A 57466-nucleotide genomic window follows, 5' to 3' on the forward strand; every position below is an offset into this window, starting at 1 on the left:
TGCGGGGGGGGGGGGGGGGCGGGGGGGGGGGGGGTCGCCGGGGGGGCGGGCCCCCCCCCGCGTCCGCTGCCCCTCGCCCGGATACCCGCATGGATTACACCTGGAACTGGAGCGCCCTCTGGTCGCTCTCCCTTGACGGTCGACTGACCTATTTCGAGACGCTGCTGCTGGGCCTGGCCTGGACCCTGGCGACGGCGCTCTGTGCCTTTTTCCTCGCGCTGCTGGTCGGCTCGCTGCTCGGTGTGATGCGCAGCGCGCCGGTGGCCTGGATGAACCGGGTCGGCGCCTGCTTCGTCGAGCTGTTTCGCAACGTGCCGCTGCTGGTGCAGATGTTCCTCTGGTACTTCGTGCTGCCCGAGCTGCTGCCTGCCGCGGCCGGCGACTGGCTCAAGCAATTGCCGGACGCGCAGTTCTACACCGCGGTGCTGTGCCTGGGCTGCTACCACGGGGCGCGGGTCGCCGAAGTGGTGCGCTCGGGGCTGGGCAGCCTGTCGCGCGGGCAGGGCATGGCCGGCCAGGCGCTCGGCCTGACGCTGCCGCAGACCTATCGCTACGTGCTGTTGCCGATGGCCTACCGGATCGTCGTGCCGACCCTGACCTCGGAATTCCTCAGCACCACCAAGAACACCTCGGTGGCGCTGGCCATCGGCCTGGTCGAGCTGACCGCCAGCGCGCGGGCGATGCAGGAGGGCACGTTCCAGGTGTTCGAGGCGTTCGCCGTCGCCACCGTGCTGTACCTGGCGCTGAACCTGGTCATCGTGTTCCTGATGCGCGTGCTGGAACGCAAGGCGCAGGTTCCGGGGTATGTCAGTGGCCATGAGAAGGGAGGGCGCTGAGATGTTCGCCGGTTTCGATTTCGATGTGATCGTGCGTGCCCTGCCGTACCTGTTCCTCGACGGCATGGCCTTCACCCTGACCCTCACCGTGCTGGCAACCCTGGGCGGGATCGTCCTCGGCACGCTGCTGGCGCTGATGCGGCTGTCGCGCTTCGCCGTGCTCTCCACCTTCGCTGCCAGCTACGTCAACCTCATGCGCTCGCTGCCGCTGGTGCTGGTGATCTTCTGGTTCTATTTCCTGATGCCCTACGTCGGTCAGTGGGTCACCGGCGCGGCCAACCCGGCGCGCGTTGGCCCGTTCTGGTCGTCGCTGGTGACCTTCACCCTGTTCGAGGCCAGCTACTTCTGCGAAATCATCCGCTCCGGCATCCAGTCCGTGCCTCGCGGGCAGGTGATGGCTTCCCAGGCGATGGGCATGACCACCGCGCAGACCATGGGCTACGTGATCCTGCCGCAGGCGTTCCGCAACATGCTGCCGATCCTGCTGACCCAGACCATCGTGCTGTTCCAGGACACCTCGCTGGTGTACGTGCTGTCGATCACCGACTTCCTCGGCGCCGCGGCGAAGATCGCCCAGCGCGACGGCCGCCTGCTGGAGATGTACCTGTTCGCCGCGCTGGTCTATTTCGCGATCTCCTTCACCGCATCCTTTTTCGTGCGCCGCCTGCAAAGGCGCGTCGCCATCGTTCGCTGAGGTTTCCCATGTCCATGATCGCCATCAAGCAGGTTTCCAAGTCCTACGGTGATTTCCAGGTGCTGAAGAATTGCTCGACCGAGGTCGCCAAGGGCGAGGTCGTGGTGGTCTGCGGCCCGTCCGGCTCCGGCAAGTCGACCCTGATCAAGACCGTCAACGGCCTGGAGCCGATCAACCAGGGCGAGATCGTCGTCGACGGCACCCGGGTCACAGACAAGGCCACCAATCTGCCGCAGCTGCGCTCGCGGGTCGGCATGGTGTTCCAGCATTTCGAACTGTTCCCGCACCTGAGCATCGCCGAGAACCTCGCGCTGGCGCAGATGAAGGTACTCAAGCGCTCGCGCGCCGAGGCGCTGGCCAAGGGTGCGGCGCTGCTGGCGCGAGTAGGGCTGTCGGCGCATGCGGACAAGTTCCCCGGCCAGCTCTCCGGTGGCCAGCAGCAGCGCGTGGCCATCGCCCGTGCCCTGGCGATGGACCCGGTGGTGATGCTGTTCGACGAACCGACTTCGGCGCTGGACCCGGAAATGGTCACCGAAGTGCTCGACGTGATGGTCGAACTGGCCAACGAAGGCATGACCATGATGGTGGTCACCCACGAGATGGGCTTCGCGCGCAAGGTCGCCAACCGCGTGGTGTTCATGGACGCCGGCGAAGTGGTGGAGGATGCCGACAAGGAGGCGTTCTTCGCCGAACCGCGCAGCGAGCGGGCGCGGCAGTTCCTGTCGAAGATTCTCGCGCATTGACGGACAGGGCGCGGCCGGTATCGGCACGCCTGATTCGACGCCGGTCGCACATCCCTTTCTGACGGAGCCACGACGTGGACATTTCCCTCCAGGCGCTGCTCGACAGCGCCCAGCAGCGCCAGCAGGTGCTTTCCCGCGAGCGGCTGATGCTCTACGCCGGCGCCAACCTGCCCAGCGCCGAGGCGCAGCAGGCCTACGCCGCGGGCCTCAGCGCCTACCCGGCGATGGGCCTGCCGTTCCACAAGGAGCAGCCGGACACCGACCTGGTTTCGCAGCTGGAAGTAGAGACGGCGGCGGCCGCCTGCGCACTGTTCGGCGCCACCTGGGCCGAGGTGCGCCTGCCCAGTTGCACGCTGGCCAATCTCGCGGTGTTCCATGCCTTCGGCTCGCCCGGCGACTTGCTGCTGGCGCCGGCCGCGGCGCACGGCGGGCACCTCAGCCAGCGCCGCGGCGGCACGCCGGAACTGGCCGGGCTGCGCTGCGCCGAACTGGCCTACGAGGTCGCACGCTTTCAGCTGGATGCCGAGGCGGCGGCGCGTCAGGTGCGCGAGTGGCGGCCGAAGCTGGTGCTGCTGGGGCGCAGCATCATGCTCACACCGGACCGGCTGGAGCCGGTGATCGAGGCGGCACGCGAGGTCGGCGCGCTGAGTATCTTCGACGCCTCCCACGTCAGCGGGCTGATCGCCGGCGGCGTCTACCCCAATCCGCTGGAAGCCGGGGTGGACGTGATGACCAGTTCCACCTACAAGACCCTGCCGGGGCGGCCGCAGAGCCTGATTCTCGGCCGCGACGCGCAGGTCGGGGCGAAGCTCACCCGACTGCTCGACACGCGGATGCTGGCGAACATCGACCCGGCGCGGCTGGCATCGCTGCTGGTCACCCTGCGCCAGGCGGGCGAGCGCGGCGTGGATTACTCCTCGCGCATCCTCGCCAACAGCGCGGCGCTTGCTGAGGCCTGGCGCGCACGTGGCCTGCCGATCATCGCGCCGGCGGCGGGGGAGACCTTCACCCACCAGCTGCTGTTGCCGCTGGATTCCGCCTGCGATGCGCGCGCCGCGATGACCTTCCTCGAACGCCACGGCGTGCTGATCGGCACCTGTGTAGACCCGACGACAGCCGGCCAGTCGGCGTTTCGCCTGGGCACGCAATTCATCACCACGCTGGGCCTGGGCGTGGCGGACATGCCGGTGGTCGCCGGCCTGCTCGCCGACCTGCTGCTGCCTACCGCCACCGGGCGCCTGAGCGTCGCCGACGAAAGCGCGACGTCGAGGGCAGGCATCCAGGCGCGCCTGCGCGCCCTGCTGGCGAGGCAGGACCCGTCAGCGCGATGACTGGGCGAGGAACTGCCGCAGGCTCCGTTGCGCCGCTCCTTGGGTGACCGGCGCCAGGCGCAGGGTGTCACCCGGCTGGCACTGCGCCAGGCGGGCCACCGCCTGCGGGGTGAGGGCGCCGAGGCGCGGGTAGCCGCCGATGGTCTGGCGGTCATTGAGCAGCACGATGGGTTGGCCGTCCGCCGGCACCTGGACGGCACCTAGCGGGATGCCCTCGGAGACCATGGAGGTGCGCTGGCAGACCAGTTGCGGGCCGAGCAAGCGTACGCCCATGCGGTCGGCGCGGACGTCCACCTGCCAGTCGTGGTTGAAGGCATCGAACAGGCTTTGCCCGCTGAAGTCGCCAACCTGCGCGCCCAGTACCAGCTCCAACGTCGCATCGCCGCCGAGGGCGGGGATCTTCCGCGCCGGCAGCTCGCGGGGCACCGTGTTGCCGCCTTGCCAGGTCAGGCGATCGTCGGCGGCCACCGCGCGACCGTCGCCGTGCAGGCCGCCGAGTTCCTCGCGGGCGGTGCTGGCGCAACTGCCGAGCACGCGCGGAGCGTCGAAGCCGCCCGGCGCGGCGAGGTAGGCGCGGGCACCCAGCAGCGGCCGCGCGAAGGCCAGACGCTGGCCCTGGCGCACATTGAAGCTGCGCCAGGGTTTCAGCGGCTGACCGTCGAGGGTCGCCCCCAGGTCGGCGCCGGCGAGGGCCAGGCAGGTGTCACGCTCGCAGGTCAGCACGAGGTTGCCGAGGGCGATCTCCAGCACCGGCGCGTCGACGGCATTGTCCAGCAAGCGGTTGGCCCAGTGCATGGATATCCAGTCCAACGCGCCGCCCTGGGTCACGCCCAGGTGGCGGACGCCGAAGCGGCCGGCGTCCTGCAGCAGCACGAAGGGGTGGCTGTGCTCGACACGCAGTCCGCGCGCGGCAGTCGTCGAGGCGTTCATGGCGTGCTCTCCAGCGGGGTGTCGTCTCCGCCCAGGCGGACGAATTCGGCATGCTCGATGGGCATGAAACGCACCCGGTCGCCGGGTTGCATCAGGCTGTAGCCGTCGAGGGCGCGGTCGAATAGCCGGGACGGAGTTCGCCCGACGAGGTTCCAGCCACCGGGCGAAATCATCGGGTATATCGCCGTCTGGCGGTCGGCGATACCGACACTGCCGGCGGCGATGCGTTTGCGCGGGGTGCTCAGGCGCGGTGTCGCCAGGGCTTCCTCGACCAGCCCCATGAAGGCGAAGCCGGGTGCGAAGCCGAGTGCGAACACCTGATATTCGTGAGCGGCATGCCGGCGGATCACCTCGGCCTCGTCCAGCCCGCTACGCTGCGCCAGCAGCCGCAGCTCCGGGCCGACGCTGGGGTGGTACCAGGTCGGCAGCTCATGGCAGCGACCGATGCCGGTGCGCTGTGGCTGCAGTTCGGTGAAGGCCCGCTCGATGAGCAGGCGCGCCTGGTCCGGGTCGAGATGGCCGAGATCGTAGTGCAGGAACAAGGTGGTGTAGGACGGCACCAGATCGACCAGCGCGGCACCGAACTCCTCACGCAGGCGCTGGCAGGCGGCCAGCATCCAGGCCATGTTGCTTTCCTCGATCTGCTCGAAAAGCCGCAGGATCAGGCTGTCAATACCGGCCACCTCGATGATCGGCGCGGGCAAGCGCAACGTCATTCGGTGTCCCTGCGGCAGAGGGCTTCGCGGATGCGTCTGACTGCAGCAACCGAGCTGGCGTTGTCGCCGTGCACGCAGAGCGTCTGCGCCTGCAGGTGCACCGCGCTGCCGTCGATTGCCCTCAGTGGCTCGCCCTGGGCCAGAGTCAATGCCTGCCGGACGATGGTCTCGGCGTCGTGGTGCACGGCGCCGGGGATCGCCCGCGAAACCAGGAATCCATCGGCGTCATAGGCACGGTCGGCAAAGGCCTCGAACCACAGCTGAATGCCGATTTCGTCGCCGATGGCCTGCGCCTGGCTCTGGTCGCGAGTAGCCATCAGCACCAGCGGCAGATTCGCGTCGTACATCGCCACGGCGCGCAGCACGGCACGCAGGATTTCCGGCTTGCGCATCATGTCCTGGTACAGCGCGCCGTGTGGCTTGACGTAGCTGACGCGGCTGCCGTAAGCGCGGCAGATGCCATCGAGCGCGCCGATCTGGTAGAGCAGCATGTCCTCGACTTCGCGTGGCGTGCAGGCCATTGAGCGGCGGCCGAAGCCCACCAGGTCGGGATACGCCGGGTGGGCGCCTATGCGTACGCCGTTTTCCACTGCCAGCGCTACCGTAGTGCGCATGGTGCCGGGGTCGGAGGCATGAAAGCCGCAGGCGATGTTGGCGCAATCGATGAAGGGCATGACTTCGGCGTCCAGGCCCATGGTCCAGGCACCGAAGCTTTCGCCGATGTCGCAATTCAGCAGCAGGCTGCTCACGTTTGAATTCCTCGCCATGTCGGTATCGGGATGGCTGGCCCCAGGGCCGCCGGTTGCCCATTCTTCGAGGGAGGCGATCCTGCGTCCAACTAATTAATGCATCAGCCGACGATAAGAAAAATCGATTCGGCGAGGCAGCGGCGCGCGCAGGCGAACGCTCCGGCCTGCGCCCGGGTGTGTAGCCTCGGTACATTGTTCCGTGGACGTTACAGGCGCACCGATAGACGCCACGCGGTCGAGGCTGGCGTGAGGCCTGGTCGATTTGGTGATGCAGCCGGCCCGGTAAGCGCGGCTCATCGCCAGCGGCGTTTCATGTCCCCATTCCGCAGGCCGTCGAGCGCCCGTTGCGCCACAGGGCCCGAGCGCACGGTAGCCGGCAGGTCAAGGCAGGTTCCACCGGGGCTTCTGCGCGTGCAGACGTTCGGGGGCTGATGGGCGACCTACCGAGGGATCACACCAGGCGGGCTACCTCCTCAGGCTATGCGGAAGCGCTGGGTACTCTGGTCGAGCGCCGAGACCTGCGCCGAAAGGCTGGTGGCGTGCTGCTCCAGCGTCTGGCGGAGGTCCTTGGTTTCTCCCGTGTGGCGGTGAATGTCTTCCATCTTCGCGGCGATCTCCTCGGTGGTGCTGGAGATTTCCTCGATGGCCACGGCGACCTGGTTCATCTGCGCCGAAAGCTGGTCGACGTTCAACGTGATGGCACCCATGGCGTCGGCGGCCTGGCCGGCCTGGCGCTCGCCCTCGGCGGAAACCGACAGCCCGCTGACCATCAGCTCGTCCATGCTCTGCGTCTGTTCCCTGAGGTCGCCAATGATGCGGCCGATGTCGGTGGTCGCGGCCACGGTCTTCTGCGCCAGCGAGCGCACCTCGTCGGCGACCACAGAGAAACCGCGCCCGGCATCTCCGGCGCGCGCGGCCTCGATCGCGGCGTTCAGCGCGAGCAGGTTGGTCTGGTCGGCCAGCGCGTTGATCACGTCGAGGATGCCGCTGACCTGGGTGCTGGAGTGAATCAGCTGGTTGACCTGCCGGTGAGTGTCCTGAATCAGCTGCGACAGCCGGCGCATGCTTTCGACGCTGGTGACGATAACCGTGGCGCCGAGTTGTGCCGATTCGTTGGCCTTGAGCGTGGCGTCGTTGACGTCGGAGGCGCGGCGGGCCATCTCGCCCACCGTGACGGAAATCTGCTGCGACGCCGACGCCGCCTGTTCGGTCTGCGCTTCCACCTGCAGGCTGTTCTCCTCGAGCTGCTGCATGGCGGTGTTCAGGTGGCGCTGCAACTGGCCGAGTTGGCGATTGCCATCGACCACCTGACCGATCAGCCCGGCGATGCCGCGGGTCATGCGATTGGCACCCTCACCGAGCCGGTTGAACTCGTCCTTCGGGTTGTCGCCGATGTCGAGGGTGGCGGTCAGATCGCCCGCGGCCACGCGCGCGAGCTGCTGGATGACGCGGTCAAGCTGCGTCAACAGCGTGCGCGAGGCCTGCGTGAGGGAGACCAGGAGCAACAGGGCGATCGCGCAAAAGGCTATGCCAAGTACCCAATAGGAAAGCTGCCTGGCATTGCTCGCCTGCGCTTCGGCTTTGGCAAGCAGGCCGTCGCGCAGGGCGATGCGCTGCTGGTCGACCTGATCCTCGATCTGCTCGCCCTGGCTGGCCAGCGCCTTCTGGCTGGCGGCGATCTGGCTGATCAGGGCCTCGAGCTTGTCGAAGGACTTGGCGAAGGCATCGGCACCTTCGCCGATCTTGCTGTCCTTCCAGTCCAGCTCGATCAGTTGCTTGTCGAGCTTGGCGAGGGCGATGCGGGTCTGCTCGGCGTAGCGCGGATCGAATTCGGTGAGGTAGCTGCGCTGGCTCGTCAGGGCGTCCGCGATGAAGGGCTGAATCAGCGTGATGCTGATTGCGGCCAGCGGTTGGGCCGCCTCCAGCGCCGTCTTGCGCAATCCCTCGCTATCGCTCAGGCCAAGCTGCCGGCGTTGCTCGAGCCAGCGCTCCTGGGTGGTGAGGTTTTCGTCGAGCGATGCCTGCAGCCGCTCGGCGCGCTGCAGGATGTCAGGGTCGTTCAGCGGCGTCGCCTGGGTGACCAGTTGCGCGTTGAGGGCGCGAACGTCTTCCAGTTGCTTACGCACGCGTGCCTCGCTATTGACGCCGAGCTGGCGGCGTAGCGCTTCGAGTTTCAGCCAGTTGTTGAGCAGATTGGTCGCCGCGCTGGCATAGCTGGTAGCCAGCTGCCGAGCCTGAAGCGTTTGCGCCAGGCGCTGGTTGGTCCACAGCGACGAGGCAGCCATCAGCGTCAGGCCGACGAGAATGGTGATGAGGAGTAGGCGAAATTTCTGTTTCCACGACAGCCGAAACGACATAGAAGGCCTCGGGTAGGTTGTATTGAGAGGAAATCACTCCACAGGACATCGACCGCAAATCGGCAGACTTAAAGAAAAAGTCTGCCGACCCCTCGAAAAGTGGCCGGCATCGCCGGCCTGCGGGCTTACTACCAGAGCGGCAGGGTGTAGCTGAGGATGAGGCGGTTCTCGTCCAAGTCGTTGCCGAAGTTCGAGCGCACGCTCGCATTGCGCCACTTGACCCCGAAGTTCTTCAGCGGACCGCTCTGGAACAGGTAGGCGATGTCCATGTTGCGCTCCCATTCCTTGCCGTCGTGGGCGCCGTTGACCTCGACGTTGTCACCCGACACGTAGCGCGTCATGAAAGTCAGTCCGGGAATCCCGATGGCGGCAAAGTTGTAGTCGTAGCGAACCTGCCAGGAGCGCTCGTCGATGTTGCCGAAGTCGTTGATCTGGATGAAGTTGACCAGGAACGGGTCGCTGCCGGCGATGTACGGGAACGGGTCGCTGCCGCTCATCTTCTGGTAGGCCGCGCCGAACGAATGGCCACCCAGGGCATAGGTGAACATGGCGCCGAACGCCTTGTTGTCGATATCGCGGAAGCTGCCGTCCTCCTGGCTCCTGGCATAGCGCAGGTCGGTCTTGATCGACTGGTTTTCGCCCAGCGGATGCAGGTACACCAGGGTGCCGTAGGCCTGTTTGTAGATGTCCTCGAGGTTGCCGTAGTGCAGCCCCGTGGTGAGCTCGGGAGTGAGCTTGTACTCGCCGCCGCCAAAGACGAAGGAGTCGCTGTTGCCGCCGATCCGGTTGGCGCTCATCTCGGTGTAGTCGCTCGAGCTGTTGGCCTTGATGCGGTTGATCTTGCCACCCTGCAGCGTCAGGTTGTCGATTTCCTGGCTGTTCGCCAGCACGCCCTGGAAGGTCTGCGGCAGCAGGCGCGTGTCGTTGTTCGACACGATCGGGCTGCGGAAGGCAAGGGCGCCCACCTTCAGGGTGCTTTTCGACACCTTGAGCTTTCCGGTCAGCGCCAGCTTCGAGTATTCGTCCTGCGAGCCGCCGGAGAGGTCGGCAGGCAGCAAGCCGGTTCCGGCGGTGCCATCGCCGGAGTCGAGCTTGTAGCCGAGCATACCCAGGGTATCGACGCCGAAGCCGACCGTTCCTTCGGTATAGCCGGACTCCATGCGCAGGAGGAAACCCTGTGCCCATTCCTCGGCCTTGTCACGGGCGCCTTCCTGACGGAAGTCGCGGTTGAAGTAGAAATTGCGCAGTTCGAGGCCGGCCTTGCTGTCGGCGATGAAGTCGGCGTTGGCGGCACCCGGAAGTGCGAGTAGCAGGGCTACCATGCGGTATTTCGCGGTCATGCGATGTGTCTCCTTGGAAGTGCGCGCAGCATCTCTGAGCTGCCTGGCAGGGCGCGATCGTGTGATTTTTTGTCATGGGCTCCTGTACCGCCGGCGCATTCTTGGAAACAGCGGGAAAGCGCGTCCAGCTAGAAAAAACACGCGCAGGCGATAAGAAAATCCGATGCGCCGAAATGCCTTCCGCCGGCTTTCGCGGCATGCAACCTGCAGTCGCAAGGCAACCGGGGCGCTCGCCGCGGCCTTCCGAAATCGAGCTGCAGGGTGGTTGAACGGTATGAATCTGAGATTTCTCGAGACCTTCGTCTGGGTCGCCCGGCTGAAGAGCTTTCGCCTCACGGCGGAGAAGCTGTTCAGCACCCAGGCCTCGATATCCAGCCGTATCGCGGCGCTCGAAGACGAGCTTGGCGCGCGGCTTTTCCTGCGCGACTCGAAGGGCGTTTCACTGACTCCCGAAGGTCAGCGGGTGCTCGAATACGCCGAGCAGATGATCGACACCATGCAGGCGCTCAAGCAGTCGATCAGCGACGCCAGCAACGTCCGTGGCTGCGTGCGCATCGGCGCCATGGATACCGTCATTCACACCTGGCTGAGTCCTTTCGTATCGCGGCTGATGGAGCGTTACCCGGCGGTGGAGGTGGAGCTGACCGCGGACACCGCGCGCAACCTGATCGAGCAGTTGCAGAAGGGCTATCTGGACGTGATCTTCCAGACCGATGAGGTCTGCGCCGACAGCGTGCGCAACCGCGAGATGGCCCGCTATCCGGTGCGGTGGGTGGTGCCGGCCGGTTCGATCTACGACCGTCCCTATGCGTCGCTGGAGGAGATGACCCGCGAGCGCATCATCACCTTCTCGAAGAACTCACGGCCGCATCAGGACATTCTCAACATGCTGCATGCCGGCAACATCGGCTCGCCGCGAATCAGTTGCGTGAACTCGCTGGCGGCGATGACGCGCCTGGTCGGCGACGGCTTCGGCATCGGCGCGCTTCCGGCCCCGCTGGTGCGCACCGAGCTGCAGGCGGGGCAGCTCAAGGTGCTCGACAACGTTCCGCATCCGCCGCAGATGAGCATCGTCGCCACCTGGCGTACGGGCGTCGGGCTGGAGACGGTCGAGCAGGTGGTCGACCTGGCTCAGGACGTACTCGACGACTATGCCCGGCAGATCGGCTCGGGCTTCGTCATCCTTTCCCGGCCCGACCTTTCCAGCGTGCGCATATCGGCCTGAGCCCGACCGATCGGAGGAGGGGCTGCCGGGTGCCGGGAGCCCCTTTTTGTATCTGTTTGGTGCATTTGCCCCGGCTAGTGCCTTGTTTCGCGACATAAGCTTTTTTGATCGTTGCGTGCCGATTTTTCTAGCTGGACAGCCTTGGCGGTTGTACCGAGACTCGAATCACTCCCGTACCGCACCTGTTCATCCCAGCCCCCTTATTAACGGAGATACTCATGAAGGCATTTCCTTCACGCTTCGGTCTTGCCGCCCTGGCTTGCGTGCTCGGCCTCGCTTCTTTCGCCGGCCAGGCCGCCGATCGCTGGAACATGACCGTCGAGCAACCCGACGGCAACCACATCACGGAGGTCGCCAGGGACTTCGCCAAGAATGTGGAGTCCGCCACCGCCGGCGATCTGCAGATTCGCCTGCACAGCAACTCGATACTGTTCAAGCGACCTGAAGTGAAGCGCGCCGTGCAAACCGGCCAGGTCCAGCTGGGCGACGTCCTGATGTCGGTGCTCGGCAACGAAGACCCCATCTTCGAGGTCGACAGCGTCCCGTTCCTGGCCCGCAGCTTTCCCGAAGCGCACAAGCTGTGGGACGTCAGCCGCCCGGCCATCGAGGCGCGCCTGCAGAAACAGGGCATCAGGTTGCTCTATGCCACGCCGTGGCCGCCGCAAAGCATCTTCACCCAGGCGCCGATCACCTCCATGGCCGACTTCAATGGCATGAAATTCCGCGCCTACAATCCGGCGACCGCACGCATGGCCGAACTGATGGGTGCGGTGCCGACCACCATCAATACCGGCGAGGTGCCGCAGGCCTTCAGCACCGGGATGATCACCGGCATGCTCACCTCGCCCGCGACCGGGGTGGATACCCAGGCCTGGGACTTCTCCAAGTACTACTACGACGTGCGCGCCTTCATTCCGAAGAACTTCGTGATCGTCAATGCGCGGGCTTTCGCCAAGCTCCCGGAAGCCTCGCAGAAGGCCGTACTGGAGGCCGCCGCCAAGGCCGAACAGCAAGGCTGGGCGCTCGCCGAGCAACGTACCGGTGAGCTGGTGAAGACCCTGGCCGAGCATGGCATGCAGGTGTCGACCCAGGCGCCCGGCGACCTCGACGCGGGCTTCGCGGCAATCGGCAAAACCATGGTTGGCGAGTGGCTCGACAAGGCCGGCGACGACGGCAAGGCCATCGTCGACGCCTTCGCCAAACCCTGAGTGACGGGGCGCGCGCAGTCGCGCCCTTTCCGGTTGTCACGGTCGAGGAGCTTACTTCGATGACTCGCTTGAAACCGCTCTACCAGGCATCTGGAATTCTGTCTGGCGTCTTCATGGTGCTGATCTGCGCGCTGGTGCTGGCGCAGATCATCGCGCGCCTGTGCGGCACCCTGGTGCCATCCTCCGACGAGTTCGCCGGTTACGCGATGGCGGCCTCGGGATTTCTCGGCCTGCCTTACGCGCTCCATCGTGGCTCGCATATTCGCGTCGAGCTTCTGCTCAAGGCGTTTGCGCCGCCCGTTCGGCGTGTGCTCGAGGCGCTGAGCACTGCCCTCGGCCTGCTGGTCTGCGGCTATCTCGCCTGGTACTGCGGACAGTTCACCCTGGAAAGCTATCAGTTCGGCGAGGTGTCCTCGGGGATGCTGCCGATCCCGATGTGGATTCCGCAGTGCGCCATGGCACTGGGCACGCTGATCTTGGCCATCGCCATGCTCGACCGGCTGATCTGCGCCCTGCGCGGACGTCCCTTCGAAGAGGCCGGCGACACCGTGATGAGCGAGTAGGCCGGCGGCTGCACTCCTTTGTCTGTCTGGCGACCCGGGTCGCCCCGCACTTTCAGCGAGACCTTTCGTGGACTACACAACCGTTGCAATCACGCTGCTGGTGGCGTTCTTCCTGCTACTCGGCGGCGGTGTCTGGGTGGCACTGGCGCTGATCGGCGTCGGCGTCATCGGCATGGAGCAGTTCGGCGGCGCGCCGGCCGGCTCGATCCTCGCGTCGACCAGCTGGACATCGAGTTCCAGCTGGACGCTCACGGCGTTGCCGTTGTTCATCTGGATGGGTGAAATCCTCTATCGCACCAAGCTGTCCGAGGACATGTTCCATGGCCTCGCGCCCCTGGTCCGCTGGCTGCCCGGGCGCTTGTTGCACGTCAACGTCCTGGGCTGCGGCGTCTTCGCCGCGGTATCCGGCTCGTCGGCCGCCACCGCCGCCACCATCGGCCGTATCTCGCTGCCGGAGCTGAAGGCGCGGGGCTACCCGGAGGCGATCTCGATGGGGTCGCTGGCCGGCGCCGGGACGCTTGGCCTGTTGATTCCGCCGTCGATCATGATGATCGTCTACGGGGTCGCTGCGCAGGTATCGATCTCGCGGCTGTTCATCGCCGGAATCCTGCCGGGGTTGCTGCTGCTGCTGATCTTTTCCGGCTATCTGGTGATCTGGTCGCTGGTCCACCGTGACCGGCTGCCGCCTGCCGAGGCGCCTCTGACGCTGGCCCAAAAACTCTCCCGGGCGCGGCTGCTGATGCCCGTGGTGGGCCTGATCGTCGCGGTGATCGGGTCGATCTACAGTGGCTTGGCGACCGCCACGGAGGCGGCCGCCGTGGGCGTCGCCGGTTCGCTGTTGATAGCCGCCTGCTCCGGTTCGCTGAGCGCCAAGACCTTTTCCGCCAGCCTGATGGGGGCGGTCTGCACCTCGTGCATGATCTTCTTCATCCTGCTCGGCGCCGCCTACCTGACATCGGCGATGAGCTTCATCGGGCTGCCGTCGGCGCTGGCCGACTGGATCATCGCCAGGCAATTGCCGCCGTATGCGCTGCTGCTGGCGCTGACGCTGTTCTTCATCGTGCTCGGCTGCTTCCTCGACGGCATATCGATCATCCTGCTGACCACGGCGGTGGTGCTGCCGGCAGTGGGCGCCGCGGGCATCGACCTGATGTGGTTCGGCATCTTCGTCATCCTGGTCGTGGAAATGGCACAGGTCACCCCGCCGGTGGGTTTCAACCTGTTCGTGCTGCAGAACTTGACGGGCAAGGACCTCTGGGCCACGGCCAGGGTGACTTTCCCATTCTTCCTGCTGATCGTTCTGGCGGCCGTCCTGATTACCCTGTTCCCGCAGATCGTGCTGCTCCTGCCGCAGGCGATGAAGGGCTGAAGCCGTGATCGTAGGAGAATCGCGGGGCCAGGCCAACGCGGATCGACCCGCTATGGCAATTCCATCCGTTGCGAATGGGCTCTGCTGAACGAATATGTCGCGGCGTGGAAAGCACGCTGGCGTCGGCGCGTTCTATGGTTCTCAGGAATGACCGGCGAGTTCTGCCAACTCCCGGTCGTCGCCGGTGCCGCTTTCGTTCCGGCATGCCGCCCGCGATGGGGTATGCCGCGAAACCGAAACGTATCCCGGGTAAAGCTGAACCACCGATAAATCCGCAAGTCTTCTCCCTTTAGCGGCCTGCCCGGCCGCCACAATAAGTCCAGTGGAGCAAAAACATGGCGTTCTTCAGCGCAGCCAGCAAGGCCGACTTCCAGCACCAACTGCAAGCGGCGTTGGCGCAGCACATCGACGAAAAAGCGTTGCCACAAGTGGCGCTGTTCGCCGAGCAGTTCTTCGGCATCATCGCCCTCGACGAGCTGGTCCAGCGCCGGCTTTCCGACTTGGTCGGCTGCACGCTCTCTTCCTGGCGGCTGCTGCAGAATTTCGAGCGCAGCGTGCCGCAGGTGCGGGTGTTCAACCCCGACTACGAGAAGCACGGCTGGCAATCCACCCACACGGCGGTGGAAGTACTGCACGCGGACATCCCGTTCCTCGTCGATTCGGTGCGCATCGAGCTGAACCGCCGCGGCCACAGCATCCACACCCTGCAGAACAGCGTGCTCAGCGTGCGCCGCGATGCCGCCGGCGAACTGCTGGAAATCCTGCCCAAGGGCGTCAGCGCCGATGAAGCCCACCAGGAATCGCTGATGTTCCTGGAGATCGACCGCTGCGCCGGTGCCAGCGAATTGCGCGCCCTGGAGCGGGCACTGCTGGAGGTGCTGGAGGAAGTGCGCCTGGCGGTCGCCGACTTCCAGCCGATGAAGGCCAAGGCCGCCGAACTGCTGGCCGGGCTGGAGGCGGCCGGGGCGCCACTGAACGGCGAGGACCTGGCCGAAATCAAGGTGTTCCTCGGCTGGTTGCTGGACAACCATTTCACCTTCCTCGGCTACGAGGAGTTCAACGTCGTCGACGAGGCCGACGGTGGCCGCATGGTCTACGACGAGGCCTCGCTGCTGGGCCTGTCGCGGCGCCTGCGGGCGGGCCTGAAGGACGAGGAGCTGCACATCGAGCCGGAGGCGGCGCGCTTCCTGCGCGAGCCCGCGTTGCTGTCGTTCGCCAAGGCCGCGGTACCGAGCCGCGTGCACCGTCCGGCCTACCCGGATTTCGTCTCGATCCGCCAGCTCGACGCCGACGGCCGGGTGCTCAAGGAATGCCGTTTCATGGGCCTCTACACCTCTGCGGTGTACAGCGAGAGCGTGCGGCAGATTCCCTTCATCCGTCGCAAGGTCGGCGAAGTGGAGCGCCGCGCCGGCTTCGAGAACAGCGCGCACCTGGGCAAGGAACTGGCCCAGGTGCTGGAGGTGCTGCCGCGCGACGACCTGTTCCAGACCCCGGTGGACGAGCTGTTCAATACCGCCATCGCCATCGTGCAGATCCAGGAGCGCAACAAGCTGCGCCTGTTCCTGCGCAAGGACCCCTACGGCCGTTTCGCCTATTGCCTGGCCTACGTGCCGCGCGACATCTACTCCACCGAAACCCGGGTGAAGATCCAGCAGATCCTCATGGAGCGCCTGCAGGCCAGCGACTGCGAGTTCTGGACCTACTTCTCCGAATCGGTGCTGGCGCGCGTGCAATACATCCTGCGCGTCGACCCGAAGAACAAGCAGCCCATCGATACCCAATTGCTCGAGCGCGAGATCGTCCAGGCCTGCCGCACCTGGCAGGACGAATACGCCAGCCTGGTGGTGGAAAGCCTCGGCGAGGCGCAGGGCACCACGGTGCTGGCGGACTTCCCGAAAGGCTTCCCGGCCGGCTATCGCGAGCGCTTCGCCGCGCACTCCGCGGTGGTCGACATGCAGCACCTGCTGAGCCTGTCCGAGCAGCGCCCGCTGGTGATGAGCTTCTACCAGCCGCTCAGCCAGGGCGACCAGCTGCTGCACTGCAAGCTCTATCACGCCGACACGCCGCTGCCGCTGTCCGACGTGCTGCCGATCCTGGAAAACCTCGGCCTGCGCGTGCTCGGTGAATTCCCCTTCCGCTTGCGCCGACGGAACGGCCGCGAGTTCTGGATTCACGATTTCGCCTTCACCTACTCCGAGGGGTTGAACGTCGACATCCAGCAGCTCAACGAGACGCTGCAGGACGCCTTCGTCCACATCGTCCAGGGCGACGCCGAGAACGACGGCTTCAACCGCCTGGTACTGACCGCCGGCCTGGCCTGGCGCGACGTCGCGCTGCTGCGTGCCTACGCGCGCTACCTCAAGCAGATCCGCCTGGGCTTCGACTTCGGCTACATCGCCAGCGCGCTGCTCAACCACACCGACATCGCCCGCGAACTGGTGCGGCTGTTCAAGATGCGTTTCTACCTCTCGCGCAAGTTGGGCGCGGACGACCTCGAGGACAAGCAGCAGCGCCTGGAGCAGGCGATCCTGGCGGCGCTGGACAACGTCGCGGTGCTCAACGAGGACCGCATCCTGCGGCGTTACCTGGACCTCATCAAGGCGACCCTGCGCACCAACTTCTACCAGACCGACGCGGCCGGGCAGAGCAAGTCCTACTTCAGCTTCAAGTTCGACCCCAAGGCGATTCCCGAACTGCCGCGGCCGGTGCCGAAGTTCGAGATCTTCGTCTACTCGCCGCGCATCGAAGGCGTGCACCTGCGCTTCGGCAACGTCGCCCGCGGCGGCCTGCGTTGGTCCGACCGCGAGGAGGATTACCGCACCGAGGTGCTCGGCCTGGTCAAGGCGCAGCAGGTGAAGAACGCGGTGATCGTGCCGGTCGGCGCCAAGGGCGGTTTCATCCCGCGGCGCCTGCCGGTCGGCGGCAGCCGCGACGATATCCAGGCCGAGGCCATCGCCTGCTACCGCATCTTCATCTCCGGGCTGCTCGACATCACCGACAACCTCAAGGACGGCGCGGTGCTGCCGCCGGCCAACGTGGTGCGCTTCGACGATGACGATCCCTACCTGGTGGTGGCCGCGGACAAGGGCACCGCGACCTTCTCCGACATCGCCAATGGCATCGCCATCGACTACGGCTTCTGGCTTGGCGATGCCTTTGCCTCCGGCGGCTCGGCCGGCTACGACCACAAGAAGATGGGCATCACTGCCAAGGGGGCGTGGGTCTCGGTGCAGCGGCATTTCCGCGAACGCGGCATCGACGTGCAGCAGGACAGCATCAGCGTGATCGGCATCGGCGACATGGCCGGCGACGTGTTCGGCAACGGCCTGCTGCTTTCGGACAAACTGCAGATGGTCGCCGCCTTCAACCACCTGCACATCTTCATCGACCCGAACCCCGACGCCGCCAGCAGCTTCGCCGAACGCCAGCGGCTGTTCGACCTGCCGCGCTCGTCGTGGGCCGACTACGACGCGCGCCTGATCTCCGCCGGTGGCGGCATCTTCCCGCGCAGCGCGAAGAGCATCGCCATCAGCGCGGAAATGCAGCAGCGCTTCGACATCAAGGCGACCAAGCTGACCCCGACCGAACTGATCCATGCGCTGCTCAAGGCCCCGGTGGACCTGATCTGGAACGGCGGCATCGGCACCTACGTGAAAGCCAGCAGCGAGAGCCACGCCGACATCGGCGACAAGGCCAACGATGCGCTGCGGGTCAACGGCAACGAACTGCGCGCCAAGGTGGTGGGCGAGGGTGGCAACCTCGGCATGAGCCAGCTCGGGCGCATCGAGTTCGGCCTCAACGGCGGCGCCAGCAACACCGACTTCATCGACAACGCCGGCGGCGTGGACTGCTCGGACCACGAGGTTAACATCAAGATCCTGCTCAACGAGAGCGTCGCCGCCGGCGACATGACCGGCAAGCAGCGCAACGCCCTGCTGATGGAGATGACCGATGCGGTCGGCAACCTGGTGCTGGGCAACAACTACAAGCAGACCCAGGCGCTGTCGCTGGCGCAACGCCGCGCGCGCGAGCGTGTCGCCGAATACCGGCGCCTGATCGGCGACCTGGAAAGCCGCGGCAAGCTGGACCGCGCGCTGGAATTCCTGCCGTCCGACGAGCAGCTCGCCGAGCGCATCAGCAGTGGCCAGGGCCTGACCCGGCCGGAACTCTCGGTGCTGATTTCCTACAGCAAGATCGACCTCAAGGAAGCGCTGCTGGAATCGCCGGTGCCGGATGACGACTACCTGATCCGGGACATGGAGACCGCGTTTCCGCAACTGCTCGGCGAACGCTTCGGCGAGGCCATGCGCCGCCATCGGTTGAAGCGCGAGATCGTCAGCACGCAGATCGCCAACGACCTGGTCAACCACATGGGCATCACCTTCGCCCACCGGCTCAAGGTCTCCACCGGGATGACCGCGGCGAACGTCGCCGCCGCCTACGTGATCGTGCGCGATGTGTTCCATCTGCCGCACTGGTTCCGCCAGATCGAGGCGCTGGATCACCAGGTGCCGGCCGAGGTGCAGCTGAACCTGATGGAAGAGCTGATGCGCCTCGGCCGCCGCGCCACCCGCTGGTTCCTGCGCAGCCGGCGCAACGAGCTGGACGCCGCGCGCGACGTGGCGCACTTCGGCCCGCGCATCGCCGCGCTGGGGCTGAAGCTCGACGAGTTGCTGGAAGGCCCGACGCGCGAGCTGTGGCAGGGTCGCTACCAGGGCTACGTGGAGGCCGGCGTGCCGGAACTGCTGGCGCGGATGGTGGCGGGTACCAGCCACATCTACACGCTGCTGCCGATCGTCGAGGCCGCCGATGTGACCGGCCAGGACGCGGCGCTGGTGGCGAAGGCCTACTTCGCCGTGGGCAGCGCACTGGACCTGACCTGGTACCTGGCGCAGATCACCGGGCTGCCGGTGGAAAACAACTGGCAGGCGCTGGCCCGCGAAGCCTTCCGCGACGACCTCGACTGGCAGCAGCGTGCGATCACCGTGTCGGTGCTGCAGGGCGAGGGCGGGGCGGACATCGATGCGCGGGTGGCCGCCTGGGTCGAGCGCAATCTGCCGCTGGTGGAACGCTGGCAGGCGATGCTCGCCGAGCTGCGCGCCGCCAGCGGCACCGACTACGCGATGTACGCCGTGGCCAGCCGCGAACTGATGGACCTGGCCCACAGCGGCAGCCAGGCGGGCTGCATGCCGTGACGCGTGCGCACGCGGGTTGCACCCGCCCTGCGTTTTCGTAGGGTGGGTTAGCCGCCACGCGCAGGCAGCGGCATTCGCGAGAAGCGTGCGGCGGCGTAACCCACCGGGCAGCGGTTGGTAGTGGCACCCCGTGGTGGGTTACGCGGCTGTGTGGTTCGGAGCGGGCAGGCGGATCTAGCGAGGCCGCTAACCCAGCCTAAGGTTCGGAGCCGGCTCGCCGCTGTCGAATGCACGCGCCGCTTTTCGTAGGGTGGGTGCAACCCGCGAACCGACCCGCGTTTCGTAGGGTGGGTTAGCCGCCACGCGCAGGCATAGGCATTCGCGAGACGGGTGCGGCGGCGTAACCCACCGGGCGGAGGTTGGTCGGGACACCGCTTGGCGGGTTACGCGGCTATCCGGTTCGGAGCGGGTAGGCGGATCGAGCGATCGCCGCTAACCCACCCTACGGTTCGGAGCCGGTTCGCCGCTGTCGAATGCACGCGTCGTTTTCGTAGGGCGGGTGCAACCCGCGAACGGATAAGTCAGTGATCAGCCTCCCGGACGCGCCACCAGGCCTTTCAGCAGCGCCTGGTGAAAACGCTCGGGCGCCTGGATCTGCGGGGAATGGCCCAGGTCGGGGAAGGTCACCAGCACCGCGCCGGGAATCCGCGCGGCGGCTTCCTTGGCCAGTTTGGGGTAATTGCCGAGCTGGCTGCGCAACGCCTCGGGGGCCGCGTCCTTGCCGATCGCGGTGGTGTCCTTTTCGCCGATGATCAGCAGGGTCGGCACCTCGATCCGCTCAAGTTCGTAGTACACCGGCTGGGTCTGGATCATGTCGTAAGTGAGCGCCGAGCTCCAGGCGACGGCTTCGCGCCCCGGTCCGTTGAACATCCCCGCCTGCATCTGCACCCAGTTGTCCCATTCCTGCTGCCATTGCCCGGCGTAGTAGGTGCTCCGCTGGTAGCTGCGGATGCTCTCGGCGGTGGTGTTCAGCTCGCGGGCATACCACTCGTCCACGCGTCGATAGGGCACGCCCTTGGCTTTCCAGTCCTCCAGACCGATGGGATCGACCAGCACCAGTTGCTCCAGCTGATGCGGGTACATCAGGGCGTAGCGGGTGGCGAGCATGCCGCCCATGGAGTGGCCGAGCAGGCTGAAGCGCTCGATGCCCAGGCTTTGCAGCAGTGCGTGGGTGTTGCTCGCCAGTTGCTGGAAGCTGTACTGGTAGTGCTCGGGCTTGCTCGATTTGCAGAAGCCGATCTGGTCCGGCACCACCACCCGGTAACCGGCGCCGGTGAGCGCCCTGATCGTGCCTTCCCAGGTCGCGGCACAGAAATTCTTGCCATGCAGCAGCACCAGCACGCCGCCGTTCGGGCGTTCGGGCAGCACGTCCATGTAGGCCATCTGGCGTTTACCGCCCTGGGATTCGAACTCGAAATGCTGCACAGGGTAGGGATAGTCGAAGCCTTCGAGCTGGGCGCCGTAACTCGGCGTTTCCGCCCTAACGGTGGCGGCGGCGCACAGCACGAGCGCGGGTAACCAGCGTCTGTACATGATGTCGTTCCTTATCCGAAGTGAGCGTTACGCCTGTTTGTGAACCTGCGGCGGCGCTTCGGTTCGAGCGATGGCGCTTCGGCCAGACAGGACGCCCTTGGCAGGCCAGCAGCGCCGACGAAAGGTTATCTATCTCAACCTGTACAGGAATTCGATAAACGGGAATTCGTGTAGGATTTTCCTCTGTGTCACTCTATGCCGGTATATTTATCAGGCGGTTGCAGCGTGATGCAGCACGCATCGATCATCCCGGCCGTAGGCGAATCGACCCGTTCGAGTCCCGTTCCGGCTCCGTGAGAGGAACGCCCTTGTCCCCCAGTGAACGTGCAGCCGCGCTGGCCAGCGCCAGCGAAGTCTGTGCCCGAGAACCCATCCACATCCCCGGCAGCATTCAGCCGCATGGATTCCTGCTGGTGTTCGAGGCGTCCGACCTCAAGGTCATTCAGGCCAGCGAAAACGTTGCCGACCTGCTCGGCGTCGAAGTCGCAGGCGTGCTCGGCCGTCACTTCGACGAGTTGCTCGAAGACGCCGAACGGCTGCGCGGCAAGCTCGATTCGCTGGCCAGCGAGGACCGCAATCCGTTTCACCTCGCCGACGTGACGTTCCGGGTCGGCGATCCGGGCTCGGCGTTCGCCCTGATGGTGCATCGCCACGACGGCGTGCTGATCACCGAGTTCGAGGCCGTGGACAATGGCACCGCCGCCTACCCGGACCTCTATCCGCTGGTGCGCACCTTCGTCACGCGTCTGCAGGAAACGCCCACCGTCGAGTTGCTTTGCCAACTGGCGGTGACCGAAGTCAAACGCATGACTGGATTCGGCCGGGTCAACGCCTACCGCTTCGATGCCCTCGGCAACGGTGTGGTGATAGCCGAAGACGCCGATCCGGATTACCCGCGTTACCTCGGCCTGCATTTCCCGGCCTCGGACATTCCGCAGCAGGCGCGCGCGCTCTACCGCGCCAACCGCATCCGTGTTATCGGCGATGCCGACTATCGACCGTCGCCGATCCTGCCGCCGCTCAACCCCGTCAGTGGCCAGCCGCTGGACCTGAGTTACGCGGCGCTGCGCAGCGTTTCGCCGGTGCACGTGCAATACATGAAGAACATGGGCACCCGCGCCTCGATGTCGATATCCATCGTCGTCGACGGCGCGCTCTGGGGACTGATTTCCTGCCACGACGCCGCGCCGCAGCGAGTGGGCTTCCAGACCCGTACCGCCTGCGAGATGCTCGGCCGCATCCTGTCGCTGCAGATCGAAGCCAAGGAAACCCACGCCAACGCCGACAGGGGCTCAAGCTGCGCGAGCACATCGTGCAGATGCTCTCGCTGATGGCCGATCGCGAACGTGGCAGCGTCGCCGAGGGACTGCTGGCGGCACCGGACTTGCTTCTTGGTTTCGCCCGCGCCAGCGGTGCGGCCATCGTCCTCGCCAACCGCTGCGAGCTGATCGGCGAGACGCCGCCGCGCGAAGCCGTGGAGGCGCTGGTGCGCTGGCTGGCCGAGAGGGAGGTCGGCGAGGAATTCCACACCCATAACGTCGGGCGCGACATCGCCGAACTGACTGAGCTGAGCCGGTACGCCGGCGGGCTGCTGGCGGTGTCGCTCTCCGAGCTGCACTCGCACTACCTGATCTGGTTCCGCCCGGAGCTGGTGCGCACGGTCAACTGGGCTGGAAAGCCTGAGAAACACCTTGGGCAAGGCGGCGCGCTGAACCCGCGGCACAGCTTCGAAAGCTGGCAGGAAACCGTTTTCGGCCAGTCGGCCGGCTGGGACCAGCTGGAAGTCGACAGCGCGCTGGAGTTGCGCAATGCGGTGCTTGGCATCGTCCTGCGCAAGGCCGAAGAGCTGGCCCAGCTGGCCGGCGAGTTGAAGAAGTCCAATCGCGAGCTGGAGGCGTTTTCCTACAGCGTTTCCCACGACTTGCGGGCGCCGCTCCGACATATCGCCGGCTACGCCGAGTTGCTGGGCGAGGTCGAGGGCGGGCGCCTGACCGACAGTGGGATGCGCTTCCTTTCCAATATCAGCGATTCGGCGCGTTTCGCCGGTACGCTGGTGGACAACCTGCTGAGCTTTTCCCAGATGGGCCGTGCCGCGCTGCACCTGTCGGACGTCAACCTGCCCGCGCTGGTCGACTCGATCCGCCAGGAGATGCTTCCGGATTACCAGGAGCGCACGGTGGAATGGCACATCCAGCCGCTGCCGATCCTGATCGCCGACGCGGCGTTCATTCACCTGGCGCTGCGCAACCTGCTGTCCAACGCTATCAAGTACAGCCGTACCCGCGACGTCGCGGTGATCGAGGTGGGCGCCGAGGAACACCCCGACGAACATTGGGTCTATGTGCGCGACAATGGTGTCGGCTTCGACATGGAGTACGCCAGCAAACTGTTTGGCGTGTTCCAGCGCATGCACCGGATGGAAGAGTTCGAAGGCACCGGTATCGGTCTGGCCAGCGTGCGCCGCATCATCGAGCGGCACGACGGACGGGTCTGGGCGGAAAGCCGACCGGACCAGGGTGCGACCTTCTATTTCGCGCTGCCCAAACGAATACATGCCCGCGTTTCACGCTGAGAGGTGATTCAAGCAAATGCTCAAACCCATCCTGTTGGTCGAGGATAACCCGCACGATCTCGAGCTGACCCTGGTCGCGCTCGAGCGCAGCCAGCTCGCCAACGAGGTCATCGTGCTGCGTGATGGCGCAGAGGCACTGGATTACCTGTTCCGCCGCGGCGCGCATCGGGACCGTGGTGAAGGCAACCCGGCGGTGCTCCTGCTGGACCTGAAACTTCCCAAGGTGGACGGCCTCGAAGTGCTCGAGGCGGTACGCAACGCCGAATCGTTGCGCAGCATGCCGGTGGTGATGCTGACCTCCTCCCGCGAGGAGCCCGACTTGCAGCGCGCCTATGCGCTGGGGGTGAATGCTTACGTGGTCAAGCCGGTCGAGTTCAAGGATTTCGTCGCCGCGATTTCCGACCTGGGCATCTTCTGGGCGGTGCTCAACGAACCGCCGCCTGGCTCCGCGCGCCTGGCGCGTCGGCTCACGCCCCGTTCCGGTGGCGACGAGCAATGAGCAGGCCGCCGCGCGCAGCGGCGTGTTCAGCTGTCGTTCCGCCGCCTGTGGCCGGCATTTCCGAGGTACCGAAGTTGGCGGTGATCGATGTCCGCTAGACCGTTGAAGATGCTTTTCGTCGAGGACAGCCCGCATGACGCGGAACTGACTCTGGCGACCCTCAAGCGTCATGGCTTCCAGGTCGACTGGACCCTGGTGCACAGCCATCAGGGCGTCGAGCAGGCGCTGCTTGCCGAGAGCTTCGACCTGATCCTTTCCGACTTCCTGCTGCCGGGTTCCTCCGGCATGCAGGCGCTGCAGGTCGCGCGTCGTCTCGCACCGGAAATCCCGTTCCTGTTCCTCTCCGGCATCTTCGGCGAGGAACACGCGGTCGAGATGATGCGCCTGGGCGCCGTCGACTACGTGCTCAAGCAGAACCTCACCTTCCTGCCCAAGGCCATCGAACGGGCGATGGCGGAAGTCTCCGAGCGTCGCGAGCGGCGCCGTGCCGAGGACGCGTTGCATGAGGTCGAGCTGCGCGCCGACCTCGCCATCGAAGCGGCTCGCCTCGGCCTATGGGACTACCGGCCGCAGACCGATACGCTGATCTGGGACGCACGCTGCAAGGCTCTGTATGGCCTGCCCAGCGGCAAGCAGGTGCGCGACATGGCCACCTTTCTCGACGCCTGCGATCCGGCCGATCGCGAGCGCCTGCATGAGCAGGTGACGCGCACGTTGTCGCGCGACAGTGGCGACGAGTTGAGCGTCGAGTACCGCATTCAGGTGGCGGGTTCGGTGCGCTGGCTGTCGATCCGCGGGCGCGCCTCCTTCGAGGATGGCCGCTGCGTGCGCCTGATCGGCGTGCTGCAGGACATCAGCGAACAGAAACAGGTGACCCTGGCGCTGCAGGAGCTGAACCAGACCCTCGGCGAACGCGTCGAGCGACGCACGCGCGAACGCGATCGCACCTGGGACCTGTCACGCGAACTGCTCGCGGTGATGCGCTTCGACCTCACGCCCATCGCCCTCAACCCGGCCTGGCACGAAACCCTGGGCTGGTCGCGGGAGGAGTTCCTGCAAGGGCCGCTGTGGCATCTGCTGCACCCCGACGATGTCGCCAGCACCCGTGCCGAGGCGCAGCGCATCGCCGACGGCTACGTTTCCACGCGCTTCGTCAACCGCCTGCGTCACGCCGACGGCGGCTATCGCTGGATGTCCTGGACGGTGGTGCCGGAGCAGAGCCTGATGTACGCCGCGGTGCGCGACATCACCAGCGAGCGCGAGGCCCTGGACGAGCTGGCCAGCAGCAACCGCCAACTGCTCGAACAGATCGCCGAGCGCGAGCGCGTCGAGGCCGCCCTGCAGCAGATGCAGCGCCTGGAAGCGGTCGGCCAGCTGACCGCGGGCGTAGCCCACGACTTTAACAATCTGCTGACGGTGATCCTCGCCAGCGGCTCCTTCCTGGCCCGCGATCTGCCGGCGACGCCCGAGTTCGACAAGGCGCGCCAGCGCCTGCGGAACATCCGCGAGGCGGGCGAGCGCGGTGCCAAGCTCACCGGGCAACTGCTGGCCTTCTCGCGTCGCCAGCGGCTGACGCCGGAGCCGGTCGACCTCAACGAAACCGTGCGCGGCATGCTCGAGCTGTTGAAGAGCACGCTCGGTGGCAGCGTGCTGATCGAGACCGAGCTGGCCGACGATCTGCGCCTGGCGCTGGTCGATCCGACGCAGCTGGAACTGATCATCCTCAACCTGGCGATCAACGCGCGGGACGCCATGGCGATGGGCGGCACCCTCTGCCTGAGCACCCGGCGCGAACGGGTCGAAACGCCGCCGTTGGGTGCCGAGGACCCTGAGCCGGGCGACTACGTGGTGCTGTCGGTGCGCGACTCGGGCACCGGGATGAGCGACGAGGTGCTGGCCAAGGCCTTCGAGCCATTCTTCACCACCAAGGATGTCGGCAAGGGTTCCGGCCTGGGCCTCGCCCAGGTGTTCGGCTTCGCCAAGCAGTCCGGCGGCGGCGCGCGCATCGACACCCGCCTCGGTGCCGGCACCACGGTCAGCGTCTATCTTCCCTGCGCGCCGGAGGAAACGCTCGACGCGCCGCCGTCGCCGGCCGAAGCTGCGCATGACGAGACGCAGGGTCAGGCGTGCCAGGTGCTGCTGGTGGATGACGACCCCAACGTGCGCGCGGTGACCGCGATGCTGCTCGACGACCTCGGCTACCGGGTGGTCGAGGCGGACAGCGGCGTGCAGGCGCTGGAGCTGCTCGACGAGCACGTCGACATTCTCCTCGCCGATTTCGCGATGCCCGGCATGAACGGTGCTGAAGTGGCGCGCGCGGTGCGCCGGCGCTTCCCGGACATGCCGGTGGTGTTCATCACCGGTTACGCCGAGTTGGGGGGGCTGGACGTGGAGAACTCTCTGATCCTGCCCAAGCCGTTTCGCGGCGAGGAACTGTCGGCGAAGCTCAATGCGGCGTTGTTGTCCGCCGAATCGCGCGCCGGCGGCTGATCGCGCGGGGCCCGTTTCTCAGGCGCGCGCGTCGCGCAGGCTGGCGAGAAAGCTCGGCACGTCCGCAGCGCCAGCCTGGCGCAGGGCGCGGCCGAGCGAGTCGGCGGCGGCTTCCTCGCGCGGCAGTAGCAGCCATTCCGGCGTTTCGGGCGGGCTGATCCGGTCGAGGCGCGCGTAGGGCGTACCGTGGCTCAGCAGCAGGTCCATGAATTGGGGATGTACCCAGGCTTGCTCCGGCAGCGCGAGCACGTGGAAGGCTGCGTCCAGCGCCGCCAGTCCCGCCGGGTTCAGCCGATAGTGCTGGCGAATCGCCGGAAGGATCACCTGCAGCCCACGCCGACGCGCATAGGCCAGCGCCACGCCGAAGGCCGCTACCTGCTGGTGGCCACCCCAGTACAACCGGTTGCCGTGCCAGTCGGCCTGGCGCACCTCGATCTGCTGGCCGCTGAGGTAGCGAGGCAGGGCCAGGCTGATCGCCTTGACGAAATCCTTGTAGCTGATGATGCGCACCGCGCGCCCGGCCGGCGTTGTCGCGAAATCTTCCAGATGCGCAAGCGGGGGTTGCTCGCCGCGCGGCGCGCAGACGCCGTCCAGTTCGCGCAGGTCGAACGCCTCGCTCTCCAGGCTCTGCAGCTCGACGCAGCGCACCAGCAGCGCGTGGGCTTGCGCCTTGACCTGCTGCACCGGACCGGAGAGCGCGCCGCGCGGCAGGTCGAGCAGGCGTTCCAGCGGAGGGCCGTCCTGCCACCAGATGCTGTCCTCCGGTCGCTGCAGCGCCTTGAACGGCAGATACTCCAGCCCAGCGTGCTCGAGTCGCGGGCGCTGCCGGCCGCCCAGGCCCAAACGCTGCGCAAACTGGGACAGGCGCATGGCGAAGGAGGGTGGTTCGGGCACGGACATGGCGGCGCTTCTACTCCCGTAATGGCCGCAGTGTGGCTATGGACGGCGGGTTGACGCTACAACAATCTTTTGACGTCGGAGAGTCGATTCTTCCCGGATGAAGCGCTGTGGCACACTTCGCGAAACCGATCCCACGGACACGCCATGCAGCGCATCCTGCTCGACATTCACATCCCGGCCGACCGCCTGCTGGCGCTCTATCAGGGCCGCGCCAACCGCATCCTGCTCAAGGCCCGGGACGGCCGCAGCGTGAGCCTTCCGGCGCATCATCTGCGGCCGTATTTCGTCCATGACGGGGTGCACGGCGCCTTCGAGCTGCAGGTGAGTGATTCCGGCGAGCTACTGGAGCTACGGCGCCTCGCTTGAAGGTCGCCGCCCCGGCTATAATCCGCGGCTCGCTCACGACCCGAAGCCCGCCCAATGTATAACCTGGCTCGCGACCTGCTGTTCAGACTCTCCCCGGAAACCTCCCATGACCTGTCCCTGGACCTGATCGGTGCAGGCGGGCGGCTGGGCATCAATCGCCTGCTGACCAAGCCGCCGGCAAAACTGCCGGTCTCGGTGATGGGCCTGGAGTTTCCCAATCCGGTGGGCCTGGCCGCGGGTCTGGACAAGAACGGCGATGCCATCGACGGCTTCGCCCAGCTGGGTTTCGGTTTCGTCGAGATCGGCACCATCACGCCGCGTCCGCAGCCGGGCAACCCCAAACCACGGCTGTTCCGCCTGCCGGAAGCCGAGGCGATCATCAACCGCATGGGCTTCAACAACCGCGGCGTCGACTACCTGCTGCAGCGGGTCGCCGCGGCGAAGTTCGGCGGCATCCTCGGCATCAACATCGGCAAGAACTTCGACACGCCGGTCGAGCGCGCGGTGGACGACTACCTGATCTGCCTGGACAAGGTCTACGCCCACGCCCGCTACGTGACGGTCAACGTCAGCTCGCCGAACACGCCGGGGCTGCGCAGCCTGCAGTTCGGCGACTCGCTCAAGCAGTTGCTCGAGGCCCTGCGCCAGCGCCAGGAAGACCTGACGGCGAAGCACGGCAAACGCGTGCCGCTGGCGATCAAGATCGCCCCGGACATGACCGACGAGGAAACCGTGCTGGTCGCCGAGGCGCTGCGCGATGCGGGCATGGACGCGGTGATCGCCACCAACACCACGCTCGGCCGCGAAGGCGTCGAAGGGTTGCAGCACGGCGACGAGGCGGGTGGGTTGTCCGGCGCGCCGGTACGGGACAAGAGCACGCATACGGTGAAGGTGTTGGCAGGCGAGCTGGGCGGGCGACTGCCGATCATCGCGGTGGGCGGCATCACCGAAGGTAGGCATGCGGCGGAGAAGATCGCCGCCGGCGCCAGCCTGGTGCAGGTCTATTCGGGGTTCATCTACAAGGGCCCGGCGCTGATCCGTGCCGCCGTCGACGCCATTGCGGCGCTGCCGGGCTCGGCTCGCTAGCTTCGGGGGCCATGAAAAAGGGCTCCCGAAGGAGCCCTGGGCACTACGCCCGCCGCCCGGTTGGGGCGCGCTTCATGAGATGTAATCGATCCTGATCAGCCGACGGCGTGAAGTTCGTTAAGACGATGAATGCCGGCGGTGCCGGTAAATCCATCCCACTGATCGCCACGTCCCTCGCGCCAGCCGTTGATCCAGGCTTGGCGGGTGGCCGCAAGGGTGAAAGGACAAAGGTCGCGGGATTTACCATGAATACCGTGCTGATAACCACGCAAGAATGCTCGTTCCAACGGATCACGCTTAAGTCTTCTCATAGGGTGTTGCCCTCACTGGTTGACTGTTATATGTCCCGTTGGCCTCGTGGCGAGGCCAGGCAGAATGCGATCTGCCGACGGAGCCGCTGCCGGCGTCGCGGTCTCCTTCCAGCGGCGTTGCACCGATGGGGTAACTGAGTTCTAACCAATGCCTGGAAGCATTGGAATGATCGTTTTGTCATAAGCACGTAATGCTTTTCTGAGTGAGGCCATAAGAACAGGGCGGGTTGGCACCTGACGGCGCATGAAGGCCGGCGCAACCGCGGCAGTAGACGGGGCGCCGACCAGGGCGTTATTGCGAACTACTCTTGCCTGTGAGGACTCACTATTCCGACGAAGGGTCGTCTACGACCTTTTGCCACTTTCTGACGCGGCAGACACTGCCCGTCATCGACCGCCGCAGGCACCTGGAAACTCATGTCGGACCGTTACGAACTCGTTCTCACCTGCCCCAAGAGCCTCGAAGGGCTGCTACTCGAAGAAGCCACTGCCCTGGGACTGGAAGAGCCGCGCGAACAGACCGCGGCGATTCGCGGTTTCGGCAGCCTGGAGCTGGCCTACAAATTGTGCCTCTGGTCGCGCCTGGCCAACCGCGTTCTGCTGGTTCTCGACCGCTTCACGATCAAGGACGCCGAATCGCTGTACGACGGCGTTCATGCCATCGACTGGAGCGAACATCTACAGCCTGACGGCAGCCTGGCGGTGGAGTTCAGCGGTCATGGTTCGGGCATCGACAACACCCACTTCGGCGCGCTGAAGGTCAAGGATGCGATCGTCGATCGCCTGCGCCAGCCCGACGGCACGCGGCCCTCGGTGGACAAGATTAACCCGCATCTGCGCGTGCACCTGCGCCTGGACCGCGGCGAGGCGATCCTGTCCCTCGACCTGTCCGGGCACAGCCTGCACCAGCGCGGCTACCGCCTGCAGCAGGGCGCGGCGCCGCTGAAGGAAAACCTCGCCGCGGCGGTCCTGATCCGTGCCGGCTGGCCGCGCATCGCCGCCGAGGGCGGAGCGCTGGCGGACCCCATGTGCGGTGTCGGCACTTTCCTGGTGGAGGCGGCGATGATCGCCGCTGACATCGCGCCGAACCTGACCCGCGAGCAGTGGGGTTTCAGCGAATGGCTGGGCCACGTGCCGGCCTTGTGGAAGAAGCTGCAGGGCGAAGCCCAGGAGCGTGCCGCCGCCGGCCTGGCGCGGCCGCCGCTGTGGATTCGCGGCTACGAGGCCGATCCGCGGCTGATCCAGCCGGCGCGCAACAACATCGAACGTGCCGGGCTGAGTGACTGGATCAAGGTCTACCAGGGCGAAGTGGCGACCTTCGAGCCGCGTCCGGACCAGAACCAGAAAGGCCTGGTCATCAGCAACCCGCCCTACGGCGAGCGTCTGGGCGACGAGGCGAGCCTGCTGTACCTCTACCAGAACCTCGGCGAACGTCTGCGCCAGGCGTGCATGGGCTGGGAGGCGGCGGTGTTCACCGGCGCGCCGGACCTCGGCAAGCGCATGGGCATCCGCAGCCACAAGCAGTACGCGTTCTGGAACGGTGCCTTGCCCTGCAAGCTGCTGCTGATCAAGGTGCAGCCGGATCAGTTCGTTACCGGCGCGCGGCGCACGGCGGAGCAGCGTCAGGTCGAACGCGAGCAGGCGCACGCCGAGGAAACCGCGCAAGCGCCGAAGCTCAACCGGAACGGCAACCCGATCAAACCGACGCCAGCGCCCGCGCCGGTGGTCGAGCAGGCTCGTCTGAGCGAAGGCGGGCAGATGTTCGCCAACCGCCTGCAGAAGAACCTCAAGCAACTGGGCAAATGGGCCAGGCGTGAGGGCATCGACTGCTACCGCGTGTATGACGCCGACATGCCGGAGTACGCCCTGGCCGTCGATCTGTACCACGACTGGGTGCACGTGCAGGAATACGCCGCGCCCAAGTCGATCGATCCGGAAAAGGCCCAGGCCCGCCTGTTCGATGCCCTGGCGGCGATTCCGCAGGCGCTGAACGTCGACAAGAGCCGGGTGATCATCAAGCGACGCGAGCGCCAGAGCGGCACCAAGCAGTACGAGCGGCAGAGCGCCCAGGGCACGTTCGTCGAAGTCAGCGAGGGCGGCGTCAAGTTGCTGGTCAATCTCACCGACTACCTCGACACCGGGCTGTTCCTGGACCACCGCCCGTTGCGCCTGCGCATCCAGCGCGAGGCGGCCGGCAAGCGCTTCCTCAACCTGTTCTGCTACACCGCCACGGCCACCGTGCACGCGGCCAAGGGCGGCGCGCGGACCACCACCAGCGTCGACCTGTCGAAGACCTACCTGGACTGGGCGCGGCGCAACCTGTCGCTCAACGGCTTCTCCGACAAGAACCGCCTGGAACAGGGCGACGTGATGGCCTGGCTGGCCGCCGACACCAACCAGTACGAGCTGATCTTCATCGACCCGCCGACCTTCTCCAATTCCAAGCGCATGGAGGGCGTGTTCGACGTGCAGCGCGACCATGTGCAGTTGCTGGACCTGGCGATGGCACGCCTGGCGCCCGGTGGCGTAGTCTATTTTTCCAACAATTTCCGCAAGTTCCAGCTCGATGAGGCACTTGCCCTGCGTTACCGGGTGGAGGAAATCAGCGCCGAGACCATCGCCGCCGATTTCGCCCGCAACCCGCGTATCCACCGCGCCTGGCGTTTTCAGCCGCTGAACGGCTGAGCAAACCGCGCTGGGCAGGCCGTCCTCTCCCCAACAGAGTGGTGTATGAAGCGACCGAACGCGTTCAAGAAGAATCGGGGCTACATAGATCCAGCCACGGCTGGCTGGATGACCATCGGCGCGTCGCTGATTCTGGGCGCGCTGATCACCGTCGCGGTGTCCATCGTCACGCGTCACTTCTATGAGCAGCAGTTGCAGGAGCGCTTCGAGCTGGCCGCCGTCGAGCGTGCCAGCCTGGCCCGGGAGCGGCTGATCGACCAGACCCAGCGTCTGGACGCGCTGAGGCGGTTCTTCGTTTTTTCCGAGGACGTCGATCGCCGGTCTTTCGAGGGCTACAGCGAGCCACTGCTGAACGACACCTTCGCGCTGACCTGGTATCCGCGCATCGAGGCGAGTGCCCGCGATGCCTTCGAGGCCGCCGTACGCGAGGATGGCGTGGCCGACTTCCGCATCCGCGAGCTCGCCGATCCGGACGGGGACGACCTGGCACTGCGCCCGGCCGGCGAACGCGCCGAATACTTCCCCTTGCTCTACAGCGTCTCGCATCAGGCGCCGCGCCGGCCGCTGGGCTTCGACCTGCTGTCCTACGGCTCGCTGCAGCCGTTGCTCGACCGCGCGCGGACGGAGAACCTTACGATCATTTCCGAAAGCATCGCGCTGTTCGGCAGCCGCCGCCCGCAGGATCGCGGGCTGCTGATCTTCGCTCCGGTCTACAACGCCACGCCGATATCGCCGAGCGGGGCGCTGCAGGGCTACGTGGGGGCGCTGGTGAGCCTGCAGAGCCTCATGGAGTCGGGCATCTCCGACAAGAGCCGGCACAACCTGATGGTCGAACTGCTGGACGTGACGGGCGACTCGCCACAGTCGTTGTACCGTTCCGAGGACCTCGCGGCGCGCAGCGACATGCGTTACGCCTTGCAATTTCCCCTGGATAACCGGCTGTTCGAGCTGAGAATCCAGCCGACCGACCTGTTCATGCAGGCCAACCAGTCGCCGCTGGTGATCTGGGTGGTGTTGTTCGGCATCGTCCTCACGCTGCTGATCAGTGCGTTCCTCCACAGCCTGGTCAACCAGCGCCAGCGAGCCCTGGCGCTGGTCACCGAGCGCACTGCCGACCTGCGGGCTCGCGAGCAGGAGCTGGCGGCCAGCGAGCGGCGCTGGAGCTTCGCCCTGGACGGCTCGGGCGACGGGGTCTGGGACTGGGACATGCGCACCGACACCATGTTCTTCTCCGGCGCCTGGAAGAGCGGGCTGGGTTATGCGGAGGAAGACATCGGTAACAGCCTGGACGAGTGGAGCAAGCGGGTGCATCCGGACGACCTGCCGCGCGCGTTGAACACCCTGCAGCGCCACTTCGACGGCGAGCTGCCGAGCTACCTGTGCGAGTACCGCATGCAGCGTCGCGACGGCACCTGGGCCTGGATTCTGGACCGCGGCAAGGTGGTCGAGCGCGACGCCGAGGGCAAACCCACCCGCGCCATCGGCACGCATTCCGATGTCAGTTGGCGCAAGGCGGCGGAGCTGGAACTGGCGCGCGCCCACGGCCAGTTGAGCGGACTGCTGGACGCGGCGACCCAGGTGTCCATCGTCGCGACGGACATGCAGGGCCAGGTGATGACGTTCAACGTCGGCGCCCAACGCATGCTTGGCTATTCGGCGCAGGAAGCCGTCGGCCAGCTGAGCGTGCTGCAACTGCATGATCCCGAAGAGCTGCAGCGGCGGTCCGAGGAACTCGGCCAACAGCTGGGCAGGCCGGTGGAACCCCTGGAAGCCATCGCCTTCGAGGTGCTCCGGGAGAATCGCCATGACGAGCGCGAATGGACATTCGTTCGCCGCGACGGCAGCAGGCTCACCGTCAACCTGTTCCTCACCGGCATTCGCGACGAGGCGGGCACGCTGGTCGGCATTCTCGGCATCGCCACCGACATCACCGAGCGGCGTCGCGTGCGCGCGGCGCTCGAGGCGCGCGATCAGTTGCTGGAGAAACTCAGCTCGCGGGTGCCCGGGGTGATCTATCAGTACCAGTTGAACCCGGACGGCACAGCCAGCTATCCCTACGTCAGCGCGGGAATCCGCGACGTCTACGAGATCGAGCCCGAGGCGTTGCGCCGGGATGCGTCGCTGATCCACGAGCGCGTGCATCCGGACGACCGCGCGCGGGTCGATGAGTCCATCCAGCGTTCGGCCGAGCGCCTGAGCTTCTGGACCGAGGACTATCGCGCGCTGCTGCCCGGCAAAGGGTTGCGCTGGTTCCGCGCCGAGGCGCTGCCCGAGCGGCTGGCGGACGGCGCGGTGCTCTGGCACGGCTACCTCTCCGACATCACCGGCCTCAAGCTGGTCGAACAGGAGCTGCGTGAACTGTCGATCACCGATTCGCTCACCGGCGTGTACAACCGCCGCTACTTCCAGCAGCAGCTGGAAATCCAGATCGTGCGTTTGCAGCGCCATCCCGGCGCGCTGTCGGTGGTGATGCTGGACATCGATCGCTTCAAGCAGATCAACGACCAGTTCGGTCACGGCACCGGGGATCTGGTGCTCAAGCGGATCAGCCAGCGCATCGGCCACCGGGTGCGGCGCAGCGACGTGTTCTGTCGCCTGGGCGGCGAGGAGTTCGCCGTGCTCTGCCCGGATACCGACCTGCAACAGGCGGACATCCTCGCCCGCGCGCTGCTCGAAGAGCTGCGCCGCGATCCGGTGGAGGGCGTGGGTGTGGTCACTGCCAGTTTTGGCGTGGCCCTGTGGCAGCCGGGAGAGGACGCCGACGCGTTGCTGCGCCGGGCGGACGCAGGCGTCTACGCGGCGAAGCAGGCGGGCAGGGATCGGGTGGTGGTGAACTACGGTTGAGCAGCAGGCGCGCCGTCATCGCTGACGGTGCGCCCGTGGACCTCAACGCGTGGCGGTGCTGTTGGCGAGCTTGGGCTGGCGATACAGCTCGACGAGGATCTGGTCGAGCACCGAGGAGGCGCCCCACGGCCGCGGATCGTTGAGGATCGCCACCACCGCCCAGGTGTTGCCGTTGATGTCGCGACTGAAACCGGCGATGGCGCGCACGTTGTTCAGCGTGCCGGTCTTGATGTGGGCCTCGCCGACCAGGGCGGTTTTGTGCAGGCGCTTGCGCATCGTCCCGTCCATCGCCGCCAAGGGCAGCGAGGAAATGTACTCCGCGGCATAACGGCTTCCCCACGCGGCTTGCAGCAGGGTCGCCATCTCGCGCGCGCTGACCCGCTCGTCCCGCGACAGCCCGGAGCCGTTCTCCATCACCAGGTGCGGTGCGGTCAGTCCCTTCTTCGCCAGCCACTGGCGCACCACGCGTTGCGCGGCCTTGCCGTCGTCGCCATCGGCGTCGTTGCGAAACTGCGCGCCGAGGCTGAGGAACAGCTGCTGGGCCATGGTGTTGTTACTGAACTTGTTGATGTCGCGGATGATCTCGACCAGGTCCGGCGAATAGGCACGGGCCAGCAGGCGGGCGTCCTTGGGTACCACGTCGACGCGGTTGCCGCCGAGGATGCTGCCGCCCAGTTCCTGCCAGATCGCCCGCACGGCGCCGGCGGCGTAGTCCTTGTGATCGAGCAGCGACAGGTAGGTCTGCGCGCTGCAACCTTCGGCCAGTTCGCCGCTGGCCGTCACGGTGACGCCGCCGTCGGGGTTGTTCACCGAGTTGTAGACGACGTCCGGGTAGGTCTTGCACTTGCTCGCCTTCAGTGGCTTGACCCGGTTGTCGATCTGCACGTTGGCCATCGGCGGTTCGACCGCGACCGAAACCTTGCCGCTGTCGGTGCGGGCGATGAAGCGCATGGCCTTGAGGTTGATCAGCAGCGAGTCCGGGCGGACCAGGAACGGCTTGTTGCTGTCGCCGCCGTCGTCGTTGAACTCCGGCAGGTTGGGCTGGATGAAGTAGCTGCGGTCGAGCACCAGGTCGCCGGTGACTTTCTGTACGCCGTTGGCGCGCAGGTCGCGCATCAGCAGCCAGAGCTTCTCCATGTTCAGCTTGGGATCGCCGCCGCCCTTGAGGTAGAGGTTGCCGTTGAGCACGCCATCCTTGAGCTGTCCGTCGGCGTAGAACTCGGTGCGCCACTGGTAGGTCGGGCCGAGCATTTCCAGGGCGGCGTAGGTGGTCACCAGTTTCATGGTGGACGCCGGGTTCACCGACACGTCGGCGTTGTAGATGGTGGTCTGGCCCGGGCCGTTGAGCGGTATGGCCACCAGGGAGAGGGAGTTGGGCGAGATCTTGTTGGCCTTCAGCGTCTGCTGCACCTTGTCCGGCAGCGCGGTGCTGACATTGGCGGCGAAGCTGAAGGAGGGCGCGCCGATGGCGAGCGGCAGCAGGCTGGCGAGGGCCAGGCGGCGAAGAATTCGATTCATGGGTAGGAGAGAGAAAGCGAAGCGTGGCATAGGGGGAAATTCCCACATCGTCAGGGAAGTGGCCGCATTATGCCCGAAGGCCGCGGCGCTGCCGAACGATGATTGAGGCGCCGTTATTTCCCTTCGGCGCCATGGAGGCGGGCGCGCGGCCGGCTAAACTGCTAGAGTGCCGCGCGTTTATCACTCTCGAGGACTTACTCCATGGCTACCAACCGTTCCCGCCGCCTGCGCAAGAAACTCTGCGTCGATGAATTCCAGGAGCTGGGCTTCGAGCTGAACCTGACCTACAAAGACGGCCTCGACGACAAGGCGATCGACGATTTCCTCGATGCCTTCCTCGACGATGCCATCGCGGCCAACGGCCTGAGCTATGTCGGCGGCGACGACTACGGCTTCGTCTGCCTCGGCAAGCGCGGTTCGGTCGACGAAGAACAGCGTACCCAGGTCGAAGCCTGGCTGAAGGGCCGCAGCGAACTGACCGAGTACAAACTCAGCCCGCTGATGGACGTCTGGTATCCGGAAAACCCGATCAACCCGGCGTAATACCTGAGCGCAGGCGCGGCTCCGTCACGGAACGCGCCCGCTATCGCAACACCGCGTCACTCCCGCCTTTCGCCGGTATCCGCCGGTTCCGCTTTTCGGTCCAGACGCTTGCGCAGCAGGTCGATCACCTGGGCTACCAGCAACGCCAATGCCACCCCAAGCAGCGAGTTGAGAAGGCGCACGCCCGGCAGATGCCAGTCGCGCGACAGACTCTCCGACAGCAGCACGAAGCAGAAGGTCGTCTGCAGCACGAACAGCCCGTAATGGTTGACCTGGAAGGCGCGGCTCAGAACGATCAGCGGCAGCAGCGTCGCCACCATCAACGCCGGGCTTTGCAAGCTATGGCCGATGAACACCAGCAGCACGGCGGCCGCCAGGCTGGCGGCGCTGGCCTGTACGGCGCGCACCAGACTGTTGTGGAACTCCAGTTGCAGGGTGGTGATGACCGCCACCGTCAGCCAGTACCCGCGCGGCAGATCGGCGAGGTTCACCAGCAGGCCGGCCAGCCCGCAGGCCAGCATGCAGCCCAATGCATGCAGGCGCCATTCGCGGCGGGGCAGGCGCTGCGCGTGGCGGCGAAGCACCTTGAGCAGCGAGACGAAGCGCGGCAGCCGCGGCCACATGCGCAACCCATGGCCACCGCGCAGGGCGAAGGCGAGCAGCGTGACCCAGAGGCCGCCGAGGACGAACAGAGCGGCGACCGCGTAGGGGTTGTGCAATGCGCCCATCGCCTGCTGGCCGTGGCCGAGGCTCAGGCAGACCGCCAGGCCGACGCCGAGCTTGCCCGCCTCGTTGCCGAACCGCTGTAGCCAGGCGAGCAGCAGGCCGAAGGCCGCGAACAGCAGCAGGCTGCTGGTGGGCCAGGGCGCGGCCCAGAAGCCCAGCGCGGCGCTGCAGGCGCCCAGCGCGATCAGCAGGAGCATGCGCAACATGCCCAGGCGATGCAGCGGATTGGCCTGTGACGCCTGGAACGCGCCGACCGAAGCCCAGAGAAATCCGGGGTGGGCGCTGAACAGCCCGAGGAGCAGGGGCAATCCACAGCCGATACCCGCCACCATCGCCGGTCCCCAGGCGGGCGGTTGCGCTTTCCAGGTCAGGCTTGTGCGTAGAACCCTGTGCATCGGTGCTGGTCTTCCTCAGGCTGCCGCACCTCGTAGGGCGTGACATCGTCTTCGTGGCCGTGCGGCCCATCAGCGCTCATAGACTGACGGTTCGCCCCGGTCGTTCCCTCCGATCCGTCCGCGCCCGATGCCCGCCTGCCGGAGCGCCTCAGGTCGGCGCCGAGCGACCGGTCATTTCCCGCGCCATCTCGCTGGCATAGCTGTCGGTCATGCCGGCGATGAAATCGATCATGCGCAGGAACGAGTGGTGCAGCGAGCTATCGGGCTTCGGGGCGTTGTTGCCGAGCAGGTCGAGTATCCGCTGGTGCTTGAACGACGGCGTGCGACCGCCGTGCTGCTCCAGCGCCGCGCCGCAGAAGGCATTGAGGAGGATTTCCAGGGTCGTATAGGCGCCGATCTCGTGCAGCGTCTTGCGCTTGTCCTGGAAAATCCGCTCCCGCGCGATGGCCTTGGCGCGCAGCACACAGTGTTTCGCCGAGCCCTGCATGTGCTCGACCAGATCGCCTTGCAGGGTACCGGCAAGCAGCGCGCCTTGCTGTTCGACGAAAGCCTGGGCCGCGGCGTTGGTCAGGTGCTCGATGGCCTTGCCGCGAAGGATCGCCAGCTTGCGCCGCCGCGAGTCCTTCGGGCCCAGCTGGCGGTAGGTTTCGGGGAGGTCGCCTTCGACCAGGTCGAGCAGCAGTTCCTCGACCTCGCTGTAGTCGAGCAGCTCCATCTCCAGACCATCCTCCAGGTCGATCAGCGCGTAGCAGATGTCGTCCGCAGCCTCCATCAGGTAGACCAGCGGATGACGCGCCCAGCGTTGCTCCTCCAGCAAGGGCAGGCCGAGCTTGCCGACGATCTGCTCGAGCAGCGGCAGCTCGCTCTGGTAGCAGCCGAACTTGTGCTTCTTGTAGCCGGGCGACTGCGCGTGGCGGGACGTCCAGGGGTATTTCAGGTAGGTGCCGAGCGTTGCGTAGGTGAGCCGCGTGCCGCCATCGAACTGGTGGTATTCCAGCTGGGTGAGCACGCGAAAACCCTGGGCGTTGCCTTCGAAGTTGAGGAAGTCGGCACGCTCGACATCGCTCATGTCGTCCAGCCAGCCGCGCCCTGCGGCCTGCAGGAACCAGTGGCGGATGGCGTCTTCGCCGGAGTGACCGAACGGCGGGTTGCCGATGTCGTGGGCCAGGCAGGCCGATTGCACGATCATTCCCAGGTCGGCGGGATCGCACCAGTCCGGCAGCTCATCGCGCAGCACCTCGCCGGCCCGCATGCCCAGCGAGCGGCCGACGCAGCTGACTTCCAGCGAGTGGGTCAGGCGGGTGTGGATATGGTCGTTGCTGGTGACCGGATGAACCTGGGTCTTGCGTCCCAGGCGGCGGAACGCGCCCGAGAAGATGATCCGGTCGTGGTCCTTGTGGAAAGGGCTGCGTCCCAGTTCTTCGGTGTTCTGCAGGGACTTGCCGAGGCGTTCGCGGGTGAGCAGGGTCTGCCAATCCAAAGCGGGTACTCATCGTGGATGAATGGACCTGCTAGCTTCCCGGTTGTGGCCGGTCTATTCAAGCCGGCCCGACCGGCAACGTCGGCGCGTCGCGCGCGTCAGAGTCCGGCCGCGTCGATATCCACCAGCAGCAGGCGCCGGCCGTTGTCGATGAACAGCCCGGCGGTCAGGCAGTACTGGTTGGTCGTGGCGTCGCGGTAGGTGCTGGAGAGCGTCAGGCGGCGCTCTTCCCAGCCCTCGGCGAGTAACTGGTAGAAGTACGGGCGCCACGACCAGTTGTGGTTCAGGTAGCGCGTATCTTCGTGCCAGGCGCCGTTACGCCACTCCAGGTTGGGGCTGACCTGGGTGCCGTGGCGATCACACTCGTAGACCCGCAGCAGCCACGGGTACTGGAGCGGTGGCGGAATGCTGTGGGGAAAACCGTCGGAAGCCAGGGTGCGCAGGCTGCTCATCAGTTGAGTGAGTTGCTGACGCAGCGCCACCAGTCGCGCGCGTTCGGCCAGCTTGCGCTGCACGTAATGCTCGCGCAGCGCGGCGAAGCGCTCGACGAAGGCGTCCGAGGGGAAGAAGTTCTCCTCCGGCCTGGCGAACAGGTAGCCCTGCACGTAGCGGGCGCCGCATTCTAGGGCGAAATCCAGCTCGGCCTCGGTTTCCACGCCCTCGGCGATGATCCAGCAACCGGTCTTCTCGGCCATCTGCGCCAGGGCCTTGACCACCTCTCCGCTCGGCCCGCCTCGGGCGGCTTCCTGGAACAGGCGCATGTCGAGCTTGAGGATGTCCGGCTGCAGGGCCAGCACGCGATCCAGCTGCGAGTAACCGGCGCCGAAGTCGTCGATGGCGATGCGGGCACCGGCCTCACGGTAGCGTTGCACGACTTCCGGCAGGCGCAGGCTCGCGCCGCCCAGTTCGGTTATTTCGAAAACGATGCGTTCCGGCGCGATACCGTGGGCGCGCAGTTGCTTGAGGCTGGGGAGCGGCTGGCTGGGTCGCAGGCGGCTGATCCAGCGCGGCGAGATGTTGATGCTGAGAAACCAGTCGGCGGGCGCTTCGTCCAGGCGGCTCAGGGCGTTATCGCGAATCTGGCGATCGAGTCTGCGCAGCGCGCTGGGGGAAACCTTGGGATCGACGAAGAGGGGGCCGACGGAGGGCACGGTGCCGTCCTCCTGGCGCAGTCGACCCAGGGCCTCGACGCCCGCGATGAGGCCGGTGGCGGTATCGATGAACGGTTGGAAAAATGCTACTGCTTGCCCGTTTATCACGGACGCATCCTTGATCAGAGAAAGGGAAACAATTCAAAGGCATGGTAACGAGTTTCGGCCGAATTGTTTCCCACTGTTTGCAAGAATGCGGCCAGCGCTGCGCCGGCCTTTTACTAAGGTCGCACGACGGGACGTTCGACCACGACGGTTTTTTTCTCGACGGAACCGAACGCCTTGACCAGCGGATAGACCGCCAGCCCAAGCCGGGCGATCTTGCCCAGCATGCCCAGGCGCTTGCCGAACAGCGTCAGCACGATCCCCGCACCGATCACCAGCGGCGTCTTGTTCGTCGAGGCGGAACTGCGGGCGGACATGAACTGTTTCGCCTGCTGCAAGGGGTGCGATAACGGCTGCGAGTGGTACAGCAACTGTTGGCGGTGCATCTCCATGCGCAGGCGGACGAGGTCCTTGCGCATGGCGCGTCGGGTAGCACTGGAAAGATGGCTCATGGCAGGAGTCGCTCCCGATTGCGGGCGAGTTCTTCGACGGTCGCCTGGAACGGAACGCTGGCCATCTCGGCAAGCCGGACCGCGCGCAGCACGCAGATGATCAGTCCCAGGCCATACACGACGCACAACCCGATGATGGCCGCGAGCCGGTAGCTGTCCCAGAAACCGATCAGGATGGCGGCCGAAATGCCGATGGTCACCAGGAGCCCGAAGAACAGACTCAGACCGGAAAAGATGAACAGTTGGAAGGTTCTCGATTTCTCTTCCTGAAGCTCTATTCCGATCAGCTCCAGATGACCCTGCATGAGCCCGACGAACGCTCCGCCCAGCTTCTTCAGCGAGGGCTTGGGAGCGTTTTCAGATGGCGAAGCGTCCATTGGTTCTCCTTAGCGGCGGCTGATCAGTCCGAGCAGGAAACCGACACCTGCGGCGATACCGATCGACTGCCACGGATGCAGGTGCACGTACTCTTCGGTCGCCTCGATCGCGGCCTTGCTCTGGTCTCGGCAGACGTTCTCGCGCTCCTTGAGCATGCCCTTGGCGCGGGTGATGTTCTCGTTGATCTTGACCCGCAGTTCGTCCGCCTGGGCGCCAGCGACTTCCTTGGTGTGCTGCAGCAGACGCTCGGTGTCGGCGATCAGGGTCTGGAACTCGGCGGCGAGCGCCTCCTGGGCGTCGCGCAAGTTGCGCTTGTGCTCGGGCACGTCGATCTGGGCGAGCGGGTCGAGTTCGTCGTTCACGGAAGGATTCAGGGTGTCTTGTACGGCCACGTCAATCTCCTTTGGGCTATTGCCACTGGTGAGTGTCTCCATCTTTCGAGCCCCTGGCTTGCGGCAAGGTTCCCGAGGCGGTCGAGACGACTGTCTGAGCATTCCTGGTGCGTCGTGCATAGCTTGCGCTCCCTTCCCGTGCGGGGTGAGCGCAACGCATGCCGATAGTGGCGGCTTGCTGGACGTTTGTCATTGCCATGGGCGTCGGGCACCGATTCGCGGGCAAAAAAAACCCGCCGTGAGGCGGGCTTTTTTTCTGCCGCTGATTACATCAGTTGCAGGGTGTAGTTGAAGATCAGGCGGGTTTGGTCGGTATCGGCGTTGGCCGCACCGGTGTAGCCGCGGTAGGTACCATGACGCAGGGTCACGCCAAAGCCTTTGAGCGCGCCTTCCTGGAAGACGTAGTCGATACGCTCGTCGCGTTCCCACTCGCTCTGGTCCTTGCCAACACCATTCGTTGCCTTGATGTCGTCGCCGCTGATGTAGGCGACCGAGGCCTTCAGGCCCGGAATTCCGACTTTGGCGAAGTCATAGCTGTATTGACCGAAGGTGGAGTTTTCGCCTGCACGGGCGAACTGGTTAACCATGGCGTTGGTGAACAGGTAGAAGTCGGAGCCACCGTTGCCCTCGTTGCCGCCACTCGCGCCGGTAACGCTACCCTGGTTCAGCCAGACGAAGCCGCCGTCATCCGATACGCGCTGGTGGCCGAGCATCAGCGCGTGACCGCCGAGGCTGTAGGTGAACATGGCGCTCCAGGTGGTGTTGTCCACTTCATACTGGTTCTTGGCGTAGCCGCCGTTGTTACTGAACTGATAGCCCGCCTGGCCGTTCTTGCCGTCATCTCCGGATTTGAAGTAGCGCAGGTCGGTCTTGAACGACTGGTTGTCGCTGATCGGGTAAATGTGGGTCAGGCCGGCGAAGTGCTGGTCGTAGTAGTTTTCCAGGTTCGCGTAGTAGTACTGGAGGGTCAGATTCTTGTTGACCTTCCAGTCGGCGCCGGCGAAGCGGAACTGGTTGCTGCCGCGGGTACCGCCCGCAACCGACAGACTGGTGTAGTTGCTCGATGCGCGGCTAATCACATGGCTGAGTTGGCCTGCGCTGAACACTACGTTGTCGATTTCCTTCGAGGTGACCATGCCGCCTTCGTAGGCCTGCGGCAGCACGCGCGAATCGTTCGACAGGACTACCGGCAGGCTCGGCATCAATGTGTTGCCGTAGCGCAGTTCAGACTTGGAAAAGCGAGCCTTGGCAGTCGCGCCCATCCGGTTCCAGGCTCCTACTGCCGAGCCATCGCTATCGCTGGGGATAAAGCTGTTGCTGTTTGGGTGGTGACCACGGCCCCCATCGAGATGAAGCGCAAGCAGCCCCTGCACATCAAGGCCGAAGCCGACGGTGCCTTCGGTGAAGCCGGAGATGTAGTCAGCACGGAACGCCTGCGCCCATTCGCGTTGATCGTAACCATTCGGAGTCGTGGGGGCGGACCCTGTATAGGGATCGCGGTTATCGTTGTCGTAATAGAAGTTGCGCAGGGCCAGGCTGACCTTGCTGTCCTTCAGGAACTCGGCCTGAGCCAAGGAGGGCACTGCGATGCTGGCGCCCAGGGCTGCGAGAGCGATAGCGCGGGCAAGTGGGGTGCTGCTCATTATTGTTGTCTCCTCGTGTATATGCTGGTCGATTCGTGACCGACCGGTTACGGCGCGATGAAATAAAACATGTAGTCACTGTTTGGGCGCTTAGACTTTAGTCGGCTTGTCAGGACTTACCAAAGGGCCAGGGCGCCTCTGGGAAGAGATCCAGGCAGGGAACCGACTTCCTCCCCCGAACTCCAAGCGCATCCCCTTCCTTGGACGGGTTGATCCTACAGCCTGGCGTTGCGCTTGGACAGCCGGTGGTAGACTGCGGCGAGATGTTTTTACAGGAGCGTCGAGATGCTTCCGGAATGCCAGCTGTTGGGGACTTCGGGCTGCCATTTGTGCGAGTTGGCGGAGGCCATGCTCATGCCGTTCGTCGAGAACGGCCTGCTGGTCGAGCTGGTGGACATCGCCGAGCGGGAGGAGTGGGTGGAGCAGTACGGGCTGTCGATTCCGGTACTGCGCCGCTGCGATTCGTGGGCCGAACTGGGCTGGCCGTTCGATTCTGACCAGATAGTCGCTTTTCTTCGCTGAGCGCTCCGCCGCACCCTGAGGCGGCGGAGGCTCCCCTCATTTGTCCAGTGCCGCGCCGTTGGCGATCCAGGCGCCGATCAGGTCGCGTTCCTGCTGGGTCATCTGGGTGATGTTGCCCAGCGGCATGATCTGGTTGGTCACCGCTTGTGCCTGGATGCGCGGCGCCATCTGCTGGATCTGCTGCGGCGTGTCGAACATCACCCCCGCCGGCGCTGCGCTGAACAACGGGCTGGTCGGCTGCGCCGAATGGCAGACCGTGCAGCGTTCGTGAATCACCGCGCTGACCTTGTCGAACTCGCGGGCTGCCGGTGCCTGCTGGGCAGCCGGCTGCGCGTTCGGCGCGGGGCTGGCGGGCGTGCCGAGTCTTCCCGAGGTGACGAACGCCAGGCTGATCATGCCCAGCGCCGCCAGCGGCAGCGCCCAGGCGAACTTGCCGGTGGCGTGGCGGGTGTTGAAGTAGTGGCGGACCAGCACCGCGAGCACGGAGATGGCGGCGAGGATCAGCCAGTTGTAGTGGCTGCCGTAGGTGCTCGGGAAGTGGTTGCTGATCATGATGAACAGCACGGGCAGGGTGAAGTAGTTGTTGTGCCGCGAGCGCAGCAGGCCCTTGGCCGGAAGCGCCGGGTCGGGTTCGCGGTTCTGCTCAATGGCCGCCACCAGCGCGCGTTGCGCCGGCATGATGGTGCGGAACACGTTGCCGACCATGATGGTGCCGATCAGCGCACCGGTATGGATGTAGGCGGCGCGACCGCTGAACACCTGGGAGAAGCCCCAGGCGGCGAACACGATCAGTACGAAGAGGGTCAGGCCGAGCAGCGCCGGATGCTTGCCGAGGGCGGATTCGCAGAGCAGGTCATAGATGAACCAGCCGGCGATCAGCGCGCCCAGGCCCACCATCACCGCCTGCGCCGGGCTCAGCGAGCTGCCCGGTGCCAGCAGGTAGACGCCGGGGTTCAGGTAGTAGACCACCATCAGCAGGGCGAAGCCGGAAAGCCAGGTGCTATAGGCCTCCCACTTGAACCAGTGCAGGTTCTCCGGCATCTGCGGCGGCGCGAGCTTGTACTTTTCCAGGTGGTAGATACCGCCGCCGTGGATCGCCCAGAGGTCGCCGGACAACCCTTCGCGCGGATTGCGCCGGTCCAGGTTGTTCTCCAGCCAGACGAAATAGAAGGAAGCGCCGATCCAGGCGACCCCGACGATCATGTGTATCCAGCGAATGGTCAGGTTCAGCCATTCGGTCAAATGTGCTTCCAAGATTTCTACCTCATGCCTGCAGCGGCGGCTGCCAGTCCTTCAAAGCTCGGGGTCGAGGAGCAACTGCTCGCTCTCGTCGAAAAAATGTTCGTCGCAGTTGTTGCCGGCGCCGCTGCGGTCGACCACGAGGAAGTCGTCCCGCGCGGCGATCGCCAGTACCGGGTGATGCCAGACGCCGCGACGATAGTTCACGCCCTGGCGGCCGTCGCTGATGAAGGCGCGCACCTGCGCCGGATCGGGGCAGTCGCCGGGCGGGGCGGCCACCACCAGGAACGGCTTGCCGAGTAGCGGCACGAATGCCTGGCTGCCCTGCGGGTGGCGCTCGAGCATGCGGATGGTCAGCGGCATCTTCAGCGCCTCGGCGCGGAAGATGCTGATGATCGCCTGGTCGTCGGGCAGCTGGGTTTCCACCGTGGCCAGCTTGTGATAGCGGCGGGTGGAGCCGTTGTTGATCATGAAGAAGTCGCTGCCTTCGGTTTCGATGACGTCGCCGAAGGGGGCGAAGGCTTCCTTGGTCAGGGGCTCGATGATCAGTGTACGCATGGCAGTCCGCTTTCCTGAGTGAACGTCCTCCCTTCTCGGGAAGAGAGGCTTCGGTACTTACTTCGCCAGCTTGCCGAACAGGCGCAGGCGGCTGACGCCACCGTCCGGGAACACGTTCAGGCGCACGTGGGTAATCGGGCCGAGCTGGGCGATCTGTTCGGCGAACTCGTGTTCCTGGTGCATCTGCAGCTTCTGGCTGGGCAGCAGTTCGCGCCAGAACAGGCTCTGGGTCTCGATCTGGCTGTCGGTGCCGCCTTTGACGAACGCCGCCTGGATCGAGCAGCTGTCCGGGTAGTTGCCCTTGAAGTGCAGGGTGTCGACGACGATCCGCTCGATCTCGCCCGGATGGCCGAGGGCGATGATCACCCAGTCGTTGCCGGGTGTGCGGCGACGTGCGGTTTCCCATCCGTCGCCCATGTTCACTCCGCGGCCGGGGTTGAGCAGGTTGCCCATGCTGCCGTAGTGCTCGTCGGAACAGGCCAGGGCGCGGCCGCCGTTGAGCGCCGAGGCGAGGTCGATCTGTTCGTCGGCGCTTTGCGCGGACCAGTCACGGTGCGGAATGCCGTAGACGCGCAGGCGTGCCACGCCGCCGTCCGGGTAGATGTTGAAGCGCAGATGAGTCCACGGGCGGTCGTCGGCGACGGCGTGGTAGTGGTGGCTGTTGCCCTGCAGTTCGACGGCGGGGAGCACCTCGGTCCACTCGGTGGCGTCGCTCGGATCGCCCTCGGCGACGAAGCAGGCCTCCAGCGAGGCGGACGGCGGGTAGTTGCCGGTGAAGTGGCTGGTGTCGATGTCGACGCCCTTGATCGAGCCGGCGATGCCCAGACGGATCACCGCGCTGTCGTACCCCTCGAAGCGCTTGCGCCGCGACTCCCAGCCGTCCATCCACTTGCCGTTGTCGTCGAACACGCCTTCCTTCCACACCGCCGGCGTCGGCTGGAACAGGCGGTTGACGTCGGCGAACCAGTCGTCGGTGACCGACAGGGCCTTGGTGCCGAGGCGGGCGTCGGCGAGGTTGAGGTATTTCTCGAAGGGTGCGGCGTAGGTCTTCATGGTCTTCTCGTCGGTTACAGCGCTTGCAGGCGGAACAGCGCGATCTTGTTTATTTCGGCCAGGGCGCGGGCGAATTCCTGCTCTGGCGAGTGGTGGATGCGTTCCTCGAAGGCGGCGAGGATCTGGTGCCGGTTGCTGCCTTTCACCGCCATGATGAAGGGGAAGCCGAAGCGCGCCTTGTAGGCGTCGTTGAGCTCGGTGAAGCGGGCGAACTCCTCGGCGGTGCATTCGTGGATGCCGGCGCCGGACTGTTCGGAGGTGGAGGCGGCGGTCAGCTCGCCGCGCACGGCGGCCTTGCCGGCCAGGTCCGGGTGGGCGTTGATCAGGGCCAGTTGTTCGGCGTGGCTGGCAGCGAGCAGCACGGCGGCCATCCGCGCCTGCAACACTTCGACTTCGTCGAGGCCGGCTTCGACGCCCTGGTCGAAGGTGCGCTCGGCGACCCAGGGCGAGTGCTCGTAGATGTCGGCGAAGGCCTCGATGAAGGCTGCGCGATCCAGCGTCGACGGCGTCAGGGTGCGGAAACGGCTCATGCACGGCCTCCCTTGAACGGATGAGTGACGTGCCAGTGGCGGGCGATGTCGACGCGGCGGGCGAACCAGACCTTGTCGTGGCCCTTCACGTAGTCGAGGAAGCGCTGCAGCGCCGCGAGTCGCGCCGGGCGGCCGAGCAGGCGGCAATGCATGCCGATGGAAAGCATCTTCGGCGCGCCGGCCTGGCCTTCGGCGTAGAGCACGTCGAAGGCGTCCTTCAGGTACTCGAAGAAATCGTCGCCCTTGTTGAAACCCTGCACCTGGGTGAAGCGCATGTCGTTGGTGTCGAGGGTGTAGGGGATCACCAGATGCGCCTTGTCCGGGCTTTCCGGGTCCCAGTAGGGCAGGTCGTCGTCGTAGGTGTCGGAGTCATAGAGGAAGCCGCCTTCCTCGCGCACCAGGCGCCGGGTGTTAGGGCCGGTGCGCCCGGTGTACCAGCCGAGCGGGCGCTCGCCGGTGAGTTCGGTGAGGATGCGCACGGCTTCGTTCAGGTGCTCGCGCTCCTGGGCTTCGTCCATATATTGGTAGTCGATCCAGCGCAGGCCGTGGCTGCAGATCTCGTGGTCGGCGGCGACCATCGCGCGGATGACATCCGGATGACGCTGCGCGGCCATGGCCACGGCGAAGATGGTCAGCGGGATGGCGTGTTTGTCGAACAGCTTGAGCAGTCGCCAGACGCCGGCGCGGCTGCCGTATTCATAGAGCGATTCCATGCTCATGTTGCGCACGCCCTGCAGCGGCTGCGCGGCGACCATCTCGGAGAGGAATGCCTCGGACTCCTTGTCGCCATGAAGGATGTTGCGTTCGCCGCCTTCCTCGTAATTGAGCACGAAGGAAAGCGCGATGCGCGCCTCGCCGGGCCACTGCGGATGAGGAGGGCGATCGGCATAACCGATCAGGTCGCGGGGGTATTCGGCACTCACGGCAGCTGTCCTTGGGATTTTGGAGGTACATGCGTGAAGAAATTGTATACAGATTTGATTATGCTTTGCGAACAGTTATCGTGCGTCGAGGCCGGCGTCGTCCACGACCGAAAACCGTAGCAAAAAACTTGCCTACCTGGTCAGGAGTTTTCCATGAAAGCCGCAGCGCACCTGATTCTCGGCCGATTCGTCCGAGCGGGGGTTTGCGTCCGTGACGCGCGCCGCGCTGTGCAACAATCCACAGCTGTCCGTTCAATCCGCCCGTATCGCGGGCTTACATCCGAGGAGGCGCGGCGCGGCCGCGATCACAATGGGACGACTGACTACCCACATACTGGATGCCTCGCAGGGCCGGCCGGGCCGCGACATCCTGATCGAGCTGTATCGCGTCGAAGGCGCCGAGTTGCACCTGATCACCCTTACGCGCAGCAACGACGACGGGCGTTGCGGCGCGCCGCTGCTCGAAGGTGAGGACTACCGTTCGGGCGTTTATCAGCTGCACTTCCACGCCGGCGACTACTACCGCGCCTGCGGCATCGCCCTCGCCGAACCGGCATTCCTCGACGTGGTGGTGCTGCGCTTTGGCATCGACGCCGCCCAGGACCATTACCACGTTCCGCTGCTGATCTCGCCTTACAGCTATTCGACCTACCGCGGCAGCTAGTGTTGTCATGCACTGCGGATGGAACCGCGGTCAGGCGTTCATGAATGCAGGGATGGGCAGGTCACTGTCTGGTGACCTGAAACGGGGCGGCGGCGGTCGATTGCCCGCATGACCTGCACGCTCGCGACGCACTGCCCAAGGCGTTGCCGTAAACGATTTCTCGCATCGTCTGTGTACAATGCGAGCTCCCTTTTTCCTGCTTCGAGCAAGTCGGCCGCCATCGCGGGCCCACGGCCGGGCAGTTCGCGGATACCAGCATGAGCCCAGAGTCGCAGCCCCGGAGCAAGTCAGTGCGCAGCGCCAAGCGCCGCAGCGGGACCCAGGACGAGCGGGTTTATGCGCACATCTTCGACGCTATCCTCGAGCAGCGCCTGGCGCCGGCAACCAAGCTCAGCGAGGAGGCGCTCGGCGCCATCTTCGGCGTCAGCCGCACGGTGATCCGCCGTGCGCTGTCGCGGCTGGGGCATGAGGGCGTGGTGCTGTTGCGGCCCAATCGCGGCGCCGTGGTGGCCAGCCCCACGGCGGACGAGGCGCGGCAGATCTTCCATGCGCGGCGGATGATCGAACGGGCGATCACGGAACTGGCCTGCGAGCGTGCCAGCGCCGCGCAGATCGCCGAGCTGCGCCAATGCGTGGCCGAGGAACATGCCTGCTTCGCCCGCGGCGATCGCGGCACCGGCATCCGCCTGTCCGGCGAATTCCACCTCAAGCTCGCCGAAGTGGCCGGCAACGTCCCGCTGATCGGCTTCCTGCGCAGCCTGATCTCGCAAAGCTCGCTGATCATCGCGCTCTACGAGAGTCGGGCGCGGGCGCAGTGTTCGGACGATGAGCACCAGCGTCTGATCGATGCGATCGAGGCGCGCGATGCGAACGCTGCGGTGGCCCTGATGATGCGCCACATGGACGGCATCGACGGCAAGCTGAATCTCGATGGCGACACCGCCGCGGTGGATCTGGCAGCGGTGTTTTCGCGCGTGCGGCCGGGAACAGCCTGAGGCGGGAGCTGGGTCAGGCGGGAATCGCGGCGGTGACGATCAGTTCGACCCGATAGCCCGGCAGGGCCAGGCGGGCCTCGCCGCAGGCGCGTGCCGGCGCGTGCCCGGCCGGGACCCACGCGTCCCAGACCGCGTTCATTTCCTCGAAGTCGTTCATGTCGGCCAGCCAGATCACCGTCTGCAGGATGTGTTCGGGCGAGGAGCCGACTTCGGCCAGCAGGCGTTCGACTTCGCCCAGCGCCTGGCGAGTCTGGTCGGTAACGCTGGCGTTCAGTTCGCCAACCTGGCCGGCGAGGTAGACGGTGCCGTTGTGCACGACGATCTCGCTCATGCGGGTGCCTGTGTTGATGCGCTTGATGCTCATGGGTTCTCCTGGAGGGAAGGGGTGTTCAATTGAAACGCGAGGCGTTGTAGTCATCGAGCCATTCCGGCGCCTGGCCGCGGACACTGGCGGCCACCAGCTGACCGGTGATGCCGGCCAGGGTGATACCGAGGTGCTGGTGACCGAAGGCATGAATGACGCGTGAGTCGCGCTGGCTGGGACCGATCACCGGTACGCAGTCGGGCACGGTCGGGCGCATGCCCAGCCAGGAGTGGCTGACCGGTGCATCGATGTTCAGGACCTTGCGCACGCGCTCCTCGATGTAGCGGATGCGCGCCGGATTGAGCGGGTCGCGTAGCGAACCCAGCTCCACGGTGCCCGCCGCGCGCAGGCGCCCGTTGGCCAGCGGAGTCATGTAGAAAGCACTTTCCACCGGGCAGGTAGGGCGGGTCAGCAGTTCGCGGCCAAGCTCGAACTCGACGTGGTAGCCGCGCTCGGTTTCCAATGGAATGCGCTCACCCAGCGTGGCGGCGAGTTTGGCCGACCAGGCGCCGGCGGCGAGCACCACGCGGTCGGCTTTCAACGTCGTTCCGTCTTCGCATTGGATCTCCACACCATCGTTGCGCGAGGTCAGGCGCCGCGCTTTGCCGCGCAGGATGGCCCCGTCGGCGCGCAGCGGCGCCGCCAGTGCCTGGATGAAACCCTGTGTGTCGCGCAGATGGCAGGAGCGGGGGAACAGCACGCCGCCCACGCTCAGTCCGGTCATCGCCGGTTCCAGTGCCTCGATGCCTGCGCTATCCAGCACTTCCTGCTCGATGCCCAGGGAGCGGCGCAGGGCGATGTCGGCCTGGGCGCCTTGCAGGCCGCGTTCGGTGGTGTAGGCATACAGGCAACCGTTGTTGCGGATCAGCGCGCGTGCTTCGGGGGCGGCCTCGAGCAAGGGCTCGTAGCCGCTGTAGGTGTCGCGGAGCAGGCGGGCGAGTCGCTCGGCGTTGAGTTGTGCGCGGCTTGTCGTGCATTGGCCCATGAAGCGCAGCAGCCAGGGCATCAGCTCGGGCAGGCGCGACCAGCGCACCACGAAGGGGGAGTCCTGGGAGAACAGCAGATTGGGCAGATTGGACCACACCGACGGGTTGGCGATGGGCGTGCAGGCGTATTCGGCCAGGGTGCTGGCATTGCCGTAGGAGCACTGGCCCGCCAGCTCTTCCGGCTCCAGCAGGATGACCTGATGGCCGTCGCGGCGGAGCCAGAGTGCGCAGGCGACACCGATTGCGCCGCCACCGATGACGACGATTTCGTTGCGTGTAGCGTTCATGAATTATCCCTGGAGTGGCGGGGCGGGGCGCTTCTGGCCAGACGTGCGATGACATCCAGTGCGCGGGTGAGCTGCTCGCGCGTCGGCGCCGCCGAAAGGTTGATGCGCACGGCGTTGGGCACGTGCTCGGGGTCGAGGCTAAAAGCCGAGCCGGGCAGCACGGCTACGCCGTTCTCCAGGCAGGCCTGGGTGAAGTCTGCGTCACGCCAGGCCTCGGGCAGGGTCAGCCAGGCATGGGGCGCGGTGGCGCCGCTGCTCACGTCGAGCCCTTCCATGGCCTGCTGCAGCAATGCCTGGCGCGCGCGCAGTTCCTCGCGCTGGACGACGACCAGGTCACGCGCCTTGCCGCTCTCGATCAGTCGGGTGGCGACCAGCGCCGACAGCGGAGCGATGCTCCAGCAATCCACTCGCAGGCTGGCGCTCATGTCAGCTACCAGGCTGGGGGGCGCGAGCACGAAGCCGATGCGCAGCCCCGGTGCGACGCATTTCGACAACGACGTCAGGTACAGCGTCTGTTCGGGCAACTGACGGGCCAGCGGGGGCGGCGAGTCGTCGAGAAGCGGTCGGTACACATCATCTTCGATGAGCAGAACGCCGGCCTCCTCGATGACCTTCAACAGCGCGTTGCGGCGCTCCTCGTCGAGGGTGATGGCGGTCGGGTTCTGGATCGAGGTCACCAGAAACACCACGCGCGGCGAGTGTTCGACACAAGCCTCGCGCAGCGCCTCGGGGAGCATGCCGCGTGCGTCGGTGCGCACGCCGACCAGATTCAGGTCCAGCGTGCGGCACAGGGCGGTGATGCCCTGATAGGTGACATCGTCGGCGAGCACCGTTTCGCCCGCCTCGGCGAGGGCGCGCAAGGCCAGCGCCAGGCCATGCTGCGCACCATCGCACATCACCACCTGCGAGGCGTTGGCGCCCAGGCCCTGTTGGCGTAGCCAGTGGGCGGCGGCTTCGCGCGCCCAGCTCGGGCCTTCGGATGGGTGATAGTCCTTCATCGAGTCGAAGCGCGGGTCTTTCGACAGCTCCGGCAGTAACGCCGCCAGCACATGGTTGTAGGCGTCCGTCGCGGGGCGGTTGACGCTGAGGTCGATGGTTCCCGGTTCGTTGCGTGGCGCCGACTGGAACTGGGTTTCCCGCGCACGGTGGGCAGACACCCGAGTACCGCGCCCCGGACGGGTATCGATGAGTTCGGCGTCCTGCAGCATCGCCATGGCACGGGTGACCGTGGCGATGTTGACGTTGAGGCGGCTGGCGAGCTCGCGGTGCGGTGGGAGCTTGTCACCCGGAGCGATCTGCCCCGAGCGGATGCTTTCCGCCAGCGCATTGGCCAGTTGTTCGTACAACGGTTCCGAGCGACTGCGGGAGGAGTGCAGTTCTTTTTCGGTGGCAGAGAGCAGTGCTTCGAGCATGGAGAGTGTTCCGGAACGAATTGTATCGCTTGTAATGGTGATTCTACCGCTATTGAGGCGTTATACCAGCATGGTCCGCCAGTAATTCGTTTTTGCTAGAGGTGTTGTAATGGTTGTATCGCTTGTGTTTTGCTGGTTGTATTGCTGATGTCATGCGCAATATCGCTTCCACCAGGCCCAAGGAGGGCAACTATGCAATCCCTACGCAAGATATTCGCCGTTGGCGCAACCGCGCTTACGCTCGGTTTAGGTTCATTTTCCAGCGCATTCGCTGCGGACGTATCGCTGCGCATGACGCACCTGTTCCGTGCCGACTCGGACGCCGGCAGGGCCGCGCAAGCTTTCGCCGACGAAGTGAAGCAGCGCAGCGATGGCCGCATAGAGGTCACCGTATACCCGGCCAGCCAGCTCGGCGACTGGACCGAAACCCACTCGCTGCTGATGCAGGGCGCCATCGACATCGGTCTGCAGGCGCTTTCCACCAACTTCGACCGACGCCTGGCCATTGCCTGGTTCCCCTATATCGCACCGACCTACGCCGAAGCCAAGACCGCTTACAGCCGTGGTGGCTTCGCCTACGACATCGTCGACGAACTGATCCAGAAGCAGGGCCTGCGACTGCTCGGCGTGTTTGGCGATGGCATGGGCGGCGCGGGTTTCGCCAAGGACGTCAGCAACCCTGCGACGCCGGGCGAGGATAAGCACTTGCGTATCCGCGTTTGGCCGGGTGGCACTACCCACCGCGTGCTGATGGAGAAGATGGGCTTCCAGGTGGCGACCATCCCTTGGGCAGAGCTTTACACCGGCATGCAAACCGGCGTGGTGGATGGCCAGATTGGCGGTTCGCCGGAGATGACCTACAGCAACTTCAAGGACATCACCAAGACCTGGGTGCAATACAACGATCACCTGGAGCTGGCCTGGTTCGTGATGAACAGCGAGCGTCTGGGTTCGCTTCCTGAAGCCGACCAGAAACTCCTGGTCGATGTCGCTCAGGATATCTCCTCCAAGCGTTTCGACAGCGTCGAAGCGGCCGACGAGCGCCAGCTGAAAGCATTGGAAGCCGGCGGCACCAAAGTCGTTCGCCTAACGCCCGAGCAGCTGCAGCAGATGGCGAGCTTCACCCGCGAAAAAGTCTGGCCGGTGATCGGCGAAGAACTGGGCGACGACGTGATGGCCAAGCTGCGCGCCGGCATCAAGCAGAACTGAGTGTTTGCGATCGAACACCGAGAGAGGTAACCCATGTCGAACGTCCTTCGCGGACTGCGTGCGGTCTGGTACGCCAAGATTTACCTGCAGCGCATCCTGGTGGTGCTTGCAGGGGTGAGCCTGACCGCGCTGATCTTCACCCAGGTGGTCTCCCGCTATTTCTTCGAGACGGCCATATTCGGGGTCGAGGAGATCGCCTGCTACGTCGCGGTATGGATGTACTTCCTCGGTGCTTCGGTCGGCGCGGAGCAGCGCGGGCATATGTCCGCGTCGCTGGTCGAACTGCTGCTGCGCGGTGAAACCGCGCAGCGGTTGGTCCGGTTGCTGGTCTGCGTGCTTTCGGTGACGCTCTGCGGCTGGATGACGATATGGGCCTGGGGCCTGGCGCGCTGGTCGCTGAAGCTCGGCATGATGTCCACCGAAATCAACCTGCCGGTGGGGTATGCGCAGTTGGCGATGCCGGTGGGCCTTGGTTTGATGACGCTGTATTTCCTGTTCGAGCTGATCGAACTGATCGTTCACTGGAAGCGGGAAGCGATTTCACATGATTGAGTACATCCTCATCGACGCCGCGATTCTCTGCGTGCTGCTGGTAATCGGCTTGCCGGTTCCGCTGTGTTTCGCGGCCGCGGTGCTGTTCCTGTTCAGCGTGGGCAACTTCGGCAATCCCTCGTTCCTGGTGAGCGCTGGATTCAGTCAGGTCTCCTCGGTGGTCCTGCTGGCGATTCCCCTTTACATCATCGCCGGCACCATCATGAGCCAGGGAGGCATCGCCGCCCGGCTGATCGACCTGGCGGAGTCCATCGTCGGGCGTTTTCGCGGCGGCCTGGGCATCGTCGTGATCCTCGCCACGGCGGTATTCGGGGCTATTTCCGGCATGGCCTCGTCGGCGGTGGCGGCGATCGGCACGACGATGATTCCGCGGATGGTCGAGAACGGTTACGACCGTGGTTACGCTGCCAGCCTGGTGGCCTGTTCCTCGGTACTCGCGCTGCTGCTGCCGCCGAGCGCCTCGATGATTCTCTACGGCTGGGTATCCGGTACCTCGATCACCGCAGCCTTCCTGGCGCCGATCCTGCCGGCGTTCATCCTCATTCTGCTGTTCGGGTTATTGAACTGGGTGCTCACGCGCAAGATGCCGTTGCGCCGCGAACCGGCGCTGCCGGCCCGCGAGTGGGGGCAGGAAATCGCCCGTCGGGGTCGCCGCGCGAGCCTGGGCCTGGTCATGCCGTTGATCATCCTGGGCTGCATCTACGGCGGCGTCACCACGCCGACCGAGGCGGCGGCGATCGCGGTCATCTACGCCGTCCCGCTCAGCGTGCTGATCTATCGCGATATGGGCTGGAAGGATCTCTACACCACGCTTTGGAAGTCCGGGCAGATGACCGGCGTGCTGCTGGTGCTGGTGTTCTTCGCCTCGATGCTGTCGCGCATGCTGACCATGCAGAACGTGCCGCAACTGATGCTCGAAGGCTTCACCCACGTCAGCGAGAACCCGCTGGTGTTGCTGCTGATGGTCAACCTGTTCCTGATCGTGGTGGGCATGTTGATGGACGACGCCAGCGCGATCCTGCTGGCGACGCCGATGCTGATGCCGATCATGCACAACCTGAACATCGATCCGGTGCATTTCGCCGCGATCATCGCCACCAACCTGGGCATGGGCCTGATCACGCCGCCCACCGCACCGCTGCTCTATCTTGGCTCACTGGTGGGCAAGGTGCCGCTGGTCAGGATGCTGTCGCCGACCATGGTGTTCCTGCTGTTCGCCTACATGCCAGTGGTGCTGCTCACCACCTACGTCCCGGCGCTGTCGCTGACGCTGCCGCGTCTGATGGGTTATTAAGGGGCCGAGATGATCTATCGACATCGTGTCGGAATCCGCGAGTATCGTTTCGAAGGCCTGGCCCAGTTGATGGCGCGCGCTACCCCGTTGCGCTCCGGCGACGTGCTGGCAGGTATCGCGGCAAGCAGTGCCGAGGAGCGTGTCGCCGCGATGCGCGCGCTGGCAGAAGTGCCGTTGAAGCGCTTTCTCGAGGAGTGGCTGATCCCGTACGAGAGCGACGAGGTGACGCGGCTGATTGCCGACCGCCACGACCCCCAGGCGTTTGAACCGGTCGCCGACCTCTGCGTCGGCGAGTTTCGCGACTGGCTCCTTTCCGACTCTGCCGACGAGACGGCCCTCGCGGCCTTGCGCCAGGGGCTGACGCCGGAAATGACCGCGGCGGTGAGCAAGCTGATGCGGGTTCAGGACCTGATCCTGGTGGCACGCAAATGCCGGGTCGTCAGCCGCTTCCGCAACACCCTCGGGCTGGGCGGGCGGCTATCCACCCGGCTGCAGCCAAACCACCCCACCGACGACCCTTCGGGGATCGCCGCGTCGCTGGTCGATGGCCTTCTCTACGGTAACGGCGATGCGGTAATCGGCATCAACCCGGCCACCGACAACGTGCCGGCCGTGGCCCGCCTGCTGCACATGCTCGACGAGGTGATCCGCAGTTACGAGATTCCCACCCAGTCGTGCGTGCTCACCCATGTCACCAACACGCTGCAGGTGATCGAGCAGGGCGCGCCCGTCGATCTGGTCTTCCAATCGATCGCCGGCACCCAGAAGGCCAACGAGAGTTTCGGCATCTCCCTATCGCTGCTACGCGAGGCGCATGAGGCGGGCCTTTCGCTGCGTCGCGGAAGCGTCGGCGACGATCTGATGTATTTCGAGACCGGGCAGGGCAGCGCACTGTCTGCCGATGCCCATCACGGCGTCGACCAGCAGACCTGCGAGGCGCGCGCCTATGCGGTGGCCCGCGAGTTCAGGCCGTTGCTGGTGAATACGGTGGTCGGCTTCATCGGCCCCGAATACCTGTACGACGGCAAACAGATCATCCGCGCCGGCCTGGAGGATCACTTCTGCGCCAAGCTGCTTGGCGTGCCGATGGGCTGCGACATCTGCTACACCAATCACGCCGAAGCCGATCAGGACGACATGGACATGCTGCTGACGCTGCTGGGCAACGCCGGGATCAACTTCATCATGGGAATTCCGGGCTCGGACGACGTGATGCTGAACTACCAGACCACGTCCTTCCACGACGCGCTTTACGCTCGCCAGGTGCTTGGCCTGCGTCCCGCGCCTGAGTTCGAGGCCTGGCTGGAGCGCATGGGCATCTTCGATGCGGCCGGACGTATTGCCGTCGCCGAGCAGTTGCCGGCGCCCTTCGCGCGGGCTCTGGAGGCGTTGCGATGAGCGGGCATCGCGGCGTTACCGGCAATCCCTGGGAGTCCCTGCGTCAGTTCACCGATGCGCGCATCGCGCTCGGGCGCAGTGGTTCGAGCCTGCCGACACGGCCCTGGCTGGATTTCCAGCTGGCCCATGCCCAGGCGCGCGACGCCGTGCATCTG

At 65.6% G+C, this 57466-nt stretch carries 48 protein-coding genes and 1 pseudogene (1 of these 49 cut by a window edge); 25 read left to right on the forward strand and 24 right to left on the reverse strand.

From position 1 onward, the window contains the following. Positions 1–89: 89 nt before the first annotated feature. The 4 genes from QMX85_RS12090 (at position 90) to QMX85_RS12105 (ending at position 3604) form a co-directional block, all read left to right on the forward strand. Positions 90–836 (forward strand): amino acid ABC transporter permease, encoded by a 747-nt coding sequence (locus tag QMX85_RS12090; protein WP_282341157.1) that lies wholly within the window; start codon positions 90–92, stop codon positions 834–836. 1 nt (position 837) lies between these two features. Then, positions 838–1530 carry an ABC transporter permease subunit gene (locus QMX85_RS12095; protein ID WP_282341158.1) on the forward strand — a complete coding sequence of 231 codons (693 nt, stop codon included), beginning with the start codon at positions 838–840 and terminating at the stop codon, positions 1528–1530. A gap of 14 nt (positions 1531–1544) precedes the next feature. After that, positions 1545–2273 (forward strand): amino acid ABC transporter ATP-binding protein, encoded by a 729-nt coding sequence (locus QMX85_RS12100; RefSeq protein ID WP_282341247.1) that lies wholly within the window; start codon positions 1545–1547, stop codon positions 2271–2273. Positions 2274–2347: 74 nt separating this feature from the next. Further along, a complete protein-coding gene (locus QMX85_RS12105) occupies positions 2348–3604 on the forward strand; it encodes a glycine hydroxymethyltransferase (protein WP_282341161.1) in 1257 nt (418 codons plus the stop codon). Here QMX85_RS12105 and QMX85_RS12110 read toward each other — a convergent pair. From QMX85_RS12110 to QMX85_RS12130, 5 genes are all read right to left on the reverse strand, one after another. Next, entirely contained in the window at positions 3593–4534 is a 942-nt protein-coding gene (locus tag QMX85_RS12110) for a biotin-dependent carboxyltransferase family protein (RefSeq protein ID WP_282341164.1), read from the reverse strand. The genes QMX85_RS12105 and QMX85_RS12110 overlap by 12 nt on opposite strands. Next, complete coding sequence (gene pxpB / locus QMX85_RS12115) at positions 4531–5250, reverse strand: 5-oxoprolinase subunit PxpB (RefSeq protein WP_282341167.1); 720 nt, start codon at positions 5248–5250, stop codon at positions 4531–4533. The genes QMX85_RS12110 and pxpB overlap by 4 nt, the downstream gene beginning before the upstream one ends. Next, positions 5247–5999, reverse strand: a complete 753-nt coding sequence (locus tag QMX85_RS12120) for a 5-oxoprolinase subunit PxpA (protein ID WP_273229790.1) — start codon at positions 5997–5999, stop codon at positions 5247–5249. Before QMX85_RS12120 ends, pxpB begins: the two co-directional genes overlap by 4 nt. 473 nt (positions 6000–6472) lie before the next feature. Then, positions 6473–8356, reverse strand: coding sequence for a methyl-accepting chemotaxis protein (locus QMX85_RS12125; RefSeq protein WP_282341170.1), 1884 nt, complete (start codon positions 8354–8356; stop codon positions 6473–6475). Between the two features lie 128 nt (positions 8357–8484). Continuing rightward, on the reverse strand, positions 8485–9696 hold the full coding sequence (locus QMX85_RS12130) for an OprD family porin (RefSeq protein WP_282341172.1): 1212 nt from the start codon (positions 9694–9696) through the stop codon (positions 8485–8487). A 274-nt stretch (positions 9697–9970) separates the two neighbouring features. Here QMX85_RS12130 and QMX85_RS12135 point away from each other — a divergent pair, with 274 nt between their 5' ends. The 5 genes from QMX85_RS12135 (at position 9971) to QMX85_RS12155 (ending at position 19256) form a co-directional block, all read left to right on the forward strand. Next, positions 9971–10921 carry a LysR family transcriptional regulator gene (locus QMX85_RS12135; RefSeq protein ID WP_273229796.1) on the forward strand — a complete coding sequence of 317 codons (951 nt, stop codon included), beginning with the start codon at positions 9971–9973 and terminating at the stop codon, positions 10919–10921. A 218-nt stretch (positions 10922–11139) separates the two neighbouring features. Continuing rightward, on the forward strand, positions 11140–12129 hold the full coding sequence (locus QMX85_RS12140; protein WP_282341177.1) for a TRAP transporter substrate-binding protein: 990 nt from the start codon (positions 11140–11142) through the stop codon (positions 12127–12129). A 59-nt stretch (positions 12130–12188) separates the two neighbouring features. Continuing rightward, the gene (locus tag QMX85_RS12145) at positions 12189–12692 is read left to right on the forward strand and encodes a TRAP transporter small permease (protein ID WP_282341179.1); all 504 of its coding nucleotides are present in this window, start codon (positions 12189–12191) and stop codon (positions 12690–12692) included. Positions 12693–12759: 67 nt separating this feature from the next. Next, a complete protein-coding gene (locus tag QMX85_RS12150; protein WP_282341181.1) occupies positions 12760–14061 on the forward strand; it encodes a TRAP transporter large permease subunit in 1302 nt (433 codons plus the stop codon). A 335-nt stretch (positions 14062–14396) separates the two neighbouring features. Next, positions 14397–19256, forward strand: coding sequence for an NAD-glutamate dehydrogenase (locus QMX85_RS12155; RefSeq protein ID WP_282341183.1), 4860 nt, complete (start codon positions 14397–14399; stop codon positions 19254–19256). A 528-nt stretch (positions 19257–19784) separates the two neighbouring features. Here the strand turns inward: QMX85_RS12155 and QMX85_RS12160 are convergent. Then, on the reverse strand, positions 19785–20789 hold the full coding sequence (locus QMX85_RS12160; RefSeq protein ID WP_282341184.1) for an alpha/beta hydrolase: 1005 nt from the start codon (positions 20787–20789) through the stop codon (positions 19785–19787). 308 nt (positions 20790–21097) lie between these two features. Between QMX85_RS12160 and QMX85_RS12165 the strand changes: the two are divergent. The 3 genes and pseudogenes from QMX85_RS12165 (at position 21098) to QMX85_RS12175 (ending at position 26350) form a co-directional block, all read left to right on the forward strand. Continuing rightward, positions 21098–23361, forward strand: a pseudogene (locus QMX85_RS12165) (ATP-binding protein). A gap of 16 nt (positions 23362–23377) precedes the next feature. Then, positions 23378–23860 (forward strand): response regulator, encoded by a 483-nt coding sequence (locus QMX85_RS12170; protein WP_282341185.1) that lies wholly within the window; start codon positions 23378–23380, stop codon positions 23858–23860. An 87-nt stretch (positions 23861–23947) separates the two neighbouring features. Then, the gene (locus QMX85_RS12175; protein ID WP_282341186.1) at positions 23948–26350 is read left to right on the forward strand and encodes a response regulator; all 2403 of its coding nucleotides are present in this window, start codon (positions 23948–23950) and stop codon (positions 26348–26350) included. Positions 26351–26368: 18 nt separating this feature from the next. Here the strand turns inward: QMX85_RS12175 and QMX85_RS12180 are convergent, their stop codons facing one another. Beyond that, on the reverse strand, positions 26369–27250 hold the full coding sequence (locus QMX85_RS12180) for a DUF6685 family protein (protein WP_282341189.1): 882 nt from the start codon (positions 27248–27250) through the stop codon (positions 26369–26371). Positions 27251–27394: 144 nt separating this feature from the next. Between QMX85_RS12180 and QMX85_RS12185 the strand changes: the two genes are divergently transcribed. After that, the gene (locus QMX85_RS12185) at positions 27395–27616 is read left to right on the forward strand and encodes a DUF2835 domain-containing protein (protein ID WP_090231334.1); all 222 of its coding nucleotides are present in this window, start codon (positions 27395–27397) and stop codon (positions 27614–27616) included. Positions 27617–27670: 54 nt separating this feature from the next. Continuing rightward, entirely contained in the window at positions 27671–28702 is a 1032-nt protein-coding gene (locus QMX85_RS12190; protein WP_282341191.1) for a quinone-dependent dihydroorotate dehydrogenase, read from the forward strand. A gap of 95 nt (positions 28703–28797) precedes the next feature. Here the strand turns inward: QMX85_RS12190 and rmf are convergent, their stop codons facing one another. After that, positions 28798–29013, reverse strand: a complete 216-nt coding sequence (gene rmf / locus QMX85_RS12195; protein ID WP_090231332.1) for a ribosome modulation factor — start codon at positions 29011–29013, stop codon at positions 28798–28800. Positions 29014–29430: 417 nt separating this feature from the next. On the opposite strand from rmf, the gene rlmKL reads away from it, so the two are divergent. Continuing rightward, on the forward strand, positions 29431–31698 hold the full coding sequence (gene rlmKL, locus QMX85_RS12200) for a bifunctional 23S rRNA (guanine(2069)-N(7))-methyltransferase RlmK/23S rRNA (guanine(2445)-N(2))-methyltransferase RlmL (RefSeq protein ID WP_282341196.1): 2268 nt from the start codon (positions 29431–29433) through the stop codon (positions 31696–31698). Positions 31699–31743: 45 nt separating this feature from the next. Then, positions 31744–34542, forward strand: coding sequence for a diguanylate cyclase (locus QMX85_RS12205; protein WP_282341198.1), 2799 nt, complete (start codon positions 31744–31746; stop codon positions 34540–34542). A gap of 42 nt (positions 34543–34584) precedes the next feature. On the opposite strand, the gene dacB is transcribed toward QMX85_RS12205, so the two are convergent. After that, on the reverse strand, positions 34585–36060 hold the full coding sequence (dacB, locus tag QMX85_RS12210; protein ID WP_282341200.1) for a D-alanyl-D-alanine carboxypeptidase/D-alanyl-D-alanine-endopeptidase: 1476 nt from the start codon (positions 36058–36060) through the stop codon (positions 34585–34587). A 201-nt stretch (positions 36061–36261) separates the two neighbouring features. Here dacB and QMX85_RS12215 point away from each other — a divergent pair, with 201 nt between their 5' ends. Then, positions 36262–36603 (forward strand): 50S ribosome-binding protein YggL, encoded by a 342-nt coding sequence (locus QMX85_RS12215; protein ID WP_090231329.1) that lies wholly within the window; start codon positions 36262–36264, stop codon positions 36601–36603. Positions 36604–36659: 56 nt separating this feature from the next. On the opposite strand, the gene QMX85_RS12220 is transcribed toward QMX85_RS12215, so the two are convergent. The 7 genes from QMX85_RS12220 to QMX85_RS12250 all read right to left on the reverse strand — a co-directional run bounded on the left by QMX85_RS12220 (position 36660) and on the right by QMX85_RS12250 (position 43325). Further along, positions 36660–37724, reverse strand: coding sequence for an FUSC family protein (locus QMX85_RS12220; protein ID WP_282341203.1), 1065 nt, complete (start codon positions 37722–37724; stop codon positions 36660–36662). Between the two features lie 148 nt (positions 37725–37872). Further along, the gene (locus QMX85_RS12225; protein WP_273232957.1) at positions 37873–39204 is read right to left on the reverse strand and encodes a deoxyguanosinetriphosphate triphosphohydrolase; all 1332 of its coding nucleotides are present in this window, start codon (positions 39202–39204) and stop codon (positions 37873–37875) included. 98 nt (positions 39205–39302) lie between these two features. Next, entirely contained in the window at positions 39303–40463 is a 1161-nt protein-coding gene (locus QMX85_RS12230) for an EAL domain-containing protein (RefSeq protein WP_282341208.1), read from the reverse strand. Positions 40464–40576: 113 nt separating this feature from the next. Continuing rightward, a complete protein-coding gene (locus QMX85_RS12235; protein WP_090231325.1) occupies positions 40577–40912 on the reverse strand; it encodes a hypothetical protein in 336 nt (111 codons plus the stop codon). Continuing rightward, entirely contained in the window at positions 40909–41289 is a 381-nt protein-coding gene (locus QMX85_RS12240) for a phage holin family protein (RefSeq protein ID WP_090231324.1), read from the reverse strand. The genes QMX85_RS12235 and QMX85_RS12240 overlap by 4 nt, the downstream gene beginning before the upstream one ends. Before the next feature lie 9 nt (positions 41290–41298). Continuing rightward, entirely contained in the window at positions 41299–41622 is a 324-nt protein-coding gene (locus QMX85_RS12245; protein ID WP_245728236.1) for a DUF883 family protein, read from the reverse strand. Between the two features lie 326 nt (positions 41623–41948). Then, positions 41949–43325: an OprD family porin gene (locus tag QMX85_RS12250; protein WP_282341214.1), complete on the reverse strand. Its 1377-nt coding sequence runs from the start codon at positions 43323–43325 to the stop codon at positions 41949–41951. Positions 43326–43610: 285 nt separating this feature from the next. On the opposite strand from QMX85_RS12250, the gene QMX85_RS12255 reads away from it, so the two are divergent. Then, a complete protein-coding gene (locus tag QMX85_RS12255) occupies positions 43611–43847 on the forward strand; it encodes a glutaredoxin family protein (protein ID WP_282341216.1) in 237 nt (78 codons plus the stop codon). 36 nt (positions 43848–43883) lie between these two features. Here the strand turns inward: QMX85_RS12255 and QMX85_RS12260 are convergent, their stop codons facing one another. The 5 genes from QMX85_RS12260 to puuE are packed head-to-tail and all read right to left on the reverse strand — an operon-like array spanning position 43884 to position 48150. Beyond that, positions 43884–45101 (reverse strand): urate hydroxylase PuuD, encoded by a 1218-nt coding sequence (locus QMX85_RS12260; protein ID WP_282341218.1) that lies wholly within the window; start codon positions 45099–45101, stop codon positions 43884–43886. A gap of 39 nt (positions 45102–45140) precedes the next feature. Next, positions 45141–45644 carry an ureidoglycolate lyase gene (locus QMX85_RS12265; RefSeq protein ID WP_282341220.1) on the reverse strand — a complete coding sequence of 168 codons (504 nt, stop codon included), beginning with the start codon at positions 45642–45644 and terminating at the stop codon, positions 45141–45143. Positions 45645–45701: 57 nt separating this feature from the next. After that, positions 45702–46697 (reverse strand): allantoicase, encoded by a 996-nt coding sequence (alc, locus tag QMX85_RS12270; RefSeq protein WP_282341222.1) that lies wholly within the window; start codon positions 46695–46697, stop codon positions 45702–45704. Positions 46698–46711: 14 nt separating this feature from the next. Continuing rightward, positions 46712–47227 carry a 2-oxo-4-hydroxy-4-carboxy-5-ureidoimidazoline decarboxylase gene (gene uraD, locus QMX85_RS12275; protein ID WP_282341224.1) on the reverse strand — a complete coding sequence of 172 codons (516 nt, stop codon included), beginning with the start codon at positions 47225–47227 and terminating at the stop codon, positions 46712–46714. Next, positions 47224–48150: an allantoinase PuuE gene (gene puuE, locus QMX85_RS12280; RefSeq protein ID WP_282341226.1), complete on the reverse strand. Its 927-nt coding sequence runs from the start codon at positions 48148–48150 to the stop codon at positions 47224–47226. The genes uraD and puuE overlap by 4 nt, the downstream gene beginning before the upstream one ends. A gap of 310 nt (positions 48151–48460) precedes the next feature. Between puuE and uraH the strand changes: the two genes are divergently transcribed. Both uraH and QMX85_RS12290 read left to right on the forward strand, forming a co-directional pair. Continuing rightward, a complete protein-coding gene (uraH, locus tag QMX85_RS12285) occupies positions 48461–48814 on the forward strand; it encodes a hydroxyisourate hydrolase (RefSeq protein ID WP_282341228.1) in 354 nt (117 codons plus the stop codon). Between the two features lie 257 nt (positions 48815–49071). Beyond that, positions 49072–49809: a GntR family transcriptional regulator gene (locus QMX85_RS12290; protein ID WP_282341230.1), complete on the forward strand. Its 738-nt coding sequence runs from the start codon at positions 49072–49074 to the stop codon at positions 49807–49809. A gap of 13 nt (positions 49810–49822) precedes the next feature. Here the strand turns inward: QMX85_RS12290 and QMX85_RS12295 are convergent, their stop codons facing one another. Genes QMX85_RS12295 through QMX85_RS12305 form a run of 3 tightly spaced genes read right to left on the reverse strand, consistent with a single transcriptional unit; the run spans position 49823 to position 52858 of the window. After that, a complete protein-coding gene (locus QMX85_RS12295) occupies positions 49823–50173 on the reverse strand; it encodes a RidA family protein (RefSeq protein ID WP_282341232.1) in 351 nt (116 codons plus the stop codon). 25 nt (positions 50174–50198) lie between these two features. Continuing rightward, a complete protein-coding gene (locus QMX85_RS12300; RefSeq protein ID WP_282341233.1) occupies positions 50199–51446 on the reverse strand; it encodes an FAD-dependent oxidoreductase in 1248 nt (415 codons plus the stop codon). After that, complete coding sequence (locus tag QMX85_RS12305; protein WP_282341234.1) at positions 51443–52858, reverse strand: PLP-dependent aminotransferase family protein; 1416 nt, start codon at positions 52856–52858, stop codon at positions 51443–51445. The genes QMX85_RS12300 and QMX85_RS12305 overlap by 4 nt, the downstream gene beginning before the upstream one ends. Positions 52859–53149: 291 nt before the next feature. Here QMX85_RS12305 and dctP point away from each other — a divergent pair, with 291 nt between their 5' ends. The 5 genes in view from dctP to eutC are tightly spaced (at most 33 nt apart) and all read left to right on the forward strand, a layout consistent with a single transcriptional unit that may run on beyond the window. Further along, positions 53150–54067, forward strand: a complete 918-nt coding sequence (gene dctP / locus QMX85_RS12310) for a TRAP transporter substrate-binding protein DctP (RefSeq protein ID WP_282341235.1) — start codon at positions 53150–53152, stop codon at positions 54065–54067. A gap of 33 nt (positions 54068–54100) precedes the next feature. After that, complete coding sequence (locus QMX85_RS12315) at positions 54101–54619, forward strand: TRAP transporter small permease (protein WP_282341237.1); 519 nt, start codon at positions 54101–54103, stop codon at positions 54617–54619. Next, positions 54612–55913 carry a TRAP transporter large permease gene (locus tag QMX85_RS12320; protein WP_282341238.1) on the forward strand — a complete coding sequence of 434 codons (1302 nt, stop codon included), beginning with the start codon at positions 54612–54614 and terminating at the stop codon, positions 55911–55913. The genes QMX85_RS12315 and QMX85_RS12320 overlap by 8 nt, the downstream gene beginning before the upstream one ends. A gap of 9 nt (positions 55914–55922) precedes the next feature. Then, positions 55923–57311, forward strand: coding sequence for an ethanolamine ammonia-lyase subunit EutB (locus QMX85_RS12325; protein WP_282341239.1), 1389 nt, complete (start codon positions 55923–55925; stop codon positions 57309–57311). Beyond that, positions 57308–57466 carry the beginning of an ethanolamine ammonia-lyase subunit EutC gene (eutC, locus tag QMX85_RS12330; RefSeq protein WP_282341241.1) on the forward strand. The gene runs 669 nt beyond the window's last position, so only the first 159 of its 828 coding nucleotides appear in the window; its start codon is at positions 57308–57310; its stop codon lies beyond the right edge, outside the window. The genes QMX85_RS12325 and eutC overlap by 4 nt, the downstream gene beginning before the upstream one ends.

The organism is Pseudomonas sp. PS02288 (assembly GCF_029959715.1).
Lineage (GTDB): Bacteria > Pseudomonadota > Gammaproteobacteria > Pseudomonadales > Pseudomonadaceae > Pseudomonas_O > Pseudomonas_O kuykendallii.

Bases quoted from the DNA above. Each gene is read 5' to 3' on its own strand.
- QMX85_RS12145 (WP_282341179.1), top strand. From the start codon at position 12,189: ATGACTCGCTTGAAACCGCTCTACCAGGCATCTGGAATTCTGTCTGGC.
- QMX85_RS12235 (WP_090231325.1), bottom strand. From the start codon at position 40,912: ATGAGCCATCTTTCCAGTGCTACCCGACGCGCCATGCGCAAGGACCTC.
- alc (WP_282341222.1), bottom strand. From the start codon at position 46,697: ATGAAGACCTACGCCGCACCCTTCGAGAAATACCTCAACCTCGCCGAC.
- QMX85_RS12265 (WP_282341220.1), bottom strand. From the start codon at position 45,644: ATGCGTACACTGATCATCGAGCCCCTGACCAAGGAAGCCTTCGCCCCC.
- QMX85_RS12305 (WP_282341234.1), bottom strand. From the start codon at position 52,858: ATGCTCGAAGCACTGCTCTCTGCCACCGAAAAAGAACTGCACTCCTCC.
- dacB (WP_282341200.1), bottom strand. From the start codon at position 36,060: ATGAATCGAATTCTTCGCCGCCTGGCCCTCGCCAGCCTGCTGCCGCTC.
- QMX85_RS12190 (WP_282341191.1), top strand. From the start codon at position 27,671: ATGTATAACCTGGCTCGCGACCTGCTGTTCAGACTCTCCCCGGAAACC.
- QMX85_RS12175 (WP_282341186.1), top strand. From the start codon at position 23,948: ATGTCCGCTAGACCGTTGAAGATGCTTTTCGTCGAGGACAGCCCGCAT.
- uraD (WP_282341224.1), bottom strand. From the start codon at position 47,227: ATGAGCCGTTTCCGCACCCTGACGCCGTCGACGCTGGATCGCGCAGCC.
- QMX85_RS12155 (WP_282341183.1), top strand. From the start codon at position 14,397: ATGGCGTTCTTCAGCGCAGCCAGCAAGGCCGACTTCCAGCACCAACTG.
- QMX85_RS12110 (WP_282341164.1), bottom strand. From the start codon at position 4,534: ATGAACGCCTCGACGACTGCCGCGCGCGGACTGCGTGTCGAGCACAGC.
- QMX85_RS12205 (WP_282341198.1), top strand. From the start codon at position 31,744: ATGAAGCGACCGAACGCGTTCAAGAAGAATCGGGGCTACATAGATCCA.
- dctP (WP_282341235.1), top strand. From the start codon at position 53,150: ATGACGCACCTGTTCCGTGCCGACTCGGACGCCGGCAGGGCCGCGCAA.
- QMX85_RS12180 (WP_282341189.1), bottom strand. From the start codon at position 27,250: ATGTCCGTGCCCGAACCACCCTCCTTCGCCATGCGCCTGTCCCAGTTT.
- rlmKL (WP_282341196.1), top strand. From the start codon at position 29,431: ATGTCGGACCGTTACGAACTCGTTCTCACCTGCCCCAAGAGCCTCGAA.
- QMX85_RS12215 (WP_090231329.1), top strand. From the start codon at position 36,262: ATGGCTACCAACCGTTCCCGCCGCCTGCGCAAGAAACTCTGCGTCGAT.
- QMX85_RS12315 (WP_282341237.1), top strand. From the start codon at position 54,101: ATGTCGAACGTCCTTCGCGGACTGCGTGCGGTCTGGTACGCCAAGATT.
- QMX85_RS12135 (WP_273229796.1), top strand. From the start codon at position 9,971: ATGAATCTGAGATTTCTCGAGACCTTCGTCTGGGTCGCCCGGCTGAAG.
- pxpB (WP_282341167.1), bottom strand. From the start codon at position 5,250: ATGACGTTGCGCTTGCCCGCGCCGATCATCGAGGTGGCCGGTATTGAC.
- QMX85_RS12325 (WP_282341239.1), top strand. From the start codon at position 55,923: ATGATCTATCGACATCGTGTCGGAATCCGCGAGTATCGTTTCGAAGGC.
- QMX85_RS12295 (WP_282341232.1), bottom strand. From the start codon at position 50,173: ATGAGCATCAAGCGCATCAACACAGGCACCCGCATGAGCGAGATCGTC.
- QMX85_RS12300 (WP_282341233.1), bottom strand. From the start codon at position 51,446: ATGAACGCTACACGCAACGAAATCGTCGTCATCGGTGGCGGCGCAATC.
- QMX85_RS12240 (WP_090231324.1), bottom strand. From the start codon at position 41,289: ATGGACGCTTCGCCATCTGAAAACGCTCCCAAGCCCTCGCTGAAGAAG.
- QMX85_RS12170 (WP_282341185.1), top strand. From the start codon at position 23,378: ATGCTCAAACCCATCCTGTTGGTCGAGGATAACCCGCACGATCTCGAG.
- QMX85_RS12320 (WP_282341238.1), top strand. From the start codon at position 54,612: ATGATTGAGTACATCCTCATCGACGCCGCGATTCTCTGCGTGCTGCTG.
- QMX85_RS12185 (WP_090231334.1), top strand. From the start codon at position 27,395: ATGCAGCGCATCCTGCTCGACATTCACATCCCGGCCGACCGCCTGCTG.
- QMX85_RS12090 (WP_282341157.1), top strand. From the start codon at position 90: ATGGATTACACCTGGAACTGGAGCGCCCTCTGGTCGCTCTCCCTTGAC.
- uraH (WP_282341228.1), top strand. From the start codon at position 48,461: ATGGGACGACTGACTACCCACATACTGGATGCCTCGCAGGGCCGGCCG.
- QMX85_RS12100 (WP_282341247.1), top strand. From the start codon at position 1,545: ATGATCGCCATCAAGCAGGTTTCCAAGTCCTACGGTGATTTCCAGGTG.
- QMX85_RS12290 (WP_282341230.1), top strand. From the start codon at position 49,072: ATGAGCCCAGAGTCGCAGCCCCGGAGCAAGTCAGTGCGCAGCGCCAAG.
- QMX85_RS12250 (WP_282341214.1), bottom strand. From the start codon at position 43,325: ATGAGCAGCACCCCACTTGCCCGCGCTATCGCTCTCGCAGCCCTGGGC.
- rmf (WP_090231332.1), bottom strand. From the start codon at position 29,013: ATGAGAAGACTTAAGCGTGATCCGTTGGAACGAGCATTCTTGCGTGGT.
- QMX85_RS12255 (WP_282341216.1), top strand. From the start codon at position 43,611: ATGCTTCCGGAATGCCAGCTGTTGGGGACTTCGGGCTGCCATTTGTGC.
- QMX85_RS12125 (WP_282341170.1), bottom strand. From the start codon at position 8,356: ATGTCGTTTCGGCTGTCGTGGAAACAGAAATTTCGCCTACTCCTCATC.
- QMX85_RS12160 (WP_282341184.1), bottom strand. From the start codon at position 20,789: ATGTACAGACGCTGGTTACCCGCGCTCGTGCTGTGCGCCGCCGCCACC.
- QMX85_RS12140 (WP_282341177.1), top strand. From the start codon at position 11,140: ATGAAGGCATTTCCTTCACGCTTCGGTCTTGCCGCCCTGGCTTGCGTG.
- QMX85_RS12220 (WP_282341203.1), bottom strand. From the start codon at position 37,724: ATGCACAGGGTTCTACGCACAAGCCTGACCTGGAAAGCGCAACCGCCC.
- QMX85_RS12095 (WP_282341158.1), top strand. From the start codon at position 838: ATGTTCGCCGGTTTCGATTTCGATGTGATCGTGCGTGCCCTGCCGTAC.
- QMX85_RS12130 (WP_282341172.1), bottom strand. From the start codon at position 9,696: ATGACCGCGAAATACCGCATGGTAGCCCTGCTACTCGCACTTCCGGGT.